The sequence below is a fragment of the Exiguobacterium sp. SH0S7 genome (assembly GCF_004337195.1).
In the GTDB taxonomy this organism is placed as follows: Bacteria; Bacillota; Bacilli; order Exiguobacteriales; family Exiguobacteriaceae; genus Exiguobacterium; species Exiguobacterium aurantiacum_A.
This window is the reverse complement of record NZ_SJVA01000003.1, coordinates 57074-113237: the sequence shown is the minus strand read 5'-3', so window position 1 is coordinate 113237 and position 56164 is coordinate 57074. Positions and strand designations below refer to the sequence as shown.

The 56164-nt window shown below is 51.8% G+C and carries 60 protein-coding genes (2 of these 60 cut by a window edge); 26 read left to right on the top strand and 34 right to left on the bottom strand.

Going from position 1 to position 56164, the window contains the following annotated elements:
- Together EVJ22_RS07390 and EVJ22_RS07385 are read left to right on the top strand one after the other, a co-directional pair.
- Positions 1-860, top strand: partial view of a helix-turn-helix transcriptional regulator gene (locus EVJ22_RS07390; RefSeq protein WP_131443593.1) — the 3' portion only. It extends 31 nt beyond the left edge of the window; 860 of the gene's 891 nt are visible here — the last part of the coding sequence; the start codon falls outside the window, past its left edge; the stop codon is at positions 858-860.
- A gap of 84 nt (positions 861-944) precedes the next feature.
- Complete coding sequence (locus EVJ22_RS07385; RefSeq protein ID WP_131443592.1) at positions 945-1217, top strand: hypothetical protein; 273 nt, start codon at positions 945-947, stop codon at positions 1215-1217.
- 47 nt (positions 1218-1264) lie between these two features.
- On the opposite strand, the gene EVJ22_RS07380 is transcribed toward EVJ22_RS07385, so the two are convergent.
- Positions 1265-1675: an Lrp/AsnC family transcriptional regulator gene (locus EVJ22_RS07380; RefSeq protein WP_131439035.1), complete on the bottom strand. Its 411-nt coding sequence runs from the start codon at positions 1673-1675 to the stop codon at positions 1265-1267.
- A 118-nt stretch (positions 1676-1793) separates the two neighbouring features.
- Here EVJ22_RS07380 and EVJ22_RS07375 point away from each other — a divergent pair, with 118 nt between their 5' ends.
- The 3 genes from EVJ22_RS07375 (at position 1794) to EVJ22_RS07365 (ending at position 3993) form a co-directional block, all read left to right on the top strand.
- Positions 1794-2555: an MBL fold metallo-hydrolase gene (locus EVJ22_RS07375; RefSeq protein WP_131443591.1), complete on the top strand. Its 762-nt coding sequence runs from the start codon at positions 1794-1796 to the stop codon at positions 2553-2555.
- A 122-nt stretch (positions 2556-2677) separates the two neighbouring features.
- Positions 2678-3139 (top strand): GNAT family N-acetyltransferase, encoded by a 462-nt coding sequence (locus EVJ22_RS07370; RefSeq protein ID WP_233589653.1) that lies wholly within the window; start codon positions 2678-2680, stop codon positions 3137-3139.
- A gap of 137 nt (positions 3140-3276) precedes the next feature.
- Positions 3277-3993, top strand: coding sequence for a polysaccharide deacetylase family protein (locus tag EVJ22_RS07365; protein ID WP_131443590.1), 717 nt, complete (start codon positions 3277-3279; stop codon positions 3991-3993).
- A 34-nt stretch (positions 3994-4027) separates the two neighbouring features.
- Here the strand turns inward: EVJ22_RS07365 and EVJ22_RS07360 are convergent, their stop codons facing one another.
- From EVJ22_RS07360 to EVJ22_RS07345, 4 genes are read right to left on the bottom strand one after another with little or no spacing between them, the layout of a single operon-like run.
- Positions 4028-4426 carry a cytidine deaminase gene (locus EVJ22_RS07360; RefSeq protein ID WP_016507888.1) on the bottom strand — a complete coding sequence of 133 codons (399 nt, stop codon included), beginning with the start codon at positions 4424-4426 and terminating at the stop codon, positions 4028-4030.
- Between the two features lie 4 nt (positions 4427-4430).
- Positions 4431-5039 (bottom strand): cyclophilin-like fold protein, encoded by a 609-nt coding sequence (locus EVJ22_RS07355; RefSeq protein WP_199749318.1) that lies wholly within the window; start codon positions 5037-5039, stop codon positions 4431-4433.
- A gap of 5 nt (positions 5040-5044) precedes the next feature.
- Entirely contained in the window at positions 5045-5605 is a 561-nt protein-coding gene (locus EVJ22_RS07350) for a DapH/DapD/GlmU-related protein (protein WP_131439043.1), read from the bottom strand.
- Between the two features lie 2 nt (positions 5606-5607).
- Complete coding sequence (locus EVJ22_RS07345) at positions 5608-6339, bottom strand: SDR family oxidoreductase (protein ID WP_131443589.1); 732 nt, start codon at positions 6337-6339, stop codon at positions 5608-5610.
- A 104-nt stretch (positions 6340-6443) separates the two neighbouring features.
- On the opposite strand from EVJ22_RS07345, the gene EVJ22_RS07340 reads away from it, so the two are divergent.
- On the top strand, positions 6444-7322 hold the full coding sequence (locus tag EVJ22_RS07340; RefSeq protein WP_131443588.1) for a LysR family transcriptional regulator: 879 nt from the start codon (positions 6444-6446) through the stop codon (positions 7320-7322).
- Here the strand turns inward: EVJ22_RS07340 and EVJ22_RS07335 are convergent.
- Positions 7319-7891, bottom strand: a complete 573-nt coding sequence (locus EVJ22_RS07335; RefSeq protein WP_131443587.1) for a TetR/AcrR family transcriptional regulator — start codon at positions 7889-7891, stop codon at positions 7319-7321. The two genes, EVJ22_RS07340 and EVJ22_RS07335, sit on opposite strands and share 4 nt — an antisense overlap.
- A 138-nt stretch (positions 7892-8029) precedes the next feature.
- Here EVJ22_RS07335 and EVJ22_RS07330 point away from each other — a divergent pair, with 138 nt between their 5' ends.
- Positions 8030-8779 (top strand): SDR family oxidoreductase, encoded by a 750-nt coding sequence (locus tag EVJ22_RS07330; RefSeq protein WP_071398281.1) that lies wholly within the window; start codon positions 8030-8032, stop codon positions 8777-8779.
- Positions 8780-8824: 45 nt separating this feature from the next.
- On the opposite strand, the gene EVJ22_RS07325 is transcribed toward EVJ22_RS07330, so the two are convergent.
- From EVJ22_RS07325 to EVJ22_RS07245, 17 genes are all read right to left on the bottom strand, one after another.
- A complete protein-coding gene (locus EVJ22_RS07325; RefSeq protein WP_071398282.1) occupies positions 8825-9856 on the bottom strand; it encodes a FecCD family ABC transporter permease in 1032 nt (343 codons plus the stop codon).
- Complete coding sequence (locus tag EVJ22_RS07320) at positions 9853-10872, bottom strand: FecCD family ABC transporter permease (protein WP_071398283.1); 1020 nt, start codon at positions 10870-10872, stop codon at positions 9853-9855. Before EVJ22_RS07320 ends, EVJ22_RS07325 begins: the two co-directional genes overlap by 4 nt.
- Positions 10873-10876: 4 nt before the next feature.
- Positions 10877-11914 (bottom strand): iron-siderophore ABC transporter substrate-binding protein, encoded by a 1038-nt coding sequence (locus EVJ22_RS07315; protein ID WP_071398284.1) that lies wholly within the window; start codon positions 11912-11914, stop codon positions 10877-10879.
- Positions 11915-12108: 194 nt separating this feature from the next.
- Entirely contained in the window at positions 12109-13053 is a 945-nt protein-coding gene (locus tag EVJ22_RS07310; protein WP_071398286.1) for a glycoside hydrolase family 43 protein, read from the bottom strand.
- Complete coding sequence (locus EVJ22_RS07305) at positions 13050-13997, bottom strand: glycoside hydrolase family 43 protein (protein WP_131443586.1); 948 nt, start codon at positions 13995-13997, stop codon at positions 13050-13052. Before EVJ22_RS07305 ends, EVJ22_RS07310 begins: the two co-directional genes overlap by 4 nt.
- The gene (locus EVJ22_RS07300; RefSeq protein WP_131443585.1) at positions 13994-15163 is read right to left on the bottom strand and encodes a sn-glycerol-1-phosphate dehydrogenase; all 1170 of its coding nucleotides are present in this window, start codon (positions 15161-15163) and stop codon (positions 13994-13996) included. The genes EVJ22_RS07305 and EVJ22_RS07300 overlap by 4 nt, the downstream gene beginning before the upstream one ends.
- The gene (locus EVJ22_RS07295) at positions 15160-16149 is read right to left on the bottom strand and encodes an aldose epimerase family protein (protein ID WP_131443584.1); all 990 of its coding nucleotides are present in this window, start codon (positions 16147-16149) and stop codon (positions 15160-15162) included. The genes EVJ22_RS07300 and EVJ22_RS07295 overlap by 4 nt, the downstream gene beginning before the upstream one ends.
- A 15-nt stretch (positions 16150-16164) precedes the next feature.
- The gene (locus EVJ22_RS07290) at positions 16165-16404 is read right to left on the bottom strand and encodes a DUF6171 family protein (RefSeq protein ID WP_158625509.1); all 240 of its coding nucleotides are present in this window, start codon (positions 16402-16404) and stop codon (positions 16165-16167) included.
- 1 nt (position 16405) lies between these two features.
- A complete protein-coding gene (locus EVJ22_RS07285) occupies positions 16406-17905 on the bottom strand; it encodes an alpha-N-arabinofuranosidase (protein WP_131443668.1) in 1500 nt (499 codons plus the stop codon).
- 68 nt (positions 17906-17973) lie between these two features.
- Positions 17974-19461, bottom strand: a complete 1488-nt coding sequence (gene araA / locus EVJ22_RS07280) for an L-arabinose isomerase (RefSeq protein ID WP_131443583.1) — start codon at positions 19459-19461, stop codon at positions 17974-17976.
- Positions 19462-19494: 33 nt separating this feature from the next.
- Entirely contained in the window at positions 19495-20193 is a 699-nt protein-coding gene (gene araD, locus EVJ22_RS07275) for an L-ribulose-5-phosphate 4-epimerase (protein WP_071398291.1), read from the bottom strand.
- Complete coding sequence (araB, locus tag EVJ22_RS07270) at positions 20187-21884, bottom strand: ribulokinase (RefSeq protein ID WP_131443582.1); 1698 nt, start codon at positions 21882-21884, stop codon at positions 20187-20189. The genes araD and araB overlap by 7 nt, the downstream gene beginning before the upstream one ends.
- A gap of 281 nt (positions 21885-22165) precedes the next feature.
- Entirely contained in the window at positions 22166-23476 is a 1311-nt protein-coding gene (locus EVJ22_RS07265; protein WP_131443581.1) for an arabinan endo-1,5-alpha-L-arabinosidase, read from the bottom strand.
- 16 nt (positions 23477-23492) lie between these two features.
- A complete protein-coding gene (locus EVJ22_RS07260; protein ID WP_131443580.1) occupies positions 23493-24893 on the bottom strand; it encodes an arabinan endo-1,5-alpha-L-arabinosidase in 1401 nt (466 codons plus the stop codon).
- Positions 24894-24964: 71 nt separating this feature from the next.
- A complete protein-coding gene (locus EVJ22_RS07255; RefSeq protein ID WP_084812969.1) occupies positions 24965-25807 on the bottom strand; it encodes a carbohydrate ABC transporter permease in 843 nt (280 codons plus the stop codon).
- A 72-nt stretch (positions 25808-25879) separates the two neighbouring features.
- Positions 25880-26776, bottom strand: coding sequence for a carbohydrate ABC transporter permease (locus tag EVJ22_RS07250; protein ID WP_131439068.1), 897 nt, complete (start codon positions 26774-26776; stop codon positions 25880-25882).
- A 68-nt stretch (positions 26777-26844) separates the two neighbouring features.
- Positions 26845-28194: an ABC transporter substrate-binding protein gene (locus EVJ22_RS07245; protein ID WP_131439070.1), complete on the bottom strand. Its 1350-nt coding sequence runs from the start codon at positions 28192-28194 to the stop codon at positions 26845-26847.
- Between the two features lie 367 nt (positions 28195-28561).
- On the opposite strand from EVJ22_RS07245, the gene EVJ22_RS07240 reads away from it, so the two are divergent.
- A complete protein-coding gene (locus EVJ22_RS07240; RefSeq protein ID WP_071398300.1) occupies positions 28562-29686 on the top strand; it encodes a GntR family transcriptional regulator in 1125 nt (374 codons plus the stop codon).
- Between the two features lie 27 nt (positions 29687-29713).
- A complete protein-coding gene (locus EVJ22_RS07235) occupies positions 29714-30334 on the top strand; it encodes a YesL family protein (protein ID WP_131439072.1) in 621 nt (206 codons plus the stop codon).
- Between the two features lie 50 nt (positions 30335-30384).
- Here EVJ22_RS07235 and EVJ22_RS07230 read toward each other — a convergent pair whose 3' ends face one another.
- Positions 30385-30981, bottom strand: coding sequence for an FMN-binding negative transcriptional regulator (locus EVJ22_RS07230; protein WP_131443579.1), 597 nt, complete (start codon positions 30979-30981; stop codon positions 30385-30387).
- A gap of 167 nt (positions 30982-31148) precedes the next feature.
- On the opposite strand from EVJ22_RS07230, the gene EVJ22_RS07225 reads away from it, so the two are divergent.
- From EVJ22_RS07225 to EVJ22_RS07205, 5 genes are all read left to right on the top strand, one after another.
- Positions 31149-31820, top strand: a complete 672-nt coding sequence (locus EVJ22_RS07225; RefSeq protein ID WP_071398303.1) for a haloacid dehalogenase type II — start codon at positions 31149-31151, stop codon at positions 31818-31820.
- A 29-nt stretch (positions 31821-31849) separates the two neighbouring features.
- Entirely contained in the window at positions 31850-32464 is a 615-nt protein-coding gene (locus tag EVJ22_RS07220) for a flavodoxin family protein (RefSeq protein WP_131439078.1), read from the top strand.
- An 87-nt stretch (positions 32465-32551) separates the two neighbouring features.
- Positions 32552-32911, top strand: a complete 360-nt coding sequence (locus tag EVJ22_RS07215; RefSeq protein WP_131439614.1) for a DUF2200 domain-containing protein — start codon at positions 32552-32554, stop codon at positions 32909-32911.
- A complete protein-coding gene (locus EVJ22_RS07210) occupies positions 32911-33339 on the top strand; it encodes a DUF1801 domain-containing protein (protein ID WP_131443578.1) in 429 nt (142 codons plus the stop codon). The genes EVJ22_RS07215 and EVJ22_RS07210 overlap by 1 nt, the downstream gene beginning before the upstream one ends.
- Before the next feature lie 112 nt (positions 33340-33451).
- Positions 33452-34099 (top strand): TVP38/TMEM64 family protein, encoded by a 648-nt coding sequence (locus EVJ22_RS07205; RefSeq protein ID WP_131443577.1) that lies wholly within the window; start codon positions 33452-33454, stop codon positions 34097-34099.
- 39 nt (positions 34100-34138) lie between these two features.
- Here EVJ22_RS07205 and EVJ22_RS07200 read toward each other — a convergent pair whose 3' ends face one another.
- Positions 34139-35848 carry a methyl-accepting chemotaxis protein gene (locus EVJ22_RS07200; RefSeq protein WP_131443576.1) on the bottom strand — a complete coding sequence of 570 codons (1710 nt, stop codon included), beginning with the start codon at positions 35846-35848 and terminating at the stop codon, positions 34139-34141.
- Between the two features lie 219 nt (positions 35849-36067).
- On the opposite strand from EVJ22_RS07200, the gene EVJ22_RS07195 reads away from it, so the two are divergent.
- Positions 36068-37594, top strand: coding sequence for a methyl-accepting chemotaxis protein (locus EVJ22_RS07195; protein WP_158625508.1), 1527 nt, complete (start codon positions 36068-36070; stop codon positions 37592-37594).
- Positions 37595-37631: 37 nt separating this feature from the next.
- Here EVJ22_RS07195 and EVJ22_RS07190 read toward each other — a convergent pair whose 3' ends face one another.
- Positions 37632-38492, bottom strand: a complete 861-nt coding sequence (locus EVJ22_RS07190; protein ID WP_131439081.1) for an SDR family oxidoreductase — start codon at positions 38490-38492, stop codon at positions 37632-37634.
- A 148-nt stretch (positions 38493-38640) separates the two neighbouring features.
- Here EVJ22_RS07190 and EVJ22_RS07185 point away from each other — a divergent pair, with 148 nt between their 5' ends.
- The 6 genes from EVJ22_RS07185 (at position 38641) to EVJ22_RS07165 (ending at position 42043) form a co-directional block, all read left to right on the top strand.
- On the top strand, positions 38641-39078 hold the full coding sequence (locus tag EVJ22_RS07185) for an Rrf2 family transcriptional regulator (RefSeq protein WP_070328136.1): 438 nt from the start codon (positions 38641-38643) through the stop codon (positions 39076-39078).
- Between the two features lie 138 nt (positions 39079-39216).
- Positions 39217-39405, top strand: a complete 189-nt coding sequence (locus EVJ22_RS07180) for a hypothetical protein (RefSeq protein ID WP_071398311.1) — start codon at positions 39217-39219, stop codon at positions 39403-39405.
- A 201-nt stretch (positions 39406-39606) separates the two neighbouring features.
- The gene (locus EVJ22_RS07175) at positions 39607-40527 is read left to right on the top strand and encodes a TerC family protein (protein ID WP_084812971.1); all 921 of its coding nucleotides are present in this window, start codon (positions 39607-39609) and stop codon (positions 40525-40527) included.
- A gap of 107 nt (positions 40528-40634) precedes the next feature.
- Positions 40635-40796, top strand: a complete 162-nt coding sequence (locus EVJ22_RS15550) for a hypothetical protein (protein WP_199749317.1) — start codon at positions 40635-40637, stop codon at positions 40794-40796.
- 64 nt (positions 40797-40860) lie between these two features.
- Positions 40861-41064, top strand: a complete 204-nt coding sequence (locus EVJ22_RS07170; RefSeq protein WP_131443574.1) for a hypothetical protein — start codon at positions 40861-40863, stop codon at positions 41062-41064.
- A gap of 262 nt (positions 41065-41326) precedes the next feature.
- Entirely contained in the window at positions 41327-42043 is a 717-nt protein-coding gene (locus EVJ22_RS07165; RefSeq protein ID WP_071398313.1) for a peptidoglycan DD-metalloendopeptidase family protein, read from the top strand.
- Positions 42044-42083: 40 nt separating this feature from the next.
- Here the strand turns inward: EVJ22_RS07165 and EVJ22_RS07160 are convergent, their stop codons facing one another.
- Positions 42084-42947 carry an SDR family oxidoreductase gene (locus tag EVJ22_RS07160; protein WP_233589642.1) on the bottom strand — a complete coding sequence of 288 codons (864 nt, stop codon included), beginning with the start codon at positions 42945-42947 and terminating at the stop codon, positions 42084-42086.
- Positions 42948-43125: 178 nt separating this feature from the next.
- Between EVJ22_RS07160 and EVJ22_RS07155 the strand changes: the two genes are divergently transcribed.
- Complete coding sequence (locus EVJ22_RS07155; protein WP_233589641.1) at positions 43126-44253, top strand: sensor histidine kinase; 1128 nt, start codon at positions 43126-43128, stop codon at positions 44251-44253.
- A 41-nt stretch (positions 44254-44294) separates the two neighbouring features.
- On the opposite strand, the gene EVJ22_RS07150 is transcribed toward EVJ22_RS07155, so the two are convergent.
- Positions 44295-45737, bottom strand: coding sequence for a carbon starvation CstA family protein (locus tag EVJ22_RS07150; protein ID WP_131443572.1), 1443 nt, complete (start codon positions 45735-45737; stop codon positions 44295-44297).
- Between the two features lie 247 nt (positions 45738-45984).
- Here EVJ22_RS07150 and EVJ22_RS15545 point away from each other — a divergent pair, with 247 nt between their 5' ends.
- A complete protein-coding gene (locus EVJ22_RS15545) occupies positions 45985-46131 on the top strand; it encodes a hypothetical protein (RefSeq protein WP_173647376.1) in 147 nt (48 codons plus the stop codon).
- Positions 46132-46180: 49 nt separating this feature from the next.
- A complete protein-coding gene (locus EVJ22_RS15480; RefSeq protein ID WP_158625507.1) occupies positions 46181-46336 on the top strand; it encodes a hypothetical protein in 156 nt (51 codons plus the stop codon).
- 11 nt (positions 46337-46347) lie between these two features.
- Here EVJ22_RS15480 and EVJ22_RS07145 read toward each other — a convergent pair whose 3' ends face one another.
- Genes EVJ22_RS07145 through EVJ22_RS07125 form a run of 5 tightly spaced genes read right to left on the bottom strand, consistent with a single transcriptional unit; the run spans position 46348 to position 51812 of the window.
- Positions 46348-47961, bottom strand: a complete 1614-nt coding sequence (locus EVJ22_RS07145) for an alpha,alpha-phosphotrehalase (RefSeq protein ID WP_131443571.1) — start codon at positions 47959-47961, stop codon at positions 46348-46350.
- 50 nt (positions 47962-48011) lie between these two features.
- Complete coding sequence (gene pgmB / locus EVJ22_RS07140) at positions 48012-48662, bottom strand: beta-phosphoglucomutase (protein ID WP_131443570.1); 651 nt, start codon at positions 48660-48662, stop codon at positions 48012-48014.
- Between the two features lie 12 nt (positions 48663-48674).
- Positions 48675-49499 (bottom strand): carbohydrate ABC transporter permease, encoded by an 825-nt coding sequence (locus EVJ22_RS07135; protein ID WP_071398317.1) that lies wholly within the window; start codon positions 49497-49499, stop codon positions 48675-48677.
- A gap of 13 nt (positions 49500-49512) precedes the next feature.
- A complete protein-coding gene (locus tag EVJ22_RS07130) occupies positions 49513-50478 on the bottom strand; it encodes a carbohydrate ABC transporter permease (protein WP_131443569.1) in 966 nt (321 codons plus the stop codon).
- A gap of 56 nt (positions 50479-50534) precedes the next feature.
- Positions 50535-51812, bottom strand: a complete 1278-nt coding sequence (locus EVJ22_RS07125; protein WP_071398319.1) for an ABC transporter substrate-binding protein — start codon at positions 51810-51812, stop codon at positions 50535-50537.
- Between the two features lie 232 nt (positions 51813-52044).
- On the opposite strand from EVJ22_RS07125, the gene EVJ22_RS07120 reads away from it, so the two are divergent.
- Positions 52045-53061 carry a LacI family DNA-binding transcriptional regulator gene (locus EVJ22_RS07120; RefSeq protein ID WP_071398320.1) on the top strand — a complete coding sequence of 339 codons (1017 nt, stop codon included), beginning with the start codon at positions 52045-52047 and terminating at the stop codon, positions 53059-53061.
- On the opposite strand, the gene EVJ22_RS07115 is transcribed toward EVJ22_RS07120, so the two are convergent.
- Entirely contained in the window at positions 53062-53772 is a 711-nt protein-coding gene (locus EVJ22_RS07115) for a DUF1189 family protein (RefSeq protein ID WP_131439101.1), read from the bottom strand.
- Between the two features lie 172 nt (positions 53773-53944).
- Here EVJ22_RS07115 and EVJ22_RS07110 point away from each other — a divergent pair, with 172 nt between their 5' ends.
- Positions 53945-56164: the 5' portion of a glycoside hydrolase family 65 protein gene (locus EVJ22_RS07110; RefSeq protein WP_131443666.1), read on the top strand. The gene runs 120 nt beyond the window's last position; 2220 of the gene's 2340 nt are visible here — the first part of the coding sequence; the start codon lies at positions 53945-53947; its stop codon lies off the right edge, out of view.

Below are 56164 nucleotides of genomic sequence, written 5' to 3'. Positions count from 1 at the left end.
TATTGAACCGGGGTAGACGGTTCACCGCGGACGAACTCGCCATCGAGACGGGCGCCTCGGTCCGGACGATTCAACGCGACATGCTGACACTCGAGGAGCTCGGTTATCCGATTTGGAGCGTCCCCGGTACGGGCGGTGGCTATGAGATGTTGCCGAATCGCCTGCTCCCCCCCCTCCAGCTCCGCGAACAAGAAGCCGTCGCCCTCTACCTCACACTCAAATGGATGGAACAGATTCCGGACGTGCCGTTCGGAGACATGCGGGACACGTTGTCCGATTGGTATGTGAATGAGCTGCCGCATGACCTCGAGACGAAAATCGCCCGGCTCGAAAAGAACATCCTCTGGCTCGGCAAAAGACAAGTCCCACCGGCGCCATTCACGAAAGACGTCTATCGTGCCGTCGAACAACGACAGAATATTGAGTTGACGTATGCGACGACGAAAGGCAGCCGCACGTTCACCGTCGCACCGGTCGGGATGGCGCTCCTCGATTTGAAATGGTACGTGTATGGCCTCTCAGATTACGGGCTGCGCCAATATCGCATCGATCGGATTGAGACGATGCACCTGCTCGATGAGACGTTCGAAGCGGACGATTTGGTGACACTTCTCGAGGCGAGTGACGAACGGATCGGTGTGACCGTTCGAATCAACATCACCCCGCTCGGTCGTCGCCTGCTTGAAGACGTATTACCCGATATCGCTGAAAAGAATGAGTGGATTGTGCCTGAGGCCGAGTTTCCGTTCTTGTCGCGGCAATTACTCGCAGCCGGGGCTGAAGTCGAGGTTGTGGAGCCGACTGAACTGCGGGAGATGATGCGGGAGCAAGCGGAACGGCTTTGGGACCTGTATCGTTAATCAAATCGATGCTTTGGTCTCATGTCATAATTGTCTTTATATGGTAATATTAGTTCATATTGTCACACGTAAAGGAGCACTATTATGACTATGAACCTATCGTTCTCCACTTTATTCGTCTCCATCAGTGTCATCTCACTGTTCGTCATCATGATGTACCTCAACGTCTCAACGCTCGAACTGAACGAGACGATCGGTTCTGGACTCTTCTATTTGAAGGGCTACTATGAGGAAGGAAACATGATTGTCAGCGAGCAAGGCATCGGCGTCATCACTTTGCCGCTCGCCATAGGTCTCATTGGATCGACGCTCATCAAAACCGTTCAACATTATAAGACACCGTCGTTCACGAACTAAAAACAAGCCCGTCAATCAAAAGATTGGCGGGCTTTGCTGCGTCCTCATCAGCGGTCGATGACAATCGACAACTTATAATTGACGTACTTGTTGAGCCCGTCCAAAAAGGCGTTCAGCTCTTGGTTCGACGGGAAACGGCACTCCAAGACGTAACAGCCGTCCCCGCTCACCTTGTAGTTATTTCGGACGTACGGCCGGTGCTCCTCGAGGAACATCAGATACGGGTCGTGGAACGTGCTCGACGTGAAGATGGTGATCATCGCGTGGACCGGCAGCCCGAGTTTGTCCTCGTTCACGCGAATCGTGTAGCCTTCGATGATGCCGAGGTCTTCGAGTTTCTTGACCCGCGTCGCCGTCGCCTGCCCCGTCAAGTGGACGTGCGCCCCGAGTTCTTTCATCGTCATCCGACTGTTCGCCTGAAGCGCCTCGAGGATGAGGCGGTCTGTTGGATCGAGCATAGGTGACTCCTTTCATTATTCAAGCCGATTCGTGAAAACACTTGATTCGTGTTATGTATGGAAAGACGGCTGATTGTTAGACTGTACATACATTATAGCCAAAAGGAGAGACTTTTCTATGCATGTACAATTGATCCGAAATGCCACACTGCGTGTCGAATACGCCGGGAAGACGTTCCTCGTCGACCCGTTCCTCGGGGAAAAAGGCGCCTATCCCCCATTCCCGAACTCAGCACGACAAGATGAGAACAACCCGTTGGTCAGTTTGCCGATTCCAATCGAGGACGTCTTGACAGGCGTCGACGCCGTCATCTTGACGCATCTGCATCTCGACCACTACGACGAGGTCGCCAAACAAGTTCTGCCGAAAGCAATCCCGTTGTTCGTCCAAAACGAGAACGATTTGAACGTCATCGAAGGTGACGGCTTCACGAACGTGAACGTATTGAGCGAAACGACGGTGTTCGAAGGAATCAGACTCACGAAGACAGCTGGTGAGCACGGACGCGGGCCGATTTTGGAAATGGCCGGTCTCGTCTGCGGGATCGTCTTCACCCACCCTTCAGAACAGACGCTCTATATCGCCGGGGACACGGTCTGGTATGACGAGGTCAAAAAGACGATTCAAGCGCATCAACCAGAAGTCATCGTCGTCAACGCAGGCGACAACCAATTCGTCGAAGGCGGGTCGCTCGTCATGAACGAAGAGGACGTCCGCCACGTCCACGAGGCTGCACCCGAGGCGACAATCATCGCGGTCCATATGGAAGCGGTCAACCATTGGAACTTGTCGCGTTCTGACCTGCGCACCTATTCAGCGGCAAACGGATTCGTCGGGCGACTCCTCGTTCCTGAAGACGGCGAGACGATTTCACGATAAGCACCTGAGTCCGGTACCCCTACCGGATTCAGATTTTTTGTCATGTTGATTCGCATCCCGTGTAAACTGAAAGTGAATCGTTCAGAAAAATGATACAGGAGGTAGACACTCTAGTGAAACTGATGACAGCCCGTTGTCGTGTTCGTCCGTTCGAAACATCAGACATCGAACCGTTTATGGCATACCGCAACGACATGGAATGGATGCAGTACCAGTCATTCAAAGGTTTGTCCTACGAAGACTATCAACGTTCCTTGCTAAAGCCCCCATCTATCGTGGACGGGATGCAACTCGCCATCATCCACAAGGAAACGGATGCACTGATTGGCGATTTGTATGTACATCAAGACGAGACGACGTATTGGATCGGTTACACGATTTCACCCCGACACGCGCGCCAAGGCTATGCCTTCGAAGTCGTGTCGGAACTGATTGATCACTTGGCCGACCAGGGAGCCAAAACGATCAAAGCGGGTGCGCTCGCAACGAACGAGGCGTCCATCGCCCTCTTGAAAAAGTTGAATTTTACTTACCTTACGACGGAAGACGATGAACAGATCTATCAGCTCGATGTAATGAAATGAACCGCCATCATATCCCCGCCCCTGATTTTCAATTTCAGGGGCATTTTTCACTTCATTTCTGAATTGGATCTATGGTAACCTATCCTTCAAACCGATACCACGTCACCTATTTTTTGCCTCGAGGGAGTTTTGTGTGGATGAAGAAACGTGTCATTTTGCTCATGTCCATCTTTTTATTGGTTAGCTCCCTGTCACAGGCAGCGATTCCGAAACCGAAAGCCTATAACGACCGCAGCCTTATCTATTTGACGCTCGATGACGGACCGAACCGGAAGACGGGAGCGCTGCTCGACGTCTTGAAGAAACATCGGGTGAAGGCGACCTTCTTCATTCTCGGGAAGAATATCAAGGGCAATGAGCATCTCATCCGCCGCATCGTCGCCGAAGGCCATCTCATCGCCTTGCATGGGATGACACACGTGCGCGAGGAGTTTTATGAGTCGCCGATGACGGCCGTGCGTCAGATGAAGGACGTGCAACGCCTCATTTATGAAGTGACCGGCATCCATACGAATATGGCCCGTACGATTTACGGCAGTGACGCAGGGATGACGCCTGCGCATTGGCAAGCGATGGACGAGGCCGGTTTTGAGATTTGGGACTGGAACGTCGGCAGTCTCGACCATATCTATAAGAAAGACAACGCTCCGATCGAGCAGCGAGTGTTCAATCGGCTTGAGGCGAATTCCGAGATGAATATCGCCTCCATCATCTTGGCGCACGATCACTCGATGACACCGAAAGCGCTCGATACGATTATCCGCTATGCGAAAGAACGCGACTATGAGTTCCGGACGCTAGAAGGGGTGCATCCACCGTACAACTTCTCTGACCCATGGGAAGCGAATGAATAAGAAAACGCTGAGTCGCGCGACTCAGCGTTTTTGTTTACATCTCTAATTCTGTGAACGCAAGCGGAACGAGTTCTTCAAGCGTCACTTCTTTCACGTCGGCGTTGCCGTTCGTGAGCAACACTTTAAAGTCCGGATCACCGAACTCGACGAGCACTTGGCGGCAGATGCTGCACGGCGGCAAGAAGTCGACCGTGTCACCTGACACCGCGACCGCTTCGAAGTCGCCTTTTTTATAGCCTTGCGCGATTGCCGTGAACACAGCCGTGCGCTCGGCACAGTTCGTCGCTCCGAACGAGACGTTCTCGACGTTGACGCCGTCGATGACCGTCCCGTCCTTCATAAGAAGGGCTGCTCCGACGCGGAAATTCGAATACGGGGAGTAGGCGTTCTCTTTTAATTGACGGGCGCGTTCGACTAATTGTTGTTGGTTCATGGGATCATTGTCCTCTCTGACTCAAAATGAACTGATGCCAGTTCCCGTGCCTCGATTTTTGGGCAGGATTTTTAGCATACACCTCACTATATAGAGAAGTCAATGAAAAGTTGAAAGCGGTCACACGACCTCCTAATCTCATCTGAAACGTGATGTCAATCGTTCCAGTTCCAAGCAGCGGCTCAAGCATCGAAAAATCTTCAACCTGCCCGATTCGCGTATACGAATAGCTCGTCTCGACATCTTCATAGAATAAGACGAGACAGTCATCTCCGTACAACATAACGTCACCAGCCCGAATCGAACCGACGCGTTCCGGATTCGCGGGTAGCGGTTCGCCAAAATAGAAAAACTTCTCGTTTTGATGCAAGTCCTGCATCGACAGCGTGAGCGGCAACCGCTCCTGTAGTGCGACAGCCGTCGGATTGTTCTCGAGGCGGATGACGGCCTGTTCGCCGTCAAGTTGGAGCGTGATTTCGCTCATCTCGATTCCCCCTTCACTCGATTGCTCGGACGATGGCTCTTCCGGTTGAGATTTGCTTTCGAACACATCGCCTCCGCACCCACTCAGCAACAAAAGCGAGACGAACATACTAGTCAGTACGGGTTTCATAACAATCACTCGATCGCTCCGACGATGCGGGCCGGGGTGCCGGCGACCGTCACATTGTCCGGGACATCTTTCGTCACCGTCGCGTTAGCCGCGACGATGGCGTTCTCGCCGATCGTGACGCCAGGCAAAATCGTCGCCCCGGCCCCGATCCAGGCGTTCCGTTTCACACGAATCGGTTTCGTGATTAAGCCGCGCCGTTCGTTCGGGTCGGTCGGATGGTTGACCGTCAACAGCTTGGCGAACGGACCAATTAAGACGTGGTCTTCGATGTCGATGCCCCCGAGGTCGGTGAACATGACGCCTCGATTGATGAAGATGCCCGTCCCGAGCGTGATATGCTTCCCAAAATCGGTGTAGAACGGCGGTAACACCGTGACCGAATCGTCGACCGGGTCCCCAATCAAATCCGAGAGTGTCCGCTGAAATTCGTCTTTCTGTAAAAGTTGATAGTTCAAGCGCATGAGCGTCGGCTCGATGGTTCGTTGAATGCGATGGATTTCTTCAAAGACGGCTTCCCCAGCAGCGATATATCGGCCAGACACACGGTCTTTCAATTCGGTATCCATCGTCACACCTGTTGTTTCGTCGGACGAATCACAAGATCGCTGATTGAGACCCGGTCCGGTGTGTCGATGGCGTAAACGACCGCTTCGGCCACATCCTCGCTCGTCAATCCCCACTCTACCTGCGCTTCATGAAGTGCCTGGGCGGCTTTTTTGTCGCTGATCGTGTTGTACAGCTCGGTCTGGACGGCTCCCGGCGAAATGATCGTCGACTTGACGTTGTTCTCCCGCTGTTCTTGGCGCAAGCCTTCCATGATGGCCCGGACCGCGAACTTCGTCCCGCAGTAGACGGCCGACTCCGGATAGACGACATGCCCGGCCACTGAATCGGTCGCGAGGATATGACCCGACTGTTGGCGTTCCATGATTGGGAGCACAGCCGCGATCCCGTTCAACACACCGGTCACGTTCACATCCAGCATAGCCTGCCATTCATCACGGCGCCCTTCGACGAGCGGCGCGGTCGGCATGATCCCGGCGTTATTGAACAAGACGTCGATGCGGCCGAACGTATCGAGTGCCGTCTTCACGACCTCCTCCACAGCGTCATAATCGGTAACGTCAGCTTGTTTCACGATGATGTCAACCTCGGGATGGTTCGCTTGGATGGCTTCTAGCCGATCAAGACGACGGGCGGCGAGCACGAGTTTCGCGCCCCGTTCTGCTAAGCGATTAGCTGTTGCTTCCCCAATCCCGCTCGACGCCCCCATGATGATGACAACTTTATTGATGGTCATAATCCATTCCTCCTTTGTTTGACTCCAGTATAGGAACGGACAAGCGTCATGTCTAATGCTACTATTTGATTAAGAACCATAACAAAAACGCATGGAGGGATGACATGGAGCTCCAACAATTGCGATACTTCCTCGCCGTCGCAAGCGAGAAGAATATCACGCGCGCCGCCGAACACTTACGGTTATCCCAACCGGCCCTGTCCCGCCAGATCCATCAGCTCGAGGACAGTCTCGGGGGACCACTGTTCGAACGAAGCCAAGGCGGGGTCACATTGACCGAACGGGGTTACTATTTGGCTGAACACGCCAAGGAGATGGTCCGCCTTGCCGATAAGATTTCGGCGAACTTGAACACGGCGACACCCGTCAGCGGAGAACTATATATCGGCGGTGGTGAGACGAGGACGCTCACCTCGGTCATCACAACGTTCAAACAGATGAAACAGCTTCATCCCGACGTCAAGTTGCGCTTATATAGCGGTAACGGCGACGACGTGATCGACAAGTTGGACCGGGGCATCCTCGACTTCGGGGTCGTCATCGAACCGGTCAATCTAGCCGCATACGCCTCGCGCGAGCTCCCTCATGTCGACCGTTGGGGCGTGTTGACACGGCGTGATAGCCAGATTGGGAACCGTACACATCTAGAGACGGCAGATTTGTTGGACTTGCCGCTCATCTTGTCGGAACAGTCACTCGTCGACCGTCACTTGTCGGACCGGCTCGGCGTCGATTTGGGTGAAGCGGAAGTCGTCGCGACGTACAATCTGCTCTATAACGCCTCGCTCCTCGTCCACGCAGGCATCGGCCACGCTCTATGCCTCGACGGGATCATCAACACGAACGGGACCGAGTTGGTGTTCGTTCCACTCAATCCATCGCTCACGTCTTCCGTTCATTTGATTTGGAAGAACGAGAGTCATCTGTCGAACGTCGCCTCGACATTTTTGGATATGTTCGATGAACGAGAAAAGACCACCTAAACGAGGCGGCCAGAATCGAGTCGTAATATGTTTGCCAACTGCTCGTTCATCTCACTCGGATCGGTCTGGAAATCACGTTCGGCCCAATAGATGATCATCCCGACGATGGCATTCGCTTGATACGAACACAGCAGGTCGTGATCGATGTCGTTCCGTTTGAGCGCCGCCGTATCACGGAGGAGCAGTTTCCGTACCTCGTTGAATAACATGTAGTAATACGCGAGTGGTACGTTTTTCGAGAAGACGATGCGGTAAAATTCGACGTAGGTCTTGATGTGGTGAAAGATGCGGATCGTCGACGGTTCGAGCTCGCGCGGGTTGAGCAACTTCAGATGACGGTACGGCTCCTCGTACGACTTGGCAAGGTCGGCCGTGATTTCTTGGAAATACTCTTCGAACACATCCTCGATTCGACCGTAATGAAGATAGAACGTCCCTCGATTGACATTTGCCACACGACAAAGTTCTGAAATCGTCACTTGTTCGAGCGTACGATCCCGCAATAATTCGACGAGCGCCTCATGGAGCGCTCGTTTTGTTTTGACGACACGCAAATCCGGCTTCATCATTTGCACGTTCCTTTCAACAGTTATCTATCTACTTGTTGATTATTCAACAGTTCATCAATCTTTTGATTATTGTAAGCGCTTTCTAAAACTTATTATAATAGTTATTGAACACATGTACAATAAAAGGAGGAGACAGGTATGCGGTTAGCAGGCAAAGTGGCAATCGTCACAGGAGCAGCATCAGGCATGGGGAAAGCGATTGCGGAGTTGTATGCGAAAGAAGGCGCCAAAGTCGTTGTCTCAGATATGAATATCGATGGAGCGCAGCAAGTTGTCGAGAACATCTCAGGGGAAGCACTCGCGATCCAGACAGACGTGACGTCAGAAAAAGCACTACACAACTTGTTCGATGAGACGGTGAAGACGTTCGGACGCGTTGACATCCTCGTCAACAACGCCGGCATCATGGACGGAATGGAGCCCGTCGGTGAAATCTCGAATGAACGCTGGGAGAAAATCTTTGCCGTCAACACGGTGTCAGTCATGAAAGCGATGCGGATTGCTGTCGATTTGTTCACGAAACAAGGGCACGGTGTCATCGTCAACAACATCTCGGCCGGCGGTTTGTATGGGGCCCGTGCCGGTGCGGCCTATACGGCGTCGAAGCATGCCGTCGTCGGATTGACGAAGAACACGGCGTTCATGTATGCCGATCAAAACATCCGCTGCAACGGGATCGCCCCTGGTGCGGTCGCGACGAATATCGGCTCGACGATGACGAACATGAGTCAGGCCGGATTTAATCGCCAACAACTCGGGATGGCCATCAATCCGCGCATCGGGCAACCGGAAGAAATCGCCCAGCTCGCCCTCTTCCTTGGCTCGGACGAGTCAAGCTTCGTCAACGGCCAAGTCGTCGCCATCGACGGCGGATGGACTGCCTACTAACAGCAAGAAGAGCCACATCCGACGCGGGATGTGGCTCTTCTCTCGTTATAACTCCCCTCTCCGGTTCATTCGGATCAAGAGGTAAATCAAATACGGTGCACCGACCATGCCGGTGATGACACCGACCGGATAGCGGACTGTGAAAGCGAACTGTCCGATCAAGTCGGCGGCGAGCACGAGAATGACGCCGACGAGTCCGGCCGGAATGATCGTCGAGCGTCCATCCCCGACGAGCCGTTTCGCGATCGGTCCGGCAAGGAAAGCGATGAAAGCGATCGGTCCGGTCGTCGCTGTCGCCAGTGCGAGCATGAGCACCGAGGCGATGATCAAGAGGATCCGGGTCTGGTTCGTCTTGATGCCGAGCGACGTCGCCGTCATCTCCCCGAGCTCTAAAATCTGCAGCTGCCGGCTGAGGCGGAGGATGACCGGGAGACAGAGGGCGACCGCGAGCATGAGCGGCGGCAACGTCTCCATCTTGACCCCGTTCAAACTGCCGCTCAACCAACGCATCGCCGTCCCGACATCGTTTTGGCGACTGATGAGCAATAAGTAGTTGATGACCGCGGTCAGCATCGCTTGGATGCCGATCCCGACCAAGACGAGACGTCCGATCGAGAAAGCGGCGCCTTTTGATAAGACGTAGAGCACGATGACCGTCGCGAGTCCCCCGATGACCGAGATCACCGAGACGAACGTATTGCTCGCCTGCAAGACGACGATGCCGAACACGGCGGCCGCACTCGATCCTGTCGTGATGCCGATGACGTTCGGGTTGGCGAGCGGGTTTCTGAGCATCGTCTGGAACACTGTCCCGGCGATACCGAACGCGAGTCCTGAGAAGACGCCGGCGAGCATGCGTGGCAGACGGATCGTGCCGACGGCGAACGAGGCACCCGGTACTTGTTCCCCGAACAAGACACGGATGACATCCGCGACCGGATAGATCGTATTGCCGAGCATGAGCATCAATGCGCTCAAGGCGAGCGCGAGCACGAATAGCACGAGCGTCACGAACACCGTACGTTGCCGGCGCTTGCGACTATTGTGAATGATAGGTTGAACTGACTGTTTCATCATAGGCCACGCACCTTCACTTTCATCGTCAAGGCGATCAAGATCGGCGCCCCGACGAACGCGGTGACGATCCCGACTTCAAGTTCGCCCGGACTTCCAAGCAAACGCCCGACCACGTCGGCGAACGTCAACAGGATGGCGCCCGATAAGGCTGACATCGGAATGATATACCGTTCATCCGGGCCGAGCACGAGACGGATCAAGTGCGGGGCCAACAGACCGATAAAGCCGATCGGACCGGCCAATGCCGTCGCTGCGCCACACAAGATGACGCCGGCGAACGAAGCGATGATTTTTAACGAACCGATCCGGACCCCGAGTCCCGTCGCCATTTCTTCGCCGAGCGCCATGATGTTGAGTGACGGGGCCGCGAAGATGGCGATAAAGATGCCGGCGATAAAGAACGGGAGGAACGTTACGATCGAGTCCATCGTCCCCGCCCCGACGCTGCCGACTTGCCAGAACCGGAACTGGTCCATGACGTTCGAGCGCGGGATCATGATTGCCATGACGAGCGAGGACAACGCCGCACTTGTCGCCGCCCCGGCCAAGACGAGCTTGAGCGGGGTCGAACCGCCTCGTCCGAGCGAGCCGATGCCGAACACGAACGCGGCCGTCAAGAGTGCACCGACGAGGGCGAACCAGATGTAGTCGCCCGCCGTCGAGATGTTGAAAAAGGCGATCCCGACGACGACGAACAGCGCCGCGCCCGTGTTCACCCCGAGAATGCTCGGGTCAGCAATCGGATTACGTGTCACCGACTGCATCAAAGCACCCGACACACCGAGCGCCGCGCCGCACATGAGACTGAACAGCGTCCGCACGACCCGTTGCCGGATAATGTCCGCTTCATACGACTGAACAGCCGGACGGAATAAACCGTCAAGCAGTTCATCCCATCCGACTGTCCGTGAGCCGAAAGCAAGTGAAGCGAGCATACAGACGACGAGCAGGACGATCGACCCTACGAGCAGGAGCGGGAAATGTCTCGGCGTTTGCAACTTCTTCAGCGTATTCATATGATTACTCGACTTTCCCGAGTGCTTCTGAGACGAGCTTCAAGTAGTCGTCGATCGTGTATTCGATCGAGAGCGGTGACGGTGTCCCGGCAGCCGCGAGTGGCGTGTTGTCTTCAATCATGACGACCGATCCGCGCTCGATAGCCGGTACTTTGCTGTAGAGCGGGTCAGCTTGAAGTGCTTTCAACGTCTCTTCGTTGCCGTAAGCGACGAAGATGTCGACATCGTTCAAGATGTCAGCGTTCTCTGAGCTGAGCTCGAGGTAGAAGCTGTTCTCATCTTTAATTTGATCTGTGATGTTTTTTGGGTATTCCATGCCGAGCTCTTCGATGAAGGCGCCACGTGGGTCACCTGTCGTGTAAATATAGAATTTTGAAAGGTCATCCGGGCTGAGCGCGATGAAGGCCGCTTTCTTGCCAGCCATGCCTGGTACTTCAGCAGCTTTATCAGCGATGAGTTTCTCTGTGTCTTCGATCAACTGTTTGCCTTCTGCTTCCATGCCCATGGCGATCGAGTCGTAGAGGACTGTGTCCTGCCATGATGAGACCCAAGGCGTTTCTTGGTAAGCGACGACCGGTGCGATCTCGCTCAACGTGTCGTAGTCTTCTTGTGTGATGCCTGAGTAGGCAGCCAAGATGACGTCCGGCTGTGAGTCAGCGATCGCTTCGAAGTCGAGACCGTCTGTGTCTTGGTAAATGTTCGGGTTTTCTTCCCCAAGGTCTTTTAGCTTCTCAGCCGTCCATGGCAACATGCCGCTGCCGTCTTGGACACCGTAGTTCGCAGCCGAGAAACCGACTGGGACGACGTCAAGCGCAAGGGCGACGTCTTGGTTCGACCAAGCAATTGTTGCGACGCGTTCCGGTTTCTTGTCGATGACTGTCTCGCCTAACGCATGTTTAATCGTGATCGGATAGCCTTCTGCCGTTTCGGCAGACTCATCTGTCGTGGCCGCATCTTCATTGTTCGAGCCGCATCCTGCGAGCACGAGCACGAAAGCAGACATGATGATGAACATATGTAGCAATTTCTTGTAACTTTTCATGTTCGAATCCCCTTTTCCTATGACAATGCCTTTATAACGACATTGATAATCATTATCATTTATGAGTATAGGATGAACGGCTTGACGTTGTCAACGTGAAGTTTAAGGAATTCATAAGTTGTTCCATTGAAGAAACTAAAAAACCTGCTCTTCTCCATTTACAGAGAAGGCAGGCTCAAGTCAAAATCGTTCTTTTAGAGCGGTTTCCCAAACTCGGGGCGGCCTTCCTCATTCCATATAAACACTTGGGCCCGCGCATGACGATTCGGATCGTACAGTGGATCACCTTCGATCTCTGTATACGTCCGTGCATGGTAAACGATGACGTCTTCACCGTTCTCGTTCACCGTGAAGCTATTGTGTCCGGGCCCGAATTGATTGACTGCTTCATTCGTTTGGAACACCGGCCGAAACGCTTTCGACCATGACGCCGGGTTCAACACATCAGATTCGCTTGATGCACACAACATGCCCAAACAGTAATTCTCATCGGTCGCACTCGCAGAGTACGTGATAAAGATGTGACCGTTCCGCTTCAATACTGCTGCTCCCTCATTGACGAGGAAACCACGAGTCTCCCAATCATACTCCGGCTTCGTCAGCATGACTTGCGGTAATTTGATGGTCCATGGATTTTCCAGTTCGGCGATATATAAATTTGAGTTTCCGTCGATGGCGGGATCTTTTTGCGCCCACACAAGATAATGTACGTCTTTATGTTCAAATACGGTCGCATCAAGGGCGAACGAATCCCATTCGGTCTGGACTTGACCTTTTTCGACCCATTCCCCGTCAAGCGGGTTCGCCGATTCGTTCTCTAACACGAACATGCGGTGGTCGAACAAACCATTGACGATGTCACGTGACTTCGCGGCAGCAAAGTATATATACCATTTACCGTGAATGTGATGTAGCTCAGGCGCCCAAATTAAGTCGCTCATCGGGCCCGTCTCATGCTTCACCCATGCGGTCACCGGCTCGGCCGTCTTAAGCGCTTGAAGTGATTTAGCCCGACGTAGCTCAATCAAGTCATATTCAGGCACTGACGCCGTGAAGTAGTAATAGCCATCGGTATGCAAATACACCCACGGGTCGGCCCGTTGTTCTAAAATCAAATGTCGATCTTCTACTTGCTTCATCGTACAGCCTCCTCGTCACGAATCGGTCGGCCGAACACTGGGCCGACTTCATCCCACATGAACGGTTGGACACGCGTATGTCGGTTCGGGTCCCATAGCGGGTCCCCTTCAATCTCTTTGTAGTTGCGGGCGTGATAGACGAGGATGTCCGTCCCGTCATCTAGCGTCGTAAAACTGTTGTGACCCGGTCCGTACTGGCTTGCCGTTTCATCGGTTCCGAAGACCGGTTCGGGATGTTTCGTCCAACTCCGAGCGTCCAATAGAGTACTCGTCTCCTCGGCGCGCAGTAGACCCATGCAGTAGTTGTGGTCCGTCGCACTCGCAGAGAACGTGATGTAAATGTGACCATTCCGCTTCAACACGGCGGGTCCTTCGTTCACAAGGAACCCGACCTTCTCCCAGTCATACTCCGGAGTCGCAATCATCGTCTGTGGACCCGTGAGCGTCCACGGGTTCTCCATCTCCGAGATGTAAAGGTTCGAGTTGCCGTCGATTGCCGGGTCTTTTTGCGCCCATACATAATAGAGACGTCCCTCGTGCTCGAACGTCGTCGCATCAAGGGAAAACGACTCGCACCATGTCCGGACTTGCCCTTTCTCAACCCATTCTCCTTCTAACGGATTCGATGAGCTATTCTCGAGCACGTACATCCGATGATCGAAAATGTCGTCTTCCCGCGCGGCCGCGAAATAAAGGTACCATTTCCCATGGATGTGATGTAGTTCCGGAGCCCAAATATTAGCGCTCATGATTCCTGTCTCATGCTTGTTCCAAACGACTCGTTCTTCCGCCTCTGTCAAGCCTGCGAGCGTTTTCGCTCGACGGAGCGGAATGCCAGTGAAGTCAGGCAATGAGGCCGTGAAATAATAATAGCCATCTGGATGGCGTGTGATCCATGGGTCCGCCCGTTGTTCAACTAACGGATTCGTGATCGTCTCTCTCATAAAGAACGCTCCCCTACCTCAGATTGTGTTCGGTTCAAGCTCATATGTTTCAATAACGTATGTCGTTCTCTCAAGCGGTATGCCTCTCTCCGACTGCTCGCTAACAGAAGTGAGGAGACCCCGATCTCTTCGGGTCGAAGCGGCGCCTGTAACGCGCGGAAGATGTGTTCGAGCTCTTCCCGTGTCGGCATCAGCTCGGCCCACGTCCGTAACGAGTCCGGTGTGTTGGGCCAGTCAAGCATCGTCGTTTTATACGTATCGATGAGCTCCATCGTGGCGATGGCGACTTTCGTTCCATGAAGGACCGCTGGACGATGGTTGGCGATAAAGTCCATCTCCCAATAATGGGACAAGTGATGTTCACCGCCGGAAGCTGGATGTGAATGGCCAAAAATCAACATGGCGATCCCCGACAACAGTAGGGACTCCATCAGTTGATCCAACCCGTCCGCGTCTCGTTCATAGATGGCAGGCAAGTTGTCCACACACGATTGTAACGCCTGTTCTGTCAGCGATGCGGCGACCGGACAAAACGGTTCACCACCGTCAAACGCTCCAAACCGCCAGTCCAACAAGGACGTGTACTTCCCAAGCATATCGCCGACCCCTGCTGCAATCAATGCATCGGGTGCCTTCCGAATCACCTGGTTCGGGACGAATACCGCAATCGGAGAAACGAGTTGGTACGTGATTTTTTTGCCTCTTACAATGAGCGGCGCCCCTTTTGACGTAAAACCATCCACTGATGGTGCGGTCGGCACCGAGATGAATGGCACTTTCGTTTTGGCCGCACAGAAGCGGGTGACATCGTGAATCGTACCTGCTCCTAGCGCAATGAGCGCGTCTACGGTTGCCTCTTGGGCAAGCAACACTTGAACGACCGAGCGTTCATTCGCCAAGACGTCACCTTGCTCGTCCGCTTGGAGCGAAACGAGCGACACATCGACTCCGATTTTCATCAAGGCTTCTCGTAGCGGGAGAAACCCGACGCGCTCGGTATTGGCGTCGGCGACGACAAGGACACTTGTCCATCCTTTTTCTTGTACAAATGCGGCCAATTCGTCCCAGACGTAATCTGACGCGACCATTCGTTCAATCGTGATCGTGTGATGGGGATTCCCGCAATCACAAGCTTGTACGTGTTCGTTAATCTGTTCGAGGTTCATCGGCTGACTCCTGTCTCGACACGGTACGTCGTTTGCCAGCGGTACGTGTCTCCCGCCTTCAAACGAATCGATGGGAACGTCTCATGGTGCACCGCATCAGGGAGGTTTTGCGGTTCAAGACAGACGCCGTAGTAACGTCTCGACATCCCTTCACGCAATGAAGTCGTCTCGTTCATCTGATTCCCCGAATAGAGGACGATGGCAGGGGCGGTCGTCGACAACGTCAACTCACGCTGTGACTCTCGGTCATACAATCTCGCTTCACGTCGATCAGTGAAAATAAACGGATGATCGTAGCCGTTGACCAATTCATTTTGCGGATGTGTCGAAGCGACACCATCGGACAAGGCGCGATCTGTCCGGAAGTCGAACGGTGTACCGTCCACTTCAAGCAAGCGTCCCGTCGGAATCAAATCGTTTCGCAGTTCAGCGAATGTGCTAGCCGATAACGTGAGTTCGTGGTTCAAAATATCACGCTCGCCCCCACTCAAGTTGAAATACGTATGGTTCGTCAAGTCGCACACCGTGTCTTCGTCAGATGTCGCTTCGTACATGATGGTGACACCACGGTCGACCAGTTCGAACGTGGCGCGGACATCGAGCGTGCCACCATACCCGTTCGCTCCGTCCGGACTGACGCAATGAAGCGTCACACGGTCGGACGTCCTCTGTTCGACCGTCCAGACGCGACGGTGTAAACCATCCCCGCCGTGCAGATGATGCATTCCATCATTCGCGGGTAAGCGATAGGTCGTGCCGTCAAAGTCGAACGTGCTGTTGTCAATCCGTCCGGCAACTCGACCGATTGTCGCTCCTAAATAATACGTGTCCTTCATGTATTCCTCGACCGTGTCGTATGACAAGATGATGTTTTTCCAACCCTCGTCTTGAATGGAGAATTCTTGCAACGTCGCACCGTAAGTCAATATGTTCAAGCGACACGAGTCATTTTCGAGTACGATTGTTGACTCTGTTTGCTGCTTCATGACATCTACTCCTTTTTACCAAACGTTCAATGGGCAGTGCTTCGTCGCGAGTCTGGCCCGATATGAGACGTAGCACCCACATTTTAAACAAGTGTCTTGTTGGCGGAACGGACAAGCCGCACAATGCGTGAGTCGTGCCTCATATTCGGCATCTGGGACTTGGTCCATGACTTCCGCATCGATGGTTAACAGCCAGTCCGTATCCGTTTCCTGAGGAAGACATGTCCGGCATCGTCGCGTCTCCACCACTGTCATCTCAGCGGACCGCGATCGTGATGACGCTCATCGCCGGGACGTCGAAAACGAGCTTCCCGTCTTCCGTGACAGTCACGTCATGATTGCGTGGTGAGACGAGATCCGGCTGTTCGAATGTGTTATGGGCGTTCAAGTGGTCCGCCGTCAAGATTCGGGCCGACACGTCAGAGATGGCGCCGATGCCCCGTAAATCGATTTCGACCGTATCGCCTTGCTCATGGTCGAGTTGGCACAAACTAATATGGAGCACCCCGTCCGCATTTCGCGAAGCAATGGCGTTCACCGCCGGGATGGCTTCATCTTTGGCCACATAGTTACGTGTATGCGCGGCGAGTTCGACGCGCTCTGCGTCTTGGTGGACACTGTACATCTCGAACACATGATACGTCGGAGTGAGGACGAACTGGTCTCCTTCTGTCAAAATCATCGCCTGCAACACGTTGACCATTTGGGCGATGTTCGCCATATGGACGCGGTCGTTATGGTTATGGAAGATGTTGAAATGGATTGCAGCCACGAGTGCATCCCGAATCGAGTTTTGTTGATACAAGAATCCTGGGTTCGTCCCTGGCTCGACATCAAACCAAGTGCCCCACTCGTCTACAATCAACCCGACGCGTTTCTCCGGGTCATACTGGTCCATGATTTGGCCGTGCTTCGTGATCAACTCATCCATATGGAGAGCGCGCTTCAATGTGATGAACCATTCGTCCTCCGTGAAATCGAGGGCTGATCCTTTGCCCAACCAGAAGTCGCCGGGGATCGTGTAGTAATGGAGACTGAGTCCATCCATCATCGTCCCTGCTTCCCGCATGAGGACCTCTGTCCATTTATAGTCATCGATATTCGCTCCGCCAGCAATTTTATAGAGTTTGTTGCCGTCATAGTTGCGGACGTATGTCTGGTAGCGGCGATACAGATCCGCATAGTATTCCGGGCGCATGTTTCCGCCGCAACCCCAGTTCTCATTCCCGACGCCGAAGTAGGTGAGTTCCCACGGCTCAGTCCGACCGTTCTCTTGACGCCAGTTCGACATCGGTGACTCGCCGCCGAACGTCATGTATTCCACCCATTCCGACATTTCTTGGACCGTCCCACTTCCGACATTCCCGCAGATGTATGGCTCACACTCGAGCAGTTCACAGAGGCGCATGAATTCATGGGTGCCGAAGTGATTGTTTTCGACGACCCCACCCCAGTGCGTATTGACCATCCGTTTACGATTCTCGTTTGGACCGACTCCGTCCTTCCAGTGGTACTCGTCGGCAAAACAGCCACCCGGCCAGCGGAGAACGGGAATATTCAATTTCTTCAGGGCAGCGAGCACGTCATTTCGAATGCCGTCGGTGTTTGGAATCGGGGAGTCAGGACCGACCCAGAGGCCTTCATAAATACAACGACCTAAATGTTCAGCAAAGTGCCCATAAATGTGCTTGCTGATTTTCCCTTTCGATAAGTCGGCATTGACGATGATCTGCGTCGTTCCTGTCGCCTTGTGCATCGGTTTAATGAGTTGGTTGTTCATTGTCTCTCCTCCATGAAGAAGGGCCATCAAAGTGGCCCTTTAGATTATGGTCGATAGTAAAGTTCGTTCCACCGTAGCTCGTTGTTGAACTGGACCGTCTCGGTCTTGGCGTCGATGACTGCAATTTCAACGTCGAGCAGTTCCGCAAAATCACGCAATTGATCGGTCGTCACTTCATAGGAGTAACATGTATGGTGCGCGCCGCCGGCTTGAATCCAGTTTTCGACCGCTTGCGCCATCGAAGGCTCTGTTTTCCAAAGAACGCGGGCGACCGGTAAGTTCGGCATCGCTTCTTCCGGCTGGATACCTTCAACTGTATTGACGAGAAGACGGAAGCGATGTCCGAGATCGATGATACTCGCATTCAACGCCTTGCCGCTCTGTCCTTCAAAGACGATACGTGCCGGTGCTTCCCGGTCACCGATCCCGAGCGGATGGACTTCGATTCTTGGTTTATCGACAGCAATCGTCGGACAAATCTCAAGCATGTGGGCACCGAGCACCATTTCGTTACCCGGTTCAAAGTGGTACGTATAATCTTCCATGAACGACGTCCGCTCGTTGTTCGCCATAATTTTCATGAGACGGACCAACGCCGCCGTTTTCCAGTCGCCTTCTCCAGCAAAGCCATACCCTTGTTCCATCAAGCGTTGGACGGCAAGACCTGGCAACTGCTTCATGCCATGCAAGTCTTCAAACGTCGTCGTGAAGGCGGTATAGCCACCTGCCTCGAGGAAGGCTTTCATCCCAAGCTCGATGCGACCTTGATAACGGACGGATGCGAGGAATTCATCTTCAGCCATCCCTTTATTCGTGAGCTCATAGCGAGACGCGTATTCATTCATTAACGCATCGAGGTCAGCGTCTGTCACGGCGTCCATATATGTGACGAGATCGCCGACCCCATACCCGTCAACCGTCCAGCCGAGGCGAATCTGCGCTTCGACTTTATCGCCTTCTGTCACAGCGACGTTACGCATATTGTCACCAAAACGCGCCACTTTTAACTCCTTACTCTCCGACAACGCATGCGCCACTTTCATCCAATTCGCCATCTTCCCGCGCGTCGCCTCATCTTGCCAATGGCCGACGATCACTTTGCGTTTGACGTTCATGCGACTCGTGATAAAGCCGTGCTCCCGGTCGCCGTGCGCCGATTGGTTCAAGTTCATGAAGTCCATATCGATCGCATCCCACGGGATATCGCGATTGAACTGTGTCCCGAAATGGAGCAACGGTTTTTGCAGGACACGCATGCCACTAATCCACATTTTCGATGGCGAGAACGTGTGCATCCAAGTGATGACACCCGCACACGAGTCGTCCGCGTTCGCTTTTAACATCATCTGACGAATTTCTTCTGAATTTTTAACGACGCCTTTAAATACGACTCGATCCTTGAATGCGTCGTCCGCATCGAGACCGACCACCATGTCTTTTGAGTTTTGTTCAACTTGTCGGAGCACGTCTTCGCCGTAAAGCATTTGGCTTCCTGTCACGAACCAAAATTCGTATGTTTTCGCTGTCAACATTCAAAGTCCCCCTAATATCAAGGCGAGTGACGGTCATTTTTGGCCGTAGTATGCGTTCGCCCCGTGTTTTCGCAAATAATGTTTATCTAATACGCTCTGTTTAATCGGTGTCAGGCCTGGATTTAAATTCAAGGCATGAAGGCCCATCTTCGCGACTTCTTCGAGGACGACCGCGTTATGGACGGCTTCATCCGCGTCTTTGCCCCAGCAAAACGGTGCGTGGTTCGCCACGAGCACACCGGGTACGGCGACTGCTTCGAGCATTAACTCATCAAGCGTTTCCAAGATGACATGTCCCGTCTCGAGTTCATACGCCGTTTCGATTTCCTCGTCTGTTAATTCACGGGTGCATGGGATCTCGCCATAAAAGTAATCGGCATGTGTCGTTCCAAACGCCGGGATGGCCCGCTTCGCCTGTGCCCAACTTGTCGCCCATGGCGAATGTGTGTGCACGACACCACCGATCTCAGGGAGAGACCGGTAGAGCGCGAGATGGGTCGGTGTGTCTGATGAGGGACGCAGTTCACCTTCGACGATGTTACCTTCGAGATCGACGACGACCATATCCTCCACGGTCAATCGTTCGTAAGGAACGCCGCTAGGTTTGATGACGACCAAGCCGGCGTTGCGGTCGATGCCACTGACGTTGCCCCAGGTGAACGTGACCAAACCGTGCTTCGGAAGAGCCAAGTTCGCTTGTAACACTTCTTCTTTCAAGCGACGGCTTACCATACAGGCTCCTCCTTCACACGTGAGGCTTCAGCTTTTATTTTTTTCAAACGTTTCATCACGTCGTTCTCGCCGCGACCAAAGTAATCGTATAGTTTCGTGTATTCGGCGAACAAAGCGTCATACGTCTCGACGTTTTCCAAGATCGGCTTATACGTCTCTTCTTTGATGCGGCCCATCTTCGCTGCAGCTTCTTTGATCGTGGCATAACCGCCCCGCTCCGCGCCGGCAGCTACTGCTCCGAACATGGCGGAGCCTAGAGCTGGTGTTTGTGAAGAGGCTGAAATTTTGATCTCCATGTTCAAGACGTCCGCATAAATTTGCATCATGAGTGCGTTCTTTTCGGCGATCCCACCTGCGGCATACACTTCATGCACGGGGACGCCGCTGTTGCGGAACGCTTCCACGATCGTCCGCGTCCCGTATGCTGTCGCTTCGATTAACGCCCGATAGATGTCTTCCGGCTTCGTGAGCAACGTCGCTCCGAGCAGGACACCCGTCAAATTCGTATCGACGAGCGTTGACCGGTTTCCGTTCCACCAGTCGAGAGCAACGAGTCCACTCTCGCCGACACGTTGACGGGCTGCTTTCTCCGTCAACAGCTGATGGATGCCGATACCTTTCAAGGCGGCCTCTTCCACGTAATGCCCCGGGACACATGTCTCGGTGAACCATTCAAAATGGTCCCCGACACACGATTGACCAGCTTCATAGCCCATCAAGCCTGGAATGACACCGTCTTCGACGACGCCGCACATGCCTGGGACGACTTGTTCATCTTCACCGAGCAGGATGTGGCACGTCGATGTGCCCATGACCATCAACATCTTGCCAGGTTCTGCAATCCCGACGGCCGGCACCGCGACGTGGGCGTCGACGTTCGCAACCGCGACGGCCGTGCCCGGAAGGAGTCCGATGCGCGCGGCAAATGCTTCTGTCAGTTCGCCTGCTTTGGCTCCAATCGGCGCGATGTCACGCGATAGTTTCTCTTCGACGACGTTCTCCAACCGAGGGTCAAGCGCTTTGAAGAACTCGTTTGACGGATAGCCGTCTTGTTTATGCCACATGGCTTTATATCCAGCTGTACAACTGTTTCGAACGACACGGCCCGTCATCTGAGAGACGACCCAATCCGTCGCCTCTAGAATCTGATCCGCTTCCTCATAAATCGCCGGGGCCTCGTTCAAGATTTGCCACACTTTCGGGATCATCCATTCCGATGAGATTTTACCGCCGTATCGTTTCAAGAAATCCTCGCCCCGCTCGGCCGCGATGCGGTTCAACTCATCCGCCTCGTCCTGAGCGGCGTGGTGCTTCCAAAGCTTCACGTAGCTGTGTGGATTCTGTTGATGTTCCTCACGGAAACAAAGTGGATTCAAATGTTCGTCTATCGGTAAGATCGTGCATGCGGTAAAGTCGATGCCGAGCCCTATGACTTGCTCCGGCGTGATCCCTGCCTCTTTCACGACGGCCGGGATGGTGATTTCCAGTACTTCTAAATAGTCTTGTGGATGTTGGAGCGCCCAATCATGCTCGAGACGGGTCGCCCCGTCTGGTAAATATTCATCCATCACGCCGTGTGTGTACGGTTTGACCGCTGTCGCCACTTCTCGACCTGTCGCTACGTCGACGAGGACCGCGCGTCCTGATTGCGTCCCATAGTCGACACCGATTGTATAATTGGTCATATTCATCACCCTACCTCCAAAAGAATACGCTTACATAAAGGATGAAAAAAATAAAGTGTGTGGGCACTCCTCTCCCTTTCATCCGTACAACTATTCAAATAACGTGCTTGATTCATACAGAAAACAAAAATATACAATCAAGTTGTACGTATAACTTACACCTTGATTGTATCAACTATTTTAAATTAATCAACTGTTTTCAACATTTCATTCGAACATTTTTGTAATTTTTCTGAGCAATTTGTGACAAGCTACTTAAAATGAATCGACAGAAGTTGTACGGATATTTACAACTTTTTGCCGATAAAGACATGACCTTGGTCAGACAATCCGGCAAATACGAGCGTCTCTCGCCAATTCTCCCAATCCCAGCCCGGTAACACATACCAAGTGATTCCTTCGGGGCCATAGAGCTTGATGCTCGCATCCGCCAGTTTTTCAAACCGTCCTCGTTCGCCATGCTCCGTCACGAACGTCCCGTCAGCCAGGAGTTCAATCTTACTCGAATGCAGGACGCCATGGTACGTCCGGTCCATATAAATCCACTCCCACTCTCCGAAGAGTTCTTGCACCTCGACAGGACGTTCCGCTTCCCCGGCATATCGTTCCGGAGATACGAGCGGCCAACCCGACTCCGTCCAGATGATTTTCCGGATATGCAGCTCGTGCCAATGCGGATCTTGCTCACCTCTGACGTGATGGACGAGATAATCATCGCCCCCGTCTTGTAAGACGGAGTTATGCCCAGGCCCGACCCAGCCCTCATTATCCCCGAACCGATAGCCGCCTAAAATCTTCATGCCAACTTGTTGCGGGTCGATCTCGAGGTCGGTCATGACGTTCCCATCAAAATCGACGTACGGTCCGGTGATCGAAGTCGATCGGGCCACACGGATGTGATAGTCCTTGAACAGGGAGTCGTAAGAGACGAACAAGTAGTAGTGACGATCTGTCTCTCGATAGACGATGTACGGTCCCTCGACCGCCCCTTCGACACGTTGATCTCGTTTCGCGATCAACGTCTCTTCACTCCCCGGACGTTTCTTCCCCGTCTCCGGGTCGACCGGGAACACGTACAGCCCACCGAAAAAACTACCGTAGACGAGCCACGGATCCCCATGCGCATCGAACGTGATATTCGGGTCAATCGCGTTCGGTCCCGACGTCCCGGCCTCACTTTTCACCACGAGCCCGTGATCCCGCCACGGTCCATCGATCGTTTCCGCGCTGGCGACACCGATATAAGAACGCGTCTGTCCGAACTGTGAAGCTGCATAATACATGACGTAGCGGCCACCCATGAATACGACTTCCGGCGCCCAAAGTCCCGGCGCCCCGGTCCATTCCACAGCCTCGTGCGGAAGCTCTTCAAGCGCCAAGCCGACATATTCCCAGTGGATCAAGTCCCGCGAGCGACGCACTTGAATCCCGCCGTTGATTTGATGCCCATGGGCAGCGTCCGTCGAGAACACGTAATACCAGTCCCCGACTTTGATTGAGGCCGGGTCGTGGGCGTTGTGCGTGCCCCACATCGTTTCATTCGTCAATCGTTCCAACACATAGCGTTCTTCTCGGTTTGGACTGTTCAATTTTTGCATGGTCCCTCTTCTCCTCTTATCGTTTTTTGCCCCATACGGCGGTGCCATCCTCGCTCAGGCCAGTGAAGATGATTGTCGGTTCCCAAGTCTCCCAGTCCCAAGCCGCTCCGACTTGCGCCTCATACGTCTCCTGTCCGACTTGGACCTCGAGGACCAAATCATCCAATTCCCACGACCCGTCCCCGTCTTCGAGCGTTCCGCCTCGTTTCAACGTCAATACACTCGAGGTTTGCTGTCCGTCGTCAAACCGTGGGAACGTGATTACGTCCCAATCCCCGACCAGGTGCGTTTCGTCAACCTCGATATCGCTCTCCCCCGCATAGCGTTCGGGCGAGACGACCGGCCAACCGTCTTTCGTCCAATACACTTTCCGGACGTGCAACTGTGACCAGTAGATATCTTCACTCGGCCGCGCCTGATGCAGCACGAACGTATCGGTCCCATCTTGTAAGAATGCGGAGTGACCGGTCCCGACGTATCCGTCATCTCCTTCGAAACGATACGGCCCAACGATTTTCATGCCCGTATCAAACGACTCATCCGACTCGTCTCGTAAGTCCCGGCCAACCGAATCGACGTACGGTCCCGCAATCGATTTCGAGCGACCGATCCGGACGTTGTACGTATCCTCCAACCATCCATACGACACCATCAAATAGTAATAGCCCGTCTCGCCGTTATATAAAATTTCCGGTCCTTCGATACCCATCGACATGTCTTTCCGCTTGGCGAGCAGTGTGCCTTCTGACGATTCATCCACTCGTTTTCCTGTGTCTGGGTCAATCTCCGTCAAAAAGATTCCGCCAAAGTACGAACCATACGTCATCCACCATTTGCCTTCCGCATCTTGCGTCACGTGAGGATCGATTGTATTGGCTACACCCCCGTCACCTTCTTTCGATGCGATGACGGCGCCCTCATCTTCCCAAGGTCCTTCAATCGTTGTCGCAGTCGCTAGCCCGATATACGACGTTCGACTCCCGACCCCTGAGACAGAATAGTATAAGTGGAATCGATCTCCGATTTTCGTGATCGCCGGGGCCCAAAATGTGTTCCCGCCGGCCCAAGCGAACGCCTCCTCAGACACTTGATCAAACACACGACCGACGAATTCCCAATGAACCAGGTCGGTCGATTTGCGGATTTGAATGCCGGGCGTCGGAGGACTTCCTACCATGTAATCCGTCGAAAAGACGTAATAGGTGTCTCCGTCTTTCAAAATCGCCCCGTCATGCGTGAAGTTCGTCGTCCACTCACGCTCTTTGTTGAGCACCTCCGGCGTCACATCGTCCACTTTCTTTTCAAACGGTGCTTTCGGGAGTGCTAAATCATTGATTGACGCACTCGTCGTCCGCCAGAAAAAGATTCCTCCGATTGCTACGGCGAGTAGCGTTAGCCATACCATCATTTTTCTCATGTTAAATCCCCTTTCTCCATCAAAAAGGCACCCGCCTTTTTAAAAGACGGGTGCCTCTGTCCTGTCACACCTCAGCCCTTCACACCAGAGATCGCAATCGACTCGATGATCTGTTTTTGGAAGATCATGAAGACGAGCAACATCGGGAGTAATGCCACGACAGACGCGGCCATGATTAACGGATAATCACTTTGAATTGCATAAGATGCGTTAAAGTTCGCGATGACAAGTTGAAGCGTCTGTTTCTCCGGCGAGTTCAAATAGAGAATCGGCCCAAGATAGTCGTTCCAAATTGCCATGAACCAAAGAATCAACTGCGCGGCCACGGCCGGCTTGATTAACGGGAAAATAATCTTGTAGAAGATTTGGAAGTACGAGCACCCATCAATCTTCGCTGCTTCGATAATCGAGTTCGGGATGCTGTTCAAAAATTGGCGCAAGAAGAAAATCATAAAGATGTTCCCGAATAACCCAGGCACAATTAACGGTAACAGCGTATCCACCCAGCCGATGCTCGAGAACATCATGAACTGGGGAATCATGAGCACCGGGTATGGGATCATGACAGAAGCGAACAAGAGAAGGAAGATTTTATTCTTGCCTCTGAAGTTCAACTTCGCGAAGGCGAACGCCGCCAAGCTTGACGTGAACGTCCCGACAATCGTGACGGATAATGCGACAATCAAACTGTTTGATATCCCTGACAACAGCGGACCCATACTCCAAATTTCCGTGTATTTACTAAACGAAATATCAGTCGGGATCCATACCGGCGGGAGCGCGAATACATCTTCTTTTGATTTTAGTGACGTCGACACCATCCAGAGCAGCGGCGCGATCATGACGACCGCTCCGATGGATAGGAAGATAAAAATGAAGAAATCCGTGATCCGATCCTTCTTCTTCACCGACATCGTTTCCACGTTCTCTTTTTTCCGTGAGAGAGCTAATTGCATGGTTATTCTCCTTTCCTATACGCGAATCGCTCAATCAAGATCGAACGATGATTTTTCATTCATCCGGAATTGGAGCAACGTGACGATGAAAATGAAGAGCCCAAGGACGAGCGCCATCGCCGAAGCGTAACCGAGTTGGAAGTTCCCGAACGATTTTTGCCAAATATAGAAGACCGCAGAGGCAGACGAGTACTCCGGACCCCCGGTTGGTGTCATGACGTTGATTTCCGTGAAAATTTGCGCTCCACCGATGATGTTCGTCACGATGATGAAGAACGTGACCGGTTTGACCATCGGAAGCGTGATGTGCCAAAAGCTTTGCCAAGCGTTAGCTCCATCCAGTTTTGCCGCTTCATAAAATGATTTCGGAACACTTTGGAGCGCCGCCAAATAAAGGAGCATCGTATAGCCGAGCCCTTTCCAAATTGCCATGAGGATAAGCGCCGGCTTGACGGTATCCGTATTTTGGAGCCAGTTCGGCCCATCGATGCCGATCAAAGCCAAAAATTGGTTCACCAATCCGTAGTCTCCGTTGTACGCCCATTGCCATAAAATCGATACGGCGGCAATCGACGAAATGACGGGAATGTAGTAAATCACGCGGAAGGTATTCGTCCCAAAAATCCCTCGATTCAACGCAAGAGCGAGCATGAGCGCGAGGGCGATTCCAATCGGGATCCCAATCATCATAAAGAGCGTGTTGTACATCGATTTATAAAAATATTCATCTTGGAACAAGTTAACAAAGTTCTCAAACCCGATAAATTTCATTTGACCGAGACCGTTCCAATTCGTGAAGGCGCCGTAAACAGAGTACATCAACGGGACGAACGCGAAGAGGAAAAACCCAATGACCGGTGCCGCAACGAACAGATAGGCGTATCGCTGCTCTGTTCGATATAACTTAGAAATCGATTTTGTCTTCATTGTTCTTCCATCCTTTCAACGTCAGAGACGCGGGTGGCGAACATCGCCACCCCGTTTCGACTCTCTGATCAGTTCGCCTGTTTCTCTTGTTCGATCGCCGCATCGAGCAATTTCTGCATCTTCGGCTGCGCCGTCTTCACATAGTCTTCAACCGACGTTTTGCCGTCGAGGACAGGCTGGATGTTTTTGAAGAACTCGTCATACCATTCTGCCGTGTATGTTTTCTCAGCTGGGAAGCCGCGGCCATAGTCATTGATCAAATCAAGGAACTCTTGTTTGTTTTCTGGTTTGATCGACGTGTCAGCCGCCCAGTTGTCTGCAATTTCCATACTGTTCGGCAATTGGACTTGCGCATCTACGAGCGCCTGTTGTCCTTCTTGGTCGGCAGACAAGTACATGGCTAGTTCCGCTGCTTCTTCTTTATGTTTCGTCGTTGAACCGACACCGATTCCGAGCGAACCGACCCATCCTGATGCTTTACCCGTCGAACCGGCTGGCCACGGAAGTAAATCATACTCAAATTTCAGCTGTTCTTTAAATGCCGCCATGTCCCAAGGACCGACCGGGAAGAAGGCAAGTTGTCCTTTCAACCAACGTTGGTACGTGTCGAGCGTCTGTGTTTCCCCGATCGACGGTGTGATACCATGTTTCAACTGCTGGTCGACGAAGAACTGTAACGCTTCGATGAATTTCGGATCATCGATCGTCACTTTCGTGCCGTCCTCGTTGATCCAGTCCGCCCCATTGCTCCAAACGAACGGCTGAAGTGCCCAGTTTACGTTGAAGCCAGTGCCGTATTGATCCATTTTTCCGTCACCGTTCGTATCTTTCGTCAACTGTTTGGCAACGTCCACGAACTCATCCCATGTGTACGGTTTGTCTTTATCCGGAAGCGCAATGCCCGCGTCTTCGAACATCGTCTTGTTGTAGCCGAGTGCGAACGGTCCTAAATCTTTCGGCAGTCCGTAAATTGCGCCTTCTCCAAGCGTCTCACCATCGAAGCGATACTTGTCGACACCCTTCTCCCAAATATCGTCCAACTTGACGTCTTCTGAATTTTCAACCGCCTCTGTGATATCGAGTAGCACACCCGAGTTTACGTATGCTTTCACTTGGGCAGGATTATAGAAGAAGACGTCCGGAATCTTCCGACCCGCGATGGCCGACTTGAGTTTTGTATCGTACTGATCAGGGGCCGTCTGGACCATCGTCACCTTCACGTCTTTGTTGGCTTCTTCAAAACGTTTCACCGTCGCTTGATAGGCTTTTAACTCTTCTGGATTTCCACGGAACATAAATGTCAGTTCAACTTTTCCATCAGCGCCTGCCTCATCTCCCGAACAGCCGGCGAGCGCCAAAGAAGTTGTCATCAGTGCTGACATCGTTAACGCAAACATTTTTTTCGATTTACGATTCATTGTGAATTCCTCCATCACTTTATATTCATGTGCAAAGCATGATAAAGATGTACGTACATGTTGAGTTAAATAAAAAAGCAAACTGTATAATGAAGCCCACACAACACTATACATTTACTCACCAACAAACCGATATAGTTAGTAATGAAAGCGTTTTCTGTACAATTTGAGTCTATTACACACGTTCGGACATGTCAATTCGATTTTTATGTATTTTTGTATTTCGTACGTACATATTCATAGAAAATTCAGATGCTTTTTTTGCTTATTCATAGTAAATGGTACATTTGTTTGTTAGTATGTAAGTAAGATTATATCTTGTACGTATGAGTTTCCTGACGTACATGAAAGAAAGCAGGGACGCCAGATGGCACAACGCACAAAGTACAATATGGTCAAAGATCATATTCTTGAATGGATAAAAGATGGAACGGTACGACCAGGTGAAAAAATTCCTTCTGAAAATGAATTGGTCCAATCCTTTGGAGTGAGCCGTCACACGATTCGACAAGCTGTTGGGGAATTAGTGAACGAAGGCTATCTTTACCGTGAACAGGGCTCGGGCACGTACTGCTCCCTTGTCCTTCCGACCTCTACTCCCCAAACGATCGAACGTTCGGGCAATGGTAAAAACATCGGGGTCATCACAACCTATATGTCCGATTATATCTTCCCGTCTATTATCCGGGGGATTGAATCACATTTGGCTTCGAAAGGATATACGTTGACACTGTCTTGTACGGATAACAATGTCGAGAAAGAAAAGCAATGTCTCGAAATGATGTTAGATCGTCAAATCGACGGGCTGATTGTCGAGCCGACAAAGAGCAGTAGCTACAATCCGAATATCAAATATTATTTAGAACTCGAACAACAGCATACTCCTTATTTGATGATTAACCAATACTATTCGCAACTAACGCCTCCATACTTGATCATGGATGACGAAAAAGGCGGATTCTTGGCTGCTGAACACCTGATCAAACTCGGTCACGAGCGCATCATGGGACTTTTCAAAACGGACGACCTCCAGGGAGTCCACCGAATGCGTGGCTTTATTCGAGCGTTCCGGGAATACAATCTTCCCTTAGAGCCAGAATTAATTATAACGTATACGACAGAAGAACTTGTGCCTTCTTTTTATGATGTGATTCATCAAGTATTTCAAAACGCGGACGAGAGACCTAGTGCAATCGTCTGTTACAACGATCAACTCGCCCTCAACGTACTGGACCAGCTAAGAAGTCTGCGTCTCTCTGTCCCGCAAGATGTCTCACTCGTCGGATATGATGATTCCGTACTCGCAGTCGCGACGGAAGTGAAATTGACTTCTATCGTCCATCCTAAACAAGAGCTGGGCCGTGCCGCAGCCGAGTGGATCATTGCGGCTGTCGAGAAAACAGAGACACCACCGTCACATACGTATGAACCTGAATTGATTGTCCGAAACTCGACCGCACCCTATAATCGTCTCGAATCTAAATTAGGCTGATTCACCCCTAACTTCTTGGAGGTCATCATGAACTTAAAGCATGAACACAACAAATTATTCCAAGTGCTCGAATTTGTCACCAGCCTGGTTCAACTGAACGTGGTCTTCTTACTGAGCATTTTGCCTCTCATCACACTGTTCCCAGCCTTATACGCCTTGAACGCTGTCACACGGCAATGGGCGGTCAACCAAGATTACAGCGTGTTCCGCGCCTACTTTCGCTTTTTTAACGAAGGAGTGCGCCGCCATTACAAGCTCGGTGCCGTCTGGACCTTGTTTCTGCTCATCTTGTTGATCGACTTTTTACTCATTCGTCAAATCGATGCGTGGCAAACGATGCTCTTTACGGGTCTGTTCGTGATCGGCTTTGTCTTCATCGCCCTTTCCTTGTTCCTGTTTCCGATTTTGACGCATTACGAGATGAAGACGATGGACGCTTTGAAATTGGCGCTATTCAGTATCATGCGATACGGATATATCATCGTGCTCGCGCTTCTGTTATTCACGGCACTCGGCATGCTCGCGTACCGGTCACCACTCTATTTGTTGTTCGGCTTTTCATTTATCGTGTTTTTGACGACGAAATTGTACCTTCACCAGTTAGACCGCACCATCACGAGCCAACATGCCGATCTCGAATCGTCATGAAACAAACCCTGACCTCATCTGCGTTTTCGGTCGCGCAGACGAGGTCAGGGTTATTTTTTATGTTCTCGCATCACGCCAGCTAGCGGACACCCTGCTTGCTCGAGCTCGGAGACGATGCGATTGTAGTCGGCTTCATTTCGATTTTGACTCAACTTGAACGCCGCCTGCATTTCATCGATATCGATACGGAAACCTACAACGCCATGCTTCTGTCGCTGTACGGACTCGGACAGCTCTTCCCAGATGACGGCGTTCTCTCTTTCCTTTTCATGGTCACGGAGTAGCCCAGCCAGATCTTCCTCGAGTTGTTCCGCGTTCAGGATAGTCGCCTGTCCATATGCATGGACGACCTGATAGTTCCACGTCGACACGTCCTCGTGGCCATACAAGGACGCCGAGATGTAGGCGTTCGACCCTTGAACGATGACGAGCACCGTCTGGTCTTCGATCGTCTGCCATTGCGGGTTGTTTTTGGCGACGTGCGTCGTGAACCAGATTCGACCGTCCGCTTCATGAAACCGGAGCGGCACGTGCGTCGCAATCGGCTTCTGTCCGTCATGTGTGACGACAGTACCGAACGGATGGGCTTTCAAGAAAGCGTGGACTTCTTCAGCGTCGTTGACGGCATATAGTTTTGGAACGTACATCGAATTCCTCCTCCATTGTTAGCTAGCTTATAAACAAAGCGGCTCATCACATTTAGAACTAACACAAACTTACTCGACGAAGCCGCAGACTTCAACTTATCGGACGTGTTTCTAATCTGTCTGTCGGGTATAGGAAAAAGGACGACTAACACTATAGGAGGAATTTGATGAAACCGACAATTCAAGCATTCGCATTCGATGTATACGGGACGCTGTTCGATGTCCATTCCGTCAAGGCAGCATGTGACGAACAGTTCCCTGGGAAAGGTGACCAAATCAGCCAGACGTGGCGCACGAAACAACTTGAATATTTCTTCATCCGTCAGATTTCGGGCCGCTATGAAGACTTCTCGGTCGTCACACGTGACGCCTTGCGTTACGCCTTAGCTACGGCCGACGTGAGCGCATCTAGCGACGTCGAAGATGCGCTCATCGCCACGTATGCGGAGCTCTCGCCGTATGAGGAAGTCGAGGACGTATTGAAGCAACTACAGGACAACCAGACCGTCGTCTTGTCGAACGGGACCGCTGACATGCTTGAACAATTGATCGCGAACGCATCATTCACCGAACTGTTCGACGAACTCGTCAGCATCGACGGCGTCAAACAGTTCAAGCCGTCACCTGCCGCCTATATGAGCTGGTTCAAGACGACCGCCTTGAAGCGGGACGAGGTGCTGTTCATGTCTTCGAACGGCTGGGACATCATCGGCGCCAAGAACTTCGGCTTCCAGACGGCGTGGATCAACCGTGACGGCAAGCCCTTCGAAACGATGGATGTGCATCCAGACGCGGTCTACGATGATTTGACCGGAATTTTGGAGTGGAGAACTTCCTAACGTCTTGCTTTTGAGAAGGAGGAATCGTGATGAAGGCACTATTTTTGAACTGTTCGTTGAAAGGCGAAGACACGGTATCACATACGGAAGGTCTGATGAAAGACATCATCCCCCACTTTGACAAACTCGGCGTCGAGTCAGAGATCGTCCGCGTCGTCGACTACGACATCGCTTTCGGGGTGACCGAGGACGAAGGGGCTGGCGACGAGTGGCCGCAACTCTTCGCCAAGGTGAAAGCCGCCGACATCCTCATCATCGGGACGCCGCTTTGGCTCGGGGAGAAGAGCAGTGTCGCCACCCAAGTGATCGAACGGCTATACGGCGGGAGCGGGCTGAAAAATGAACACGGTCAAGCCATTTACTACAACAAAGTCGGCGGTGTCGTCGTGACGGGCAACGAGGACGGGGCGAAGCACGCCTGTGCCTCAATCCTGTACGGTTTGTCCCATATCGGCTTCACTATCCCGCCGAACGTCGACGCATACTGGGTCGGCGAAGCCGGTCCGGGCGACTCGTACCTCGACGCCGGCCGCGACAACGCCTTCACGAAAAAGAACGGACAGTTTTTAGCGTATAACCTTTATCATTTCGCGAATCTATTGAAACAACATCCAATCCCGGCCAAAGGAAACATCATGCCGTGACCGACCAAGGCGATGAATCCATGGACGGAGTGATCGTCTTTTGTCGTTTTGTGCGAAAGTAAAATATCATCTACGAAACGAGGAGATATTATGGCACACCGCATCTACACGACGAGCTTCGCGAGCGTCTATCCGAGTTACGTCGCGAAAGCCGAACGGAAAGGCCGGACGAAAGACGAGGTCGATACGATCATCCGCTGGCTGACCGGCTATGACGAGGCCGGGCTCGAGCGGCAACTCGAGGCCGAGGTCGACTTCGATACGTTCTTCGCATCGGCCCCTGACATGAACGAGGATCGCGCTCTCATCAAAGGCGTCGTCTGCGGCGTCCGCGTCGAGAATGTCGAGGAGCCTCTCATGCGCGAGATCCGTTACTTGGACAAACTCGTCGATGAACTGGCTAAGGGCAAGGCGATGGCGAAGATTTTGCGAGGGGGCGAACAGTAATGGACTATACGACACTCGTCGATGACAAACGGCTCGACAGCTTCATCCGCTTGATTGACGTGATTGATGCGAACTTACCGGACGGCTTTGAGAAGACGACCGACGGCAAAGGCGTTCATTATGTCGTGCCGTTGTCGATGTACCCGCCCGGTTATCACGTGACGCCGGGTACCCCGTTGCCGTTTATAAGCGTCATCGCGCAAAAGAATCATGTCGCCTTGTATCATATGGGTGTCTACGCCGATGAAGACGTGTTGCATTGGTTCGAGCAGGCATACGCCGAACGAGTGCCGACGAAGCTCGACATGGGCAAGAGCTGCATCCGCTTCAAGAACGTGCTGCATATCCCATACGATTTGATCGGCGAGCTCGCCGCGAAGATGACGCCGGAACGATGGATCAAACTATATGGAGGAAACCGGGGATGACCGTGTTGGTCGTCTCTTTTTTTCGGCACATTTTGTAAGCTTGGTTACCGCCCCTGAATCGTTCGCTATTGTATGCTGAGAAGAGACATACTCGTCGAAAGGAGGACCCGTTATGCCACGCCCGCTCAAAATCAGTTTGATGCTCGTCCTGTTCGGGACGACCTTTTACATCACCCATTTCCATTACGAGCTTCGCCCGTCCGACGTCCGGGACATCGTCTTGTCGTTCGGCTGGTGGGGACCGCTCGTCTTCTTCTTGATCTATGCGATCGGCCCGCTCGTGTTCTTGCCGACGTCCGTCTTGTCGCTCGGCGCCGGTCTCGCATTCGGTGTCTGGCCCGGCGTCCTCTATATCCTGTTCGGTGCGACCGCAGCGGCGGTGACCGGCTACGTCATGGCTCGGCTGTTCGGGCGTTCGGTGCTCAAAGTCGAGAAGTATCCGTGGTCGGAGAAACTGTTCGCCCAGATGGAGGCGCGCGGCTTTTTATACGTGTTCGTGCTGCGCCTGATTCCGCTCGTCAGTTTTGACTTGCTCAGTTACGCCGGCGGCATCGCGAAAGTGCGGTTCAAGTCATTCCTGCTCGCAACCGTGCTCGGGATGATCCCCGGGACACTCGCCTACAGTTTTTTAGGGGCGAGTCTCGCTTCAGGGAGCGTGACGACGATCTTCATCGCCGCCCTCGTCTTCGTCAGTTTACTGGGCGTCACCTACTATTTCCGGAATCCGGTCAAGAAGTGGCTCGGGCTAACGTCAGAATAAACAAACAAACGGATGAGGCGGCTGCCTCATCCGTTTGTTTTAGACGTTGAATCGTCTCGTCATCTCACGCATCTCGTCTGCCATATTCGACAGCTCTTGCGCCGACGCCGTGATTTCTTCCATCGACGCCATCTGTTCTTCTGTCGCCGCCGACGTGTTCTCCGTCTCGGTCGCTGTCGTCTCCGTGATGCCTTGAATCTCGCTCACAGACGTCAACACTTCAGTCGCACCTGCCGCCATCTCTTCGACAGCACCAGACACTTCCTCGACTTTCTGACTCACTTCTTCAATCGCGAGCTTAATCTCATCGAACGCCGTCCCTGCTTGTTGGACGTTCGTCACGCTATGCGCCATATCGTCTTCGACGACGTGCATCGTCTTGACGGCTTGTTTCGTCTCCGACTGCGTGTCCGTGATCAGCGATGCGATCAACTTCGTCGCGACGGCCGATTCTTCGGCGAGTTTTTTCACCTCAGAGGCGACGACGGCGAACCCGCGTCCTTGATCGCCGGCCCGGGCCGCTTCGATGGCCGCATTCAACGCCAGCAAGTTCGTCTGCTCGGCGATACCTGAAATCGTTCCGGTGATCGTCCCGATTTCTTGAGAGCGGACATCGAGTTGACCGATGACGTGTTGGAGTGTTTTGACTTTCTCATTCATCTCCTCGAGCTGTGTCTCGAGCGTCTCGATCAAGTCATTCCCGGTACCGACTTTCCGGAGCGCTCCTTCCGAGAGCTCCGTCATCTGTTGGGCACTGTCCGAGACGTGATGGATTCCGTTTGTCAGTTCCGTCAGTGTGCCGTTCGATTCTTTCACCCGCGTCAATTGACGGAGCGACCCTGACGCGATCTCTTCCATCGTGACGGCGACCATCTCAGTCGCTTTCGTCGTCTCTTCGACGTTCGATTTCAAATCATCGGACGACGTCGCGACGCGTCCGGCGGTCGATGTGACATTCCCGATCAACTCCCGGAGACTATCTTTCATCTCATTGAACGAAGTCGAGAGGGAACCCAACTCATCCCGTGACACGTATGTGCTTTCGACCGTCAAATCACCGGCACCGGCCCGACTCATGAGTGTATTCAACTCACGAATCGGTCGGACGATGAGACGCGTGATGTAGATGCCGAGCGCAATCGATAGCGCTCCGCCGAGCGCGACGAGTGCCCAAAAGGTGAGGACCGACCGTTCGCGGTCCGTCTGCATTGCCGCACTCGCCGTCTCGGCTTCTTGATTGATCCCGTCCATGACGAACGTCGCGGTTTCGACTAATTTTTGTCGGACCGGTCTCAATTCATCCGTATAGACACGGTAAGCGGCCGTGTTCTCATTACGCAGTGCTGGTTGCGTCACCGCGTCTACACCTTCTAGGTAAGCGGCCGACTCCTCTTTCAAACGTTCCATAGCGGTGACGAGTTCTGGGTCATTGGACTGGAATGACGTCTCGAACGATTCTAAATTATTGAGGATGCTGTCGCGTCTCTCAGTAATGTTGCCTTGAAGTTCCTCGTTTCGAGCGCCCTCTGTGACCAACATGAGTTCTAGCAGATGACCATCAAGCGCCCGGTTGTCCGTCCGGATTTGTCCTAAATAGCGAATCGGCAACAGCCGTTCCTCATAAATTTCTTCGCCCGCGTCAGCCATACGTCCCATGAGGACGTGGCTGAGTGCTGCCACAATCACAAGAGTGACGATAAACACGGTAATCAACACCGCTAACTTTTTTGACATATTCAAATTCTTCATGGTCATACCCCCTATTTGTTTTATCGTAGGTGAGGGGAGATTGTGAAGTTATTTCCTTAAAATGTTGACCTTTTTTAGCATTTTTAAAGCGATGAATGTGCTTTCTCCGTCTTTTCTGCCTGTATTTCTGTTGAGTCTGCAATTTGAGTATAAAAACGGGACGGCCGACCGATAATACATTAGCGCAAAAGAAACACATACAGAATGCGAGGAACCTACATGAATGTCCAAAAACGAAATCAATTGATGCTCATCATCACGTCCGCTATCGTCCTCACTTCGGTCATCGTCCATCTGCTCCACCGGTTCACTGATTTTGCCTATACGTACATCATATTGCGGAACGGCTCTGTCGACTATGTATATCCGATTGCGACGTGGGTGTTGTTCGCTGTCCCGATTGTTCTGTTGATTGCCATGGTCGTCAGCCATCGCGTGAAGCCCCACACCTTTCCTCAATTGATGATGCTCACGCTCACGTTCGCGAGTATCTCGACCGTCGCCGGCGGTCAAGGGCTCGTCGAATATCACTTCTCAATTTTCGTCGTCCTCGCCATCCTCTCGTTTATGCGTCGAATCGACTTAGTCGTTTACAGCACGCTCATTTTTGCGGTCCAACACGTAGCCGGATTCTTCTTGTTCCCGGCACTCATTTGCGGGACGTCCGATTACCCGTTCAGCCTGCTGCTCGTCCACGCTATCTATCTCGTTCTCTTAAGCACCGTTCTTGTCGTGCAGATCCATTCACGCAACCTCGAGTCAGCACGCGTTAAACAGCAGGAGGACGAGACACGCACTTTGCTCAAACAGGCAGTCACCGACACAAGCCGGCTCGTCTCGGCGCTCAAGGACCACGCAATCGAACTTGAAGCCGCCGCGGCCCAGTCACTTCAGTCGGGTGAGCAAATCGCGGTCACAATCGACCCGATTGTGTCTCACGCGATGTCACAAGAATCGTCGATGCACCAAGGTTCTGATGAGATTCAATCGATTCGTTCGTTGACAAGAATCATCCAAGACCGAATGGCTCAAACCGCTGCTGCCTCATCACGGATTGCAGCCGACGCCAGTGCCGGGAATATTGATATGCGGCGTATGGAATCGAAAGTCGTCGAAATTATTGAAGAAGCGAACCGGCTCGAACAAGTCGTCACGACAATGTCGAACCGCTCGACCGAGATTCGTGCCATCCTGCAACACGTCGAGACAATCAGCGAGCAGACGAACATGCTCGCCTTGAACGCCTCTATCGAAGCAGCTCGGGCTGGTGACGCCGGCCGTGGTTTCGCCGTCGTTGCTTCCGAAGTCGGCAAGCTCGCCGTTCAGTCGCGCGAGTATGCGTCCGAGATGACACGTGTCCTCGGTGGACTTATGCAGGATACGACTGTCGTCCATGAGTCGTCACAATTGTTCAAACAAGCGACCGAGAATTGCCAAACCGTCTCAGCCGATGTAACCGCCGTTTTCCATCGCTTAACGGATGACGTCTCAGAAATCGATGCACAAATCGTCTCGATCCAACAGACACGCCAACATGTGACCGCTCAGATGGAGACGCTCGAGACACGGCTTGAGACGACGAAGCACACCGCGAACGAACTGCAACAGCAAATCCATCATGTCGCTGCCGCGACCGAAGAGCAAGTCGCTGTTCAGAAAGAACTGAGCTCCATGTCTGACCGCCTCGCTGCGACAGCGAATACGTTAGAAGACGTGACCGGTCAGCTCGAAGTGCGGGCCAACTAAAAAACAGACCGCGAATGTTGGATTCGCGGTCTGTTTTTTATAATGTCGAAACCAGTTTTTGAAGCGCCTCTTTGAGCGGTGTCACCGGACGACCGAGCACCAACTCAAAGTCATTTGATTCGACTTCGAGTGACCCGTTGCGGATACTGTCTTGAATACCGACGACGATCGGGATCGCCCCTTCCGGCACACCGGCACCTCGCATGACGTCGGCGTACGCCTCAGCACTAACTTCTTGGAGTTTGACCTCACGGCCGAGTACGTCACTGAGCGCTTCGACGAGTTCTGCTTGCGTGTGGAGCGGTCCTGACAATTCGAAGATGTTTTGCTCGAAATCATCTGCCATGAGGACGTTCGCCGCTGCTTCGGCGTAGTCTTGTTGCAGCGCCCAACCGACTTTCCCGTCACGGGCCGCTGTCACCCAAGGGGCACCGGCGAGCACGCCTTGAATGCCACCGAGTTCGTTCTCTAAGTACCAGTTGTTGCGCAGGAACGCGTGCGGGATCCCGGTTCGTTCGATCGCGCCTTCCGTCTCGACGTGCGGTGGTGCCATGAGATTTTGACTCTCTGTCGCATCGGCGAGGCTCGTATAGGCGATGAACTTGACCCCGGCCCGCTTCGCTGCTTCGACCGCGTTCGCATGTTGACGGATGCGCGTATCGTTGTCACCGTCCGCCGAGATGATGAGCAACCGCTCGACACCTTGGAACGCTTCGTCGAGCGTCTCCGGTTGATCGAAGTCGCCGTGACGAACGTCGACTCCTTTTGCTTTCAGCGCTCCCGCTTTCTCCGGGTTACGGACACTGACCGCAAGTTCGCTCGCCGGTATCGACTCGAGCAACACCTCGACGATTTTTGAACCGAGTTTCCCGGTCGCACCTGTGACTAAGTATTTCATGATTCGTTTCCTCCTTCTCAACCTGTAATTAAATCAGTTACATGTAATCATAATAGTTACAGCATCTTCATTTGTCAATTGTTTGTTCCCTGTTATACTGAAGATGTAACCAATCTGCTTACATGATTGTTCAGAAAGGTGGTGGCTTATGACCATCAGTAGCCGTTTTGCGGTCGGCATTCATATCTTGACGTTGATCGAGTTCAATCAAGACGGGGTCACTTCGTCTGACTTTTTAGCCGGGAGCGTCAATACGAATCCCGCCCTCATCCGTAAAATCATGGCGATGCTAAAAAAAGCCGGATTGATCGAGGTCAAACCCGGCGTAGCTGGTGCGAAGCTCGCTAAAGGCTTGACCGATATCTCGCTGTATGACGTCTATCGCGCCGTCAGCGTCGTCGAGGAGAATGAACTGTTCAGTATCCATGACAACCCGAACCCGGCATGTCCGGTTGGCCAAAATATCCAAGCGACAATCGAACCAATCTTCATCAACGCCCAAACGGCGATGGAATCTGTGTTGAAGCACGTGACACTCGCCGACGTCGTCCAAGACGTGGCAACACAAAGACAGGGAAACCACTGAGGCTTCCCTGTTTTTGTCAGTCTCGCTATCATTGAGATCCCCTTCATAAAAATAAGTTCTAACGACCTCAAAAGTTTAGATTGTTGCAAATTCGGTTATATTATTTATAAAGATTCGAAACGAGGAGGAATTAGACGTATGTCTGAAAATAAACAAAACGGTAAGTATGACCACATCATCGATCAAGTCGCGGCCAAGGCGAAAGAAGTCACCGGGAAAATGAACGATGATAAAACGACCAACCAACGAAGCGGTGAAGGACATTCCGACTCCTTGACGGATAAAGTCAAAGGCGTCTTCAACCAATTTCAAAAACGCAAAAAATAAGACGAAGGGCTTCCTAGCAAAACAGCTAAGAAGCCTTTTTTTATGTGACTGTGCCATTTTCCAGCCCTTCCCATAGCCCCAACAGGTTTGATTTCTCCTCGCTTTGTTTTAATGCGAAATACGAATCCTCTTTACTTTGAGTTCGTATGAACTTATAATAATAATATAAAGTTCAAATGAACCTATAAGGAGGAATTATTGTTGACCCTACTCATCGCCTTTTTGGCACTCGTCATCTTCATGCTCGCGCTTGACCTCGGGGTGTTCCACCGCAAGGCACACGAAGTCTCGCTCCGTGAGGCATGGACATGGACGTTCGTTTGGATCGGGATCGCCATTGCGTTTGGTGGTTGGTTGTTCTACTCGCAAGGCAGCACGGTCGCAACCGAATATGCGAGCGTCTACTTCATCGAAAAGGCACTCGCCATCGATAACGTGTTCGTCTTCTCGCTCGTCTTCGCCTATTTCGCGATCCCACTCAAATATCAGCATAAAGTGTTATTCTGGGGCATCCTCGGTGCGATTCTCTTCCGGGCCGTCTTCATCGTCGCTGGTGTATCGCTTCTCGAGAACTTCGGTTGGGTCTATTACGTGTTCGGCGCTTTCCTCGTCTATACGGGTTGGATGATGTTCAAGAATATCGGCAAAGACGAGTCGCTCGAGGACAACAAGACGATCAATTGGTTAAAGAACCACTTGCCACTCACGCAAGACATGTCGTCAGGGAAGTTCACGAAGCGCATCAACGGTAAGCTGTTCTTCACACCGCTCTTCATCGCGCTCATCTTCATCGAACTGTCGGACATCGTCTTCGCCGTCGATTCGGTCGCAGCCAGCTTCGCCTACTCACGTGACCCGTATATCATCTTCTACGCGAACATTATGGCGATCCTTGGATTGCGTAGCCTCTACTTCGTCCTCGCCAACTTGATCGATCGCTTCTACTATTTGAAGCATGGGCTCAGCTTCATGCTCGTCTTCATCGGGACGAAGATGATTTTCGGTGACGTCTACAAGATGCCGATCTGGATGTCGCTCGGTGCGATTGTACTCGTCATCTTGATCAGTGTCGTCTATAGTTTTTACAAAACGAAACCAAATTCGCAGAAAAACGTATCATAAAGAAACACATGCTAGCTAGATCTCGTCGTTAGGTGTATCTCGTCTAAAATCCGGGTAAATTATCGGTCTAGCAAACAAAGAAAAGGTGGTTGTAAATGTTTGACCGTATGGGTGATGTGAGTATTGGACTCGTCTTCGGGATCGTGTTGATGTTTTTGTTCAACAGTCTATGGGGACTTGGAGTTGGGGTGATGTTAGGATTGTTCTTCCTCGTCGCACCGCGCTCGTCAAACCGCCGTACCAGAAAATATATACCGCAAATACGCTAAACCGAGGCGCCCGCCTCGGTTTTTCATATGTATACTGGAGAAAAACACTTACTTAGGAGGCAACATGGATTATTCAGCCATAGAACTAACAGAAGCGAAACGACAAATCGACTCGATTCTCTACAAGCTGAACGTGACGATAAAGACGCTCGAGGCAAAAGATGAGCCTGAGCGCTATAAGTCCCAACTGACACTAGCGAAACGGCGCATTCAAGCGCTGACAATCGCCGTCGAGTTGATTGAAGCACAACTTCATACCGAGACATGACAAAAGCGGCCTTGTTATTCGGCCGCTTTCATTGTCGGTTCCTCTTGTTTTGCTTTTGCGTCTTCCTCTTCCCGCTCCAACTCTTCGATCAATCGCTTCAATTAGATGATATACCCTATATTTAATAGTAAAATGTCAATATATTTTTTTGAAATATAAATGACATATTTGTTTATATTTTTTGATGGTAAAATTCCTAAAGAAGGTTAAGAAAAACATCGTTCCGTCGCCCTGTTAACTGACCGAAAGGATTTACCAAAAAATGAAAAAACAATTAATGACAATTACTCTCGGCGCACTTCTCGTTTCCGGTTTGACGCTTCAAACGTCAACACCGGTAGAAGCAGCCACTTCTTATAAAGTCAAAATCACAACGAACAGCTTGAACGTGCGGACGGGTCCATCGACCGCCTACAAAAAGGTCGGCAGCGCCAAGCTCGGTCAATCGTTCACGTATCTAGGGGCGACCGGCTCATGGACGAAAATCAATTACAACGGCAGCACGAAATATGTAGCGAGTACATATGTCAAAAAATATAGCGGTACGGCGTTACAAACGGCCACGGCAGCTAAATTCATCATGCCGGCGCAAGGCAGATTGTCGCAAGGGTATGGCCCGGCGAGCGGAAAGTACGGTTACACGTTCCATAACGGCATCGACATCGCGGCCGCCAAAGGGACACCGATCCAAGCGGCCGCTTCCGGTCAAGTCATCGTCGCCCGAAACTATGGCGCCTACGGGAACCACGTCATGATCTCGCATACGATCAACGGCCAAGCGTACACGAGCGTCTATGCCCACATGGATCGGTTGAACGTCGTCAAAGGCCAATCGATCTCAAAAGGCGCGAACATCGGGACGATCGGGAATACCGGCAACTCGTTCGGGAGCCACCTCCACTTCGAGATTCATAAAAACAAGTACGTCTATAGCGGCTCGACAGCCGCCAACAGCGTCAATCCGTATACGTTATTCTAAAAAACACACTTTTATCCGTTAACGGATAAAAGTGTGTTTTTTAGCGTTGGAACGCATCTACATGATCACGTGCGAACTCAGCAAACGAACGTGGCTTCTCCCCGGTCAACCGTTCAAAGTCGTCCGTCACCGCCTTCGCCGTCCCGAGCCGTGTCATGAGGTAGAGCGCCATCGTCACATTCACATACGCTGGATCCAGGCCACGTTCCTGAATATAGTGTGAGCGATAGCGCAGCATGCTCGGCTTGGCGTACGTGATGCGCCGCCCGGTCAGAATCGTCAATTGGTTGGCGATGTCGACATAATCGAGCGCCTCGGGTCCGGTGAGCGTATAGGCCGTATTGCGATGTGACTCCGGGTCGGCCAAGACGTACGCGATTGCCTTGCCGATATCCTCGGCGTCGATGAAGCTGACTTGACTGTTACCGGCCGGGATGAAGATCTCGTCGTCTTGACGGATCTCCTCGGCGTGGACGCCGGTCACGTTCTGCATGAAGAAACCCGGCCGGATATGAACGGATGGAACACCTGACTGCTCGATATACTTCTCGATCTTATAGTGGGGCGGGAACGGATTCGTCTCGACGCCCATGAGTGAAAGAAAAGCGACGAGCCGAATCGAACGTTCGGCCATCGCCTCAATGAACGGAACGAACACGTCCGCATCCCCGATCTGTGGCGGACGCATCAAAAAGACGCGATCGACCCCGTCGAGCGCCGCTTCGTACGTGTCCGGGTTTTCAAAATCGAGTTCGACGTGTCGTGCCGCCGTCGGGAAGCGCCGCTGTAGCTCGTCTAACTTACTCCCGGCAACGACGACTGCTTCTCCCCGTTCTTCTAAATACTTCACGACGTATTGTCCGACGTTCCCGGTCGCACCAGTCACTAAAATCGCTTGCTTCATAATAATCCCTCCTCTTTCCATTGTCTTATACGTTCACTTATCTGTGTTTGAACAATTTGTGCCAGTCGTCCCGATTTCTTCTCATTTTTAGGTAGGTCCATGGACTATATAGGGAAATACTGCACAATGTCGTATAATAGAGACAGATCAATCGACATCGTAGAGAGGAGGCCGACGCATGGACCGAAACCGATTTTATCGTTCATCCGCAAGGCACGGCCGAACACGTCCAAAACGAGCCATCCCGAACTATTCAGCACGACGCCTGCCGCACTCCCCCATCGCTTCACTCATTGAGGAAGTGCAGGATGCCGTCTGTTATATCGATTTTACCCGCAATCGCCTGTATACGAACCAACCGCTCCGTGCTTTCTGCCCGTCGCTGACGACGCGGCGCTTCAACGATTTCGAGACCTTGAGCCGCTTCTTCCATGACGTGTTCGAACGGAACGGGGCCGACCCGGTTGCCGTGACGTCTTTTTGGGAAGAATTGCTCGACAATCGCTTCGGCTGCTGTCCGAGTATGGAACCCCACTACTTCCAGCTGGGCGACCGGACGCTGCAACTCATTTTGAACTTCACCCACACCCCGCGTGGCGTGTTCATCCTTTGGCGCGACGAGACCGAAGCACGCCGGTTCGAGGAGCAGAAAGACTCGTTTTTGGCCGAGTTGTCGCATGAGTTCCGCTCACCGCTCACCGCCATCAGCGGCTATACCGAACTGCTCATGTACCAACATACCGATAACGAGAAGACGCACGGTATGCTGACGCTCGTGAAGCAAGAGGCGGAGCGGCTCGAACGACTCGTCGATAACTTCCTCGACTATCAACGCGTCAACTACTCCGCAGAATTGCTGACGCTGTCGACGTTCGCACTCAAACCGGTTCTTGAAGGCATTGTCGCCCACTATGAGACGACATCCCCGAATCACCAGGTTGTCTTGTCCACTTGCGACGCGACGATCGAGGCCGACCAGGAGAAGTTGTTGCAGCTGCTTCACAACTTGATCGGCAACGCCATCAAGTATTCACCGAAAGGCGGGACGATCCGGATTACAGGCTCGATGGACGATACGACGCTCGTCTTGTCCGTCCGTGACCCAGGCATCGGTATCCCTCCTGAGTCCATCCCGTACATCTTTGACGAGTACTACCGGGTCGACTCCGACTCCCACCGTCCGATCAAAGGGACCGGGCTCGGCCTGCGCATCTGCAAACGGATCGCCGAGGCGCACGGTTGGGGCATCCACGCCGACTCCGTGTACGGAGAAGGGACGACGTTCTCGATTTACTTATATGACTGATCAACAAAGGGGCCCGGCAATGTATGCCGGGCCCCTGTTTGTTATGCGGCTTTTCGAACCGGTGCGTCGCACTCGAGATCTTGGGCGCGCATCGCTTTGGCGTGCTTGAAGAACAATCCGAACAACGTCACCGTCCCGACCGTCGCGATGACGTACGGAATGATTCCGTCCATCTTGAAGCCGATCGGCGCCGTCAAGATATAGAACCAGACCGCATACAGCATGAACGTCCCCGGGACGAGCGCGATCCAGTAGTTGCGTCCTTTGATGTACAAGTACGTCGCCCCGACGAACAAGGCGATGACCGCCGTCGTCTGGTTGGCCCAGTTGAAATATTGCCAGAGGAGACGGAAGTCGACTTTCGTCAAGATGAACGAGATGACGAACAACGGGATTGCGATCCAAAGGCGTGATGCGAACTTCTTCTGCGCGACTTTCATGTAGTCGGCGATGATCATCCGGGCGCTACGGAACGCCGTGTCACCTGACGTGATCGGCAAGACGATGACGCCGAGGATGGCGAGCGTGCCGCCGATGCTGCCGAGCATGAGCGTCGCCACTTCTTGGACGACGAGCGCCGGTGTGCCGGCGTTGATCATCGCGAGCAGTTCACCCGGCTCGAAGATGGCCATCGCGGCCGCTGCCCAGATCATGGCGATGACGGCCTCGACGATCATCATGCCGTAGAAGATGCTGCGACCATTGCTCTCTTTCATCGTCGTCCGCGAGATAATCGGCGACTGCGTTGCGTGGAATCCTGAGAGCGCGCCACACGAGATCGTGAAGAACAAGAGCGGCCAGATCGGTAAGCCGTCCGGATGCATGTTCGTGAACGTCATCTCAGGGACCTGATAGCCTTGGGCGAACAGGCTGACGGCGATGCCGACGGCGCTGATCAACAGGAGCGCTCCGAAGAACGGATAGATGCGGCCGATGATCTTATCGACAGGTAAGAGCGTCGCCAAAATATAGTAGCCGAAGATGGCAAAGAGCACCCAGGCGAGCGTCGACGCGTTACCGTCGAACAAGTTGTTGATCATGTTGGCCGGTGACGTGACGAACACCGTCCCGACGAGCAGTAGCAACAAGAGCGCGAACCCGTTGACGACGTGGCGGAGCGAGCGGCCGAGGAACTTCTCGGCGAGCTGTGGCAAGTGTGCCCCGTTGTTGCGGAGCGAGATCATCCCGGTCAAATAGTCGTGTACCGCCCCGGCAAAAATCGAACCGACCACGATCCAAAGAAATGCGACCGGACCGTAAAGCGCCCCCATGATCGGACCGAAGATTGGACCGACGCCGGCGATGTTCAACAGTTGGATCATCGAGTTCCGTTTCGTGCCCATCGGTACATAGTCGACATCGTCCCGTGACGCATAGGCGGGCGTCGTCCGCTCTTCCTTGATGCCAAACGTCTTCTCGACGTAACGACCGTAAACGAGGTACCCGACCAATAATAATCCTAGTGCGATAAAAAATGTAATCATCTTCTCTTCCTCCTATAATATGAACCATGTATGATTTCTGATTGTGAAGTTTATCACAATTAAAATATAACAGGCTTTTCTACGGGTGGATAGATACAATTGCTCACTATTTCACATGAAAATAACAATGTTCATTTTTTAGACAAACGTTGATGTTAAGCCGTTCTTATGAAAACGGTTACTTTTAGAATGAATCATTCCGCTTCCGGGAACAGTCAAGGAGAGACGTAGGGAAAGGATGAATCAAATGAAACGACAACGTGGATATTTAGCACTACCGGTCGCCGTCGCCTTCATCGTCATCTTCGGACTGTTGTTCGATAATTGGTGGCTCGGTCTTGGCATCGGCATCGCGATGTTCTTTGCTTTCCAAGGAACGAAGAAAAAAGCATGAAACGTTTTGACGAACCGCACGTAGAAGATAGGCAAAGGAGGTGGACTCTATGTCCGAATCAAAACATACGACAGGGAGTTACGCTTTCCCGCTTGCACTCGGCGTCGGCGTCACGTTCGCGATTGCTTTCGACAACTATCTTCTCGGGCTTGCGCTCGGGGTCGGTCTGTATTTTGCATTTAGCGATTCACCAAAGAAAACATGACACCGACCGCCTCATCGGGCGGTCGGTGTCATGTAAATTCGCGCTTCGTACGGAAGCAATCCGTCTGTTCCATTCTCCACATTTTGAAGAACGAGCGATTGAGCGTCAATCGAAAATGGAAGAGTCCGTGTTTCGTGCGAATGATTCAAGACAATCACGAAACGGACCTGTCCTAATTTCCGTTCATAAGCGTGAAGTGACTCATCCTCTGGCAATAAATCGGTGAACTCTCCGTATATGAGCGCAGGATTGTTTTTCCGAAGTCGAATCAACTGTTGATAATAGTGAAACACCGAATCCTCTCGCGACAAATCTGTCTCGACATTCAAACGCTCATAATTCGGATTAACTGGCATCCAGGGCTTGCCGTCTGTAAAACCCCCATGCTTCTGTGCGTTCCACTGCATCGGCGTCCGTGAATTGTCCCGGCTAAGCAGTTGTAGACTCGCGAGCACGTCTTTCGGGTCTCGTCCTTTCCCGACTTCCTCAGCGTAGCGATTTTTCATGGCGATGTCTTGATAGTCGTCAATCGAGTCGAACTTAACGCCGGTCATGCCGATCTCTTCCCCTTGATAAATATATGGCATCCCCGGCAGCGTATGCGTGAGTGTCGCGAGTAGCTTGGCAGAGGCGACGCGGTGCTCCCCATCGTTCCCGTAACGGGTCACTTGACGCGTGTGATCGTGGTTGTTCAAAAATTGCGAGTTCCACCCTCGCCCGTTCAATCCTTCATACCAATCCCGTTGAATTTGTTTGAACCGTAGCATGTCCCACGTCGGCATCTCATCGGCGATTTGGAAGTGGAACAGTGTATCGAGTTCTCCACGTGTCTCATCGACATACAGCAGTCCTTCTTTTGGTGCGACGAATGGGATCTCGCCGACCGTCATACAGTCGTAATGCTTGAGCACCTCGTCACGCATTTCTTGCAAATAGTCGTGAATACCCGGATTGTTGGCCAAGTAACTCAAATCATACGGGTTGTCGACGTCCGACAAATCTTTGCGCTTCGCGAGCAAGTTGATGACGTCCATCCGGAAGCCATCGATGCCTTTGTCGAGCCAGAAGCGCATCATGTTGTAGATTTCGTGTCGCAGCTCTTCATTCTCCCAATTGAGGTCCGGTTGCTCGACGGCGAACGAATGATAATAATATTGGGCGATTCTTTCGTCATACTTCCAGCATGACGGCGCGAAGTACGAGCGCCAATTGTTAGGGGCTGAGCCGTCGACCGGGTCATGCCAAATGTAATACTCTCGTTTCGGCGACGTTTTGGATGCTTTTGCTTCGCGAAACCACGGGTGCTCATCCGACGTATGGTTGACGACGAGGTCTAAAATAACTTTCAGGCCGAGCTCGTGTGCTTCCTTGAGCAGTCGCTCGAAGTCCTCCATCGTCCCTGCCTTGTCCATGACCCGGTAATAGTCAGCGATGTCATAGCCGTTGTCTTTGTCGGGTGAGACGTAAAACGGATTGAGCCAGACGACGTCGGCACCTAATTCTTTGATGTAGCCTAGTTTTTGACGGACTCCTTCTAAATCTCCGTAGCCATCCCCGTTCGTATCCAAGAAACTGCGCCAATACACTTGATAGACGACTGCTTCTTTCCACCATGTTCGCTTCATTTTATCTCCCCCTATAGAAAGGCCTCGAGCATTTTCACTCGAGGCAACATTCAAATATGTGTCAAGACGTTGTCGAGCGTGAGTCCGGTCGTGTCTGTGAAGACAATATTCGCTTCTGTCAGGACGGCTGGGTCACCGATTCCGACAGCGAACATACCGGCCGCATGAATCGCTTCGACACCGGCCACCGCATCTTCGACACCGATGCACGCCTTCGGTTCGACCCCAAGTGCTTCTGCCGCTTTTAAAAATACTTCCGGATGCGGTTTTGACTGCGCGACCGTCGCCGCGTCAACGATATGGTCGAACGCATCGAGCAGGCCGAGCTGACGCGTCACCATCAATGCATTTTTTGAGGCCGAGGCCATGCCGATCTTATAGCCGGCTTGCTTCAACTCGCTCAAGAACGCCTCAATTCCTGGCAAGACGTCATCGGGCGTGATGTTTTTGATGAGTGATACATAGTGTTCATTCTTCTTCGTGGCCAATCGTTCCTTCTCTTCTGTCGAGAAATCTTTCTCCCGGCCACCGAGACGCAGAATTCGTTCGAGCGACTCCGTCCGGCTGACACCTTTTAGCGTCTCGTTGAACTCACGGTCGAACGGGATCGACAGTTCTTCCCCGAGCGCTCTCCACGCTAAATAGTGATATTCAGCGCTGTCTGTAATGACGCCATCCAAATCAAAAATAAAAGCTTTCATATCCATCTCTCCTTATTTGTCCCCACCGAGTCGTAAACCTTGCATGAAGTACTTGTTCAGCACGATGTACAAAATGATGATTGGGACGATACTGACGACCGAGGCCGCCATGATGTAGTTCCATTGTGTCGCGTTTTGGCTTTGGAACGACTGAAGTCCCAGCGTGAGCGTATACTTCTCTGGCGATGTGATATAGAGAAGCGGCTTCAAGAATTCGTTCCAGAAACCGAGAAAGACGAAGACGGCTTGCGTCGCGACCGAGGCTTTCGCCATCGGGAAGACGATGCGCCAAAACGTCTGGAATCGGTTCAATCCATCGACTTGAGCCGCCTCTTCGACTTCACGTGGGAAGTTGATGAAGAATTGCCGCATCAAGAAGATATAGGCAAAGTTTATCGCACCAGGTACGATCAGCGCCGCATACGTGTCTAAAATGCCGAGCGAGCGCATGATGAGATAGTTCGGGATGAGCAAAATCTGTCCCGGGACCATCATGACCGCTAGAATCAGCAAGAACAAGTAGTTCCGACCTGGGAATCGCAAGCGGGCAAGTGAATAACCGGCCATCGTATTAAAAATGACGTTGATGATTGTCCCCACTGTCGCGATGAAAAATGAGTTTAAGATCCAACGCGGAAACAATGGATCGTTCGTGAAGATGTGTTCATAGTTCGCAAGCGTCGGATTTTCGGGCCAAAGTGTCAGACCACCTGCGACAATCTCGCTATACGGTTTGAACGATGCGAGCACTGCCCATAGGAATGGGTACATCGTGACGAGCGCGTATGAAACGAGAATGACATACATGAGAATCCGTGGCCATTTTCTCTTTTTCATATCCCATTCCTCCTTAGTAGTTGGATTCTTCTTTATTTAACTTCCGAGCAAGCATCGATACGGTAAAGATGATGATCGTCAAAATGATGGCGAGCGCCGAGGCGTAGCCCATCGTCCCGATCGTTTGGAACGCATATTGATAAATGATCAGCGAGAACGTGAGCGTCGCATTGTTCGGTCCACCTGTCCCACCAGATATGATATAGGCTTGATCAAACAGTTGGAAACAACCGATGATCCCCATCAAAATGACGTAGTTCGTGACAGGTGTCAGGTTTGGGACCGTAATTTTCATCAATTTCTGCCATGCGTTCGCTCCATCTAACGATGCCGCCTCATATAAAGAAGTCGGGATATCTTGAAGTCCCGCGAGGTAAATCGTCATAAAAAATGGTACCGTCGACCAAATGTTCATGACCATGATCGTCGCAAGCGCAAAATCCGTTTCATTGATAAAGTTGATCGGTGCCTCGAGAAAACCAAAGTTGACGAGCGCATTGTTGATTGGTCCGTTCAGACTAAAGAGAAACATGAAAATCATCGTCAGCGCCGAGCTCGATGTGAGCGTCGGCAAGAAATAGATTGTCCGGAACGTGTTTTGAAACCGGATTCCGGAATTGAGGACCGCCGCCATGAGAAGGGCGACCGCCGTCTGGATCGGTACGACGAAGAGTGCGTAACGGAACGTATTATTTAGCGCCGCCCAAACCCGGTCATCGTTCCAGGCGTTGACGTAGTTCGTGAAACCGACCCATTGAAAATCAATTCCGCCAAACAAGTTGACGCGCGTGAACGATAAGAATAACGAATAGAAGATTGGGAGTAACGTAAACGTCACTAAGAGGATAATCGTCGGCAACATGAACGTGACACCTTGCAGGGCTTCCCGACGATTACGCTCGTTCCCTTTCTTTTTTTGAGGACCTGGCGCCTGTGACGCTGTGTCAGCACGACGATTTATCTCGAGTTGAGTGCCCATTTGACCCTTCCTTTCCGAACAAAAGTAGGCTCGCGGTTTCACGCGAGCCCTTCTTCTTACTGCAACTGCGTCTCGATATCTTTATTCGCGGCCTCTTCAGCGCGCTTCATCGCTTCTTCGAGTGTCATATCCCCTGTGAGGGCTGCCGGCAACAAGTTGTTGTATTCACGGGCAACAATCGAGAGTGAATCTCCTTTTTGCCACGGTGTCGCGTAAGCTCCAGCCGCAACGAACGGTGCTTTCAATTCATCGTCTTGCAGGTTCAACTCTTCAGCAATCGACTTGAGCGATGGAAGGACACCTGCCCCTTCAGACCAAACCTTCATACCGTCTTTCGATGTCGCGTAGTTGATGAACTCCCAACCAGCCGCCTTCTCATCCGAATCACTGTTCAGTGAGTAAGACACTGTGAACATCATAGAACCGCTGTCGCCACCAATTGTCGGTACTTCTTTTGTTCCCATCTCAACGTCAGGGAAGTTTTGTTCGATATGTGAGATCGCCCAGTTTCCTTCAATCATAATGGCTGCTTTTTCAGCACCGAACGAGTCACCGGCCCAGCCTTGACCAAGATCTGCTGGACGTTGAACGAGCTTGTCTTGATACGCATCGACAAGCGGTTGAAGCGCTGCAATCTGATCAGGTTGTGATAAGACCGCTTTTCCATCACCGTCGACGACATCCGTACCGCCCGACTGCATGACGAACATATGACGTGCGAGTTCAGATGTTGTAATGGCTGGTGCGACACCCGAAGGTAACTTGTCTTTTAATTCAGCGAGGAAAGCTGGAAGTTCTTCCATTTCGGCCGGAATATCCTCTGCCGTGAAGCCCGCATCCTCAATCATTTGTTTGTTATAGTAAAGACCGAGCGTCGAATAGTCTTTTGGCAATCCGAACAATTTATCATCCGACTTAAACGCGTTGATGGCCGGCTCGTAGAAATCACCAAGGTCTTTTTCAGCTTGTTCAACATACTGATCAATCGGTTCGAGGACACCTTGTTTCGATAACTCGGGTGCTAGAAACGCATCGACGTAGAAGACGTCAGGCGCTGTCCCACCGACCAGATCGGTCTGCAACTGGGTCTGATAGTCATTGTAGACTTTTTTCTTCACGGTGATGCCTGTTTCGTCGGTAAAGGCAGCAAGCATTTCGTCGAACGCCTTCACTTCAGCATCCGTTCCCTTCCAAGTCCCAACTGTGATTTCTTTTCCTTCGAGTTCTGTTGGGTCTGAAGCGACTTGAGCTTCTTCTTCTCCACCGCAAGCTGCCGTGAAGACAAGACCTGATAACATTAAAACTGATAATGGCTTCGAAACTTTCTTATTCATGCGTGATTTCCTCCTCATAGATGATTAATCAATAAACTTTAAGTAACCGCTTTCAACTCACAACTCGATTTTATACCCGAAACGTTTCGGAAAGCAAGCATTTTTTTATATTCGATATCGACCCTTGATAAATAAGGGTTTGCAGCTTTATGCATCAGCGACTAGAATAGATATATAATCATTCTACATGAAAACATTCATAACGTTTTCGGTGATAAGGAGTCTACTACCTATGGCAACTTTAAAAGACGTCTCGAAAGCTTCAGGTTTTTCGGTCACGACCGTCTCTCGAGCACTCAACGGGTACGATGACGTGAACAAAGAAACACGTGACAAAATATTAAGCATCGCCAAAGAGCTCGGATACAGCCCTAACATCTTGGCACGAAGCCTCGTCAAGAAGCAGTCAAAGACGATTGGCTTTCTCGTCACCGACCTAAAACGCGAGAGCGTCAAAGACAACTTCATGTTTGAGACGTTATGCGGCGTATCGGACGAACTAACAAAACTCGACTATGAATTCGTGTTATTGTCGACAACGACTTCAAAACAAAAAAATAAAACGTATGGTCAAATGTGCGCCGAGCGCCAACTCGACGGCGTCGTCATCCAAGGATTAAAACGCGACGACCCTTACTTGCTTGAGGCAATTGAAAGTACGGTCCCTTGTGTCTTAGTCGACATCCCAATCGAGGGCGTAAATACCGGGTATGTGACGTCTAACCAACTAGAGAGTGCTAAACAAGCGGTCCGTTACTTGCTTCGCCTCGGTCACCGCCATGTCGCCTTTATGAACGGTTCCCCGCATGCCTACGTCTCGACCGTACGCTATGACGCCTACCGTCAAGTGCTTCAAGAGAACGGGGTCGATACATTTGACGACTACGTATTGAATGGTGATTTTGAAGAACTCGCCGCTAAAGAAGTCGCCCTACCGTTTTTATTGAACCACCCAGAAGTAACGGCCATCTTTTGTGCTTCTGACGTCATGGCACTCGGCGTTCTTCAAGCAACTCGTGAACTCGGTCTGAATGTGCCCGAGGACTTATCGATTATCGGTTTTGATAACATCTTGTTATCCCAATACGTATCGCCACCACTCACGACAATCGGTCAACAACCGTATGAAATGGGCCGAGCGGCAGCGGAGATGGTCGTTCATATTGTCGAAGGAAAAGACGTCCCCCACGAGGCGTTCGTCAATAACCAACTCGTTTTACGAGAATCAGTCACGAAAAATCGGCGATGATTAGTCATCGCCGATTTTTCGTATCGTCATAAATGCAAAGATTCCCACTGTAGCCCAATACAGCACCGCAAGCATCGGGACGTTGACCGGTAATAGGTCGATGATGGTACGAGCGACGAGCGGAGCTGTAATACCATACGCCGTGATCGTCCACGCTTCCTTATAGCGGATTGGCACGAAACGTTTGAAGCTGAGACCAGCTAACGCCAACAAGGAAATCAAGATGAGATGAACAACAAGATCGAGCAGGACCGATCCATAAATATAGACTGGATAAAACCAGTTTAAGTCTTCTAATACACTTTGAACGTCACGCTCGGATAGTTCGCTGCTCCCGGTGAACGACAAGAGTGACGTGTAACCGTTCAATTCCGTCTCCACACCGCTCCGTTTGAAGACCCACCCCTCATCCGCTAGTAATAGCGTCTGTTTCGTGTTCGTCGGTATTTCCTCCCCGACCATGACTGTCAAATCAAGTACCGGCACGTCGAAAACGAACGCCTCATCATACTGCAATCCAGCATCCGTCACCGAAAAAGCCGGCAACTCGACCAGCTGAGTAGATTGATTCACCCACTTCACACCGTAAACAATCGTATTCGAGACCAACAGTGCGATCAAAACGTAAAAGACCGACTTCCAGATCGATTGGCCGCGCCACATTTTCACTTGATCGAATCTAAATCCCAAACTTGCAACTAATTGCTCCATGACAAACCTCTTTCCTAAAACGTTTCTAACCCCATTAAATCACGATTTATCATTCGAATAAACCCAATATATCAAAAATAGTGGTTGAACATCCGAAACGTTTCGGATAGAATGGGGTCGAATCAAGAAAGCGCTTTATCATACAGGAGGTTATACCGTGACAAACACACTGATGAACTATACGACTGGCACAGGTGATTTACAAAATTGGCTCGTCTCAGAGGACGGTTTCCGACCAGAGTGGCTCGGCAAAGGCGAAACGGTGTTTTCACTCGGAAACGGGTACATGGGGCTACGGTCCGTTACAGAAGAACATTATGCGAACGAGACACGAAACTTATTCGTCGCCGGAACGTTCAATAAATTTGCGGCGAACGAAGTGACAGAACTGCCAAATGCGGCGGATGTCTTATGGATGGAATTTAAATTGAACGGGGTTCGCTTCGATTTGACACAAGGAAAGATCCACGCCTATCGTCGCACTCTTAACCTAAAACAAGCGGAACTCATTCGAGAAGTGACGTGGGAAAGTCCAAACGGTGATGTGTTCGAACTCGTCTTCAAGCGGTTCGTCTCGATGGCGAACTTGCATAGTATCGCTCAGCGCGTATCTATCACGCCGAAGCAACAGACAGTACTCACCCTTACGTCAGGCATAAACGGTCAAACGACAAACAGCGGGGTTCAACATTTCCTCGAAGGGGATAAACGCTTATATGACGGGCGTTTCATGCAACAAATTCAGACGACGACCGAATCGGGCATCGACTTCGCGTTCCATAGCGTGCACCACTTTATGCTCAATGAGACAATCGAGCCAAAATCAATCATCAAGATGGATCGTCGTAAAATCTTCTTTGACTACTCGGACATGATCATCCCCCAAGACGAGACGTTGACGATTGAGAAGTATTCGACCATCTTCACATCACGCGACAAAGAATTGACGGTCGAGACGACCGAAGAACTCGCGAATCACGCGCTCAACGTGACAAAAGAAATCGAGGCGATGGGATACGACCGCTTGCTCGAGGAGCATATCCAGACTTGGAACGAGCTTGTCTGGGAGCACGCCCCGATTGCAATCGAATCGAACGCGATGTTCGACCAGCTCGCAATCCGCTTCGCACAGTACCACTTGGCTGTCATGACACCGAAACATGATAATCGGATGAACGTCGGTGCGAAAGGCTTGTCGGGCGAAGGGTATAAAGGCCATACGTTCTGGGACACGGAAATATTTATTCTCCCGTATTACACGTATACGAACCCAAAAATCGCTCGCAGCCTGCTCGAGTACCGCTACCAATCACTTTCCGGCGCTCATCGCAAAGCGAAAGAGAACGGATACGAGGGTGCCATGTTCCCGTGGGAGTCGGCATGGCTTGATGATGGTGAAGTCACACCGATCTGGGGCGCGGCCGATATCGTCACAGGTGAAGCAACGAAAATTTGGTCGGGCTTCATCGAGCAGCACATCACGTCAGACATCGCCTTCGCCGCTTGGCAGTATTACCATGTCACCGGTGACCAGGACTTTATGGATCGCTACGGGTATGAACTGCTTATCGACACAGCCAAGTTCTGGGCAAGCCGCTTAGAGTGGGATGAAGAAACAAAGCGCTATGAGATCAACGAAGTAGTTGGACCAGACGAGTATAAAGAGCACGTCGATAACAACGCCTTCACGAACTATACGGCGCACTGGAACATTAACAAGGCAATCGAGTATGTCGAGTTGCTCCGTACGGATAAACCTGAACTTTTCGAGCAGTTGAACGACAAACTCGACCTAGAAACGGCGGACGAACGCTTCCGTCACGTGCTCGACTTAATTTACTTGCCACAAGTACGCGAGGACGGGGTGTTGCCACAAGACGACACCTATTTACAAAAAGAGATCATCGACTTGACGAAGTATAAGAATCAAGAGAACGTCGGTTCGCTGTTCCTCGACTATAACCTTGAACAAGTGAACGAGATTCAAGTGTCTAAACAAGCAGACGTTATGATTCTCATGTATTTGTTGGAAGATCTGTTCTCTGCGGACGTGAAACGCGCCAACTGGAACTATTATGAACCGAAAACGTTGCACGATTCGTCACTGTCTTTATCGACACATAGTGTTTTGGCATCTGATCTCGGCGATCAAGAATTGGCATACGATTTGTTCCGCCGCGCCTCTGAAATCGATCTCGGCCCGAACATGAAGACGTCAGACGCCGGTATCCATGCTGCTTCGCTTGGTGGCATTTGGCAAGCAGTCGTCAATGGCTTCGGCGGTGTCCGTATGGCAGGCGGCAAGCTTCGAATTTCGCCGATGCTCCCGAAAGCTTGGACCTCACTCACGTTCTCAATCGACTGGCAAGGCGAGACGCTCGACGTGAAGGCG

Excerpts from the sequence above, each read along its gene's own strand:
- EVJ22_RS07385 (WP_131443592.1), top strand. The coding sequence starts at position 945 with ATGACTATGAACCTATCGTTCTCCACTTTATTCGTCTCCATCAGTGTC.
- EVJ22_RS07380 (WP_131439035.1), bottom strand. The coding sequence starts at position 1,675 with ATGCTCGATCCAACAGACCGCCTCATCCTCGAGGCGCTTCAGGCGAAC.
- EVJ22_RS07375 (WP_131443591.1), top strand. The coding sequence starts at position 1,794 with ATGCATGTACAATTGATCCGAAATGCCACACTGCGTGTCGAATACGCC.
- EVJ22_RS07370 (WP_233589653.1), top strand. The coding sequence starts at position 2,678 with ATGACAGCCCGTTGTCGTGTTCGTCCGTTCGAAACATCAGACATCGAA.
- EVJ22_RS07365 (WP_131443590.1), top strand. The coding sequence starts at position 3,277 with ATGAAGAAACGTGTCATTTTGCTCATGTCCATCTTTTTATTGGTTAGC.
- EVJ22_RS07360 (WP_016507888.1), bottom strand. The coding sequence starts at position 4,426 with ATGAACCAACAACAATTAGTCGAACGCGCCCGTCAATTAAAAGAGAAC.
- EVJ22_RS07355 (WP_199749318.1), bottom strand. The coding sequence starts at position 5,039 with ATGAAACCCGTACTGACTAGTATGTTCGTCTCGCTTTTGTTGCTGAGT.
- EVJ22_RS07350 (WP_131439043.1), bottom strand. The coding sequence starts at position 5,605 with ATGGATACCGAATTGAAAGACCGTGTGTCTGGCCGATATATCGCTGCT.
- EVJ22_RS07345 (WP_131443589.1), bottom strand. The coding sequence starts at position 6,339 with ATGACCATCAATAAAGTTGTCATCATCATGGGGGCGTCGAGCGGGATT.
- EVJ22_RS07340 (WP_131443588.1), top strand. The coding sequence starts at position 6,444 with ATGGAGCTCCAACAATTGCGATACTTCCTCGCCGTCGCAAGCGAGAAG.
- EVJ22_RS07335 (WP_131443587.1), bottom strand. The coding sequence starts at position 7,891 with ATGATGAAGCCGGATTTGCGTGTCGTCAAAACAAAACGAGCGCTCCAT.
- EVJ22_RS07330 (WP_071398281.1), top strand. The coding sequence starts at position 8,030 with ATGCGGTTAGCAGGCAAAGTGGCAATCGTCACAGGAGCAGCATCAGGC.
- EVJ22_RS07325 (WP_071398282.1), bottom strand. The coding sequence starts at position 9,856 with ATGATGAAACAGTCAGTTCAACCTATCATTCACAATAGTCGCAAGCGC.
- EVJ22_RS07320 (WP_071398283.1), bottom strand. The coding sequence starts at position 10,872 with ATGAATACGCTGAAGAAGTTGCAAACGCCGAGACATTTCCCGCTCCTG.
- EVJ22_RS07315 (WP_071398284.1), bottom strand. The coding sequence starts at position 11,914 with ATGAAAAGTTACAAGAAATTGCTACATATGTTCATCATCATGTCTGCT.
- EVJ22_RS07310 (WP_071398286.1), bottom strand. The coding sequence starts at position 13,053 with ATGAAGCAAGTAGAAGATCGACATTTGATTTTAGAACAACGGGCCGAC.
- EVJ22_RS07305 (WP_131443586.1), bottom strand. The coding sequence starts at position 13,997 with ATGAGAGAGACGATCACGAATCCGTTAGTTGAACAACGGGCGGACCCA.
- EVJ22_RS07300 (WP_131443585.1), bottom strand. The coding sequence starts at position 15,163 with ATGAACCTCGAACAGATTAACGAACACGTACAAGCTTGTGATTGCGGG.
- EVJ22_RS07295 (WP_131443584.1), bottom strand. The coding sequence starts at position 16,149 with ATGAAGCAGCAAACAGAGTCAACAATCGTACTCGAAAATGACTCGTGT.
- EVJ22_RS07290 (WP_158625509.1), bottom strand. The coding sequence starts at position 16,404 with ATGACAGTGGTGGAGACGCGACGATGCCGGACATGTCTTCCTCAGGAA.
- EVJ22_RS07285 (WP_131443668.1), bottom strand. The coding sequence starts at position 17,905 with ATGCACAAGGCGACAGGAACGACGCAGATCATCGTCAATGCCGACTTA.
- araA (WP_131443583.1), bottom strand. The coding sequence starts at position 19,461 with ATGTTGACAGCGAAAACATACGAATTTTGGTTCGTGACAGGAAGCCAA.
- araD (WP_071398291.1), bottom strand. The coding sequence starts at position 20,193 with ATGGTAAGCCGTCGCTTGAAAGAAGAAGTGTTACAAGCGAACTTGGCT.
- araB (WP_131443582.1), bottom strand. The coding sequence starts at position 21,884 with ATGAATATGACCAATTATACAATCGGTGTCGACTATGGGACGCAATCA.
- EVJ22_RS07265 (WP_131443581.1), bottom strand. The coding sequence starts at position 23,476 with ATGCAAAAATTGAACAGTCCAAACCGAGAAGAACGCTATGTGTTGGAA.
- EVJ22_RS07260 (WP_131443580.1), bottom strand. The coding sequence starts at position 24,893 with ATGAGAAAAATGATGGTATGGCTAACGCTACTCGCCGTAGCAATCGGA.
- EVJ22_RS07255 (WP_084812969.1), bottom strand. The coding sequence starts at position 25,807 with ATGTCGGTGAAGAAGAAGGATCGGATCACGGATTTCTTCATTTTTATC.
- EVJ22_RS07250 (WP_131439068.1), bottom strand. The coding sequence starts at position 26,776 with ATGAAGACAAAATCGATTTCTAAGTTATATCGAACAGAGCAGCGATAC.
- EVJ22_RS07245 (WP_131439070.1), bottom strand. The coding sequence starts at position 28,194 with ATGAATCGTAAATCGAAAAAAATGTTTGCGTTAACGATGTCAGCACTG.
- EVJ22_RS07240 (WP_071398300.1), top strand. The coding sequence starts at position 28,562 with ATGGCACAACGCACAAAGTACAATATGGTCAAAGATCATATTCTTGAA.
- EVJ22_RS07235 (WP_131439072.1), top strand. The coding sequence starts at position 29,714 with ATGAACTTAAAGCATGAACACAACAAATTATTCCAAGTGCTCGAATTT.
- EVJ22_RS07230 (WP_131443579.1), bottom strand. The coding sequence starts at position 30,981 with ATGTACGTTCCAAAACTATATGCCGTCAACGACGCTGAAGAAGTCCAC.
- EVJ22_RS07225 (WP_071398303.1), top strand. The coding sequence starts at position 31,149 with ATGAAACCGACAATTCAAGCATTCGCATTCGATGTATACGGGACGCTG.
- EVJ22_RS07220 (WP_131439078.1), top strand. The coding sequence starts at position 31,850 with ATGAAGGCACTATTTTTGAACTGTTCGTTGAAAGGCGAAGACACGGTA.
- EVJ22_RS07210 (WP_131443578.1), top strand. The coding sequence starts at position 32,911 with ATGGACTATACGACACTCGTCGATGACAAACGGCTCGACAGCTTCATC.
- EVJ22_RS07205 (WP_131443577.1), top strand. The coding sequence starts at position 33,452 with ATGCCACGCCCGCTCAAAATCAGTTTGATGCTCGTCCTGTTCGGGACG.
- EVJ22_RS07200 (WP_131443576.1), bottom strand. The coding sequence starts at position 35,848 with ATGAAGAATTTGAATATGTCAAAAAAGTTAGCGGTGTTGATTACCGTG.
- EVJ22_RS07195 (WP_158625508.1), top strand. The coding sequence starts at position 36,068 with ATGAATGTCCAAAAACGAAATCAATTGATGCTCATCATCACGTCCGCT.
- EVJ22_RS07190 (WP_131439081.1), bottom strand. The coding sequence starts at position 38,492 with ATGAAATACTTAGTCACAGGTGCGACCGGGAAACTCGGTTCAAAAATC.
- EVJ22_RS07185 (WP_070328136.1), top strand. The coding sequence starts at position 38,641 with ATGACCATCAGTAGCCGTTTTGCGGTCGGCATTCATATCTTGACGTTG.
- EVJ22_RS07180 (WP_071398311.1), top strand. The coding sequence starts at position 39,217 with ATGTCTGAAAATAAACAAAACGGTAAGTATGACCACATCATCGATCAA.
- EVJ22_RS15550 (WP_199749317.1), top strand. The coding sequence starts at position 40,635 with ATGGGTGATGTGAGTATTGGACTCGTCTTCGGGATCGTGTTGATGTTT.
- EVJ22_RS07170 (WP_131443574.1), top strand. The coding sequence starts at position 40,861 with ATGGATTATTCAGCCATAGAACTAACAGAAGCGAAACGACAAATCGAC.
- EVJ22_RS07165 (WP_071398313.1), top strand. The coding sequence starts at position 41,327 with ATGAAAAAACAATTAATGACAATTACTCTCGGCGCACTTCTCGTTTCC.
- EVJ22_RS07160 (WP_233589642.1), bottom strand. The coding sequence starts at position 42,947 with ATGAAGCAAGCGATTTTAGTGACTGGTGCGACCGGGAACGTCGGACAA.
- EVJ22_RS07155 (WP_233589641.1), top strand. The coding sequence starts at position 43,126 with ATGGACCGAAACCGATTTTATCGTTCATCCGCAAGGCACGGCCGAACA.
- EVJ22_RS07150 (WP_131443572.1), bottom strand. The coding sequence starts at position 45,737 with ATGATTACATTTTTTATCGCACTAGGATTATTATTGGTCGGGTACCTC.
- EVJ22_RS15545 (WP_173647376.1), top strand. The coding sequence starts at position 45,985 with ATGAAACGACAACGTGGATATTTAGCACTACCGGTCGCCGTCGCCTTC.
- EVJ22_RS15480 (WP_158625507.1), top strand. The coding sequence starts at position 46,181 with ATGTCCGAATCAAAACATACGACAGGGAGTTACGCTTTCCCGCTTGCA.
- EVJ22_RS07145 (WP_131443571.1), bottom strand. The coding sequence starts at position 47,961 with ATGAAGCGAACATGGTGGAAAGAAGCAGTCGTCTATCAAGTGTATTGG.
- pgmB (WP_131443570.1), bottom strand. The coding sequence starts at position 48,662 with ATGAAAGCTTTTATTTTTGATTTGGATGGCGTCATTACAGACAGCGCT.
- EVJ22_RS07135 (WP_071398317.1), bottom strand. The coding sequence starts at position 49,499 with ATGAAAAAGAGAAAATGGCCACGGATTCTCATGTATGTCATTCTCGTT.
- EVJ22_RS07130 (WP_131443569.1), bottom strand. The coding sequence starts at position 50,478 with ATGGGCACTCAACTCGAGATAAATCGTCGTGCTGACACAGCGTCACAG.
- EVJ22_RS07125 (WP_071398319.1), bottom strand. The coding sequence starts at position 51,812 with ATGAATAAGAAAGTTTCGAAGCCATTATCAGTTTTAATGTTATCAGGT.
- EVJ22_RS07120 (WP_071398320.1), top strand. The coding sequence starts at position 52,045 with ATGGCAACTTTAAAAGACGTCTCGAAAGCTTCAGGTTTTTCGGTCACG.
- EVJ22_RS07115 (WP_131439101.1), bottom strand. The coding sequence starts at position 53,772 with ATGGAGCAATTAGTTGCAAGTTTGGGATTTAGATTCGATCAAGTGAAA.